The sequence below is a fragment of the Candidatus Amarolinea dominans genome, from assembly GCA_016719785.1.
GTDB lineage: Bacteria > Chloroflexota > Anaerolineae > SSC4 > Amarolineaceae > Amarolinea > Amarolinea dominans.
Genome location: JADJYJ010000017.1, coordinates 173,014 through 230,684, shown reverse-complemented (window position 1 = coordinate 230,684; position 57,671 = coordinate 173,014). Strand labels below are relative to the sequence as shown.

At 64.6% G+C, this 57,671-nt stretch carries 38 protein-coding genes (2 of these 38 only partly in view); 15 read left to right on the top strand and 23 right to left on the bottom strand.

Translation table 11 applies throughout. The features are described 5' to 3' along the window. On the bottom strand, positions 1–2,587 hold the 5' portion of the coding sequence (locus IPM84_17795) for an Eco57I restriction-modification methylase domain-containing protein (GenBank protein MBK9094581.1). 1,514 nt of this gene lie to the left of the window's left edge; 2,587 of the gene's 4,101 nt are visible here — the first part of the coding sequence; it begins with the start codon at positions 2,585–2,587; its stop codon lies off the left edge, out of view. Continuing rightward, the gene (locus IPM84_17790) at positions 2,584–2,970 is read right to left on the bottom strand and encodes a hypothetical protein (GenBank protein ID MBK9094580.1); all 387 of its coding nucleotides are present in this window, start codon (positions 2,968–2,970) and stop codon (positions 2,584–2,586) included. Before IPM84_17790 ends, IPM84_17795 begins: the two co-directional genes overlap by 4 nt. A gap of 255 nt (positions 2,971–3,225) precedes the next feature. Between IPM84_17790 and IPM84_17785 the strand changes: the two genes are divergently transcribed. Next, positions 3,226–6,759, top strand: coding sequence for a substrate-binding domain-containing protein (locus tag IPM84_17785; GenBank protein ID MBK9094579.1), 3,534 nt, complete (start codon positions 3,226–3,228; stop codon positions 6,757–6,759). A gap of 446 nt (positions 6,760–7,205) precedes the next feature. Here the strand turns inward: IPM84_17785 and IPM84_17780 are convergent, their stop codons facing one another. Continuing rightward, positions 7,206–7,409 carry a hypothetical protein gene (locus tag IPM84_17780; GenBank protein MBK9094578.1) on the bottom strand — a complete coding sequence of 68 codons (204 nt, stop codon included), beginning with the start codon at positions 7,407–7,409 and terminating at the stop codon, positions 7,206–7,208. A gap of 24 nt (positions 7,410–7,433) precedes the next feature. Here IPM84_17780 and IPM84_17775 point away from each other — a divergent pair, with 24 nt between their 5' ends. The 10 genes from IPM84_17775 (at position 7,434) to IPM84_17730 (ending at position 24,288) form a co-directional block, all read left to right on the top strand. Then, the gene (locus tag IPM84_17775) at positions 7,434–8,597 is read left to right on the top strand and encodes an extracellular solute-binding protein (protein ID MBK9094577.1); all 1,164 of its coding nucleotides are present in this window, start codon (positions 7,434–7,436) and stop codon (positions 8,595–8,597) included. A gap of 81 nt (positions 8,598–8,678) precedes the next feature. After that, positions 8,679–9,608 (top strand): sugar ABC transporter permease, encoded by a 930-nt coding sequence (locus tag IPM84_17770; protein MBK9094576.1) that lies wholly within the window; start codon positions 8,679–8,681, stop codon positions 9,606–9,608. Positions 9,609–9,613: 5 nt separating this feature from the next. Next, complete coding sequence (locus IPM84_17765; GenBank protein ID MBK9094575.1) at positions 9,614–10,465, top strand: carbohydrate ABC transporter permease; 852 nt, start codon at positions 9,614–9,616, stop codon at positions 10,463–10,465. A 14-nt stretch (positions 10,466–10,479) separates the two neighbouring features. Continuing rightward, on the top strand, positions 10,480–11,229 hold the full coding sequence (locus tag IPM84_17760; GenBank protein MBK9094574.1) for a glycoside hydrolase family 16 protein: 750 nt from the start codon (positions 10,480–10,482) through the stop codon (positions 11,227–11,229). Between the two features lie 97 nt (positions 11,230–11,326). Further along, positions 11,327–12,145: a glycoside hydrolase family 16 protein gene (locus IPM84_17755; GenBank protein MBK9094573.1), complete on the top strand. Its 819-nt coding sequence runs from the start codon at positions 11,327–11,329 to the stop codon at positions 12,143–12,145. Positions 12,146–12,242: 97 nt separating this feature from the next. Continuing rightward, positions 12,243–17,441, top strand: coding sequence for a family 16 glycosylhydrolase (locus tag IPM84_17750; GenBank protein MBK9094572.1), 5,199 nt, complete (start codon positions 12,243–12,245; stop codon positions 17,439–17,441). Between the two features lie 177 nt (positions 17,442–17,618). Next, positions 17,619–20,828, top strand: coding sequence for a cellobiose phosphorylase (locus IPM84_17745; GenBank protein MBK9094571.1), 3,210 nt, complete (start codon positions 17,619–17,621; stop codon positions 20,826–20,828). A gap of 31 nt (positions 20,829–20,859) precedes the next feature. Continuing rightward, on the top strand, positions 20,860–23,658 hold the full coding sequence (locus IPM84_17740) for a cellobiose phosphorylase (protein MBK9094570.1): 2,799 nt from the start codon (positions 20,860–20,862) through the stop codon (positions 23,656–23,658). Positions 23,659–23,713: 55 nt separating this feature from the next. Next, the gene (locus IPM84_17735; GenBank protein MBK9094569.1) at positions 23,714–23,866 is read left to right on the top strand and encodes a hypothetical protein; all 153 of its coding nucleotides are present in this window, start codon (positions 23,714–23,716) and stop codon (positions 23,864–23,866) included. 131 nt (positions 23,867–23,997) lie between these two features. Next, a complete protein-coding gene (locus IPM84_17730; GenBank protein MBK9094568.1) occupies positions 23,998–24,288 on the top strand; it encodes a hypothetical protein in 291 nt (96 codons plus the stop codon). A 169-nt stretch (positions 24,289–24,457) separates the two neighbouring features. Here IPM84_17730 and IPM84_17725 read toward each other — a convergent pair whose 3' ends face one another. Beyond that, positions 24,458–24,994, bottom strand: coding sequence for a hypothetical protein (locus tag IPM84_17725; protein ID MBK9094567.1), 537 nt, complete (start codon positions 24,992–24,994; stop codon positions 24,458–24,460). Between the two features lie 208 nt (positions 24,995–25,202). On the opposite strand from IPM84_17725, the gene IPM84_17720 reads away from it, so the two are divergent. Then, positions 25,203–25,667, top strand: a complete 465-nt coding sequence (locus IPM84_17720; GenBank protein MBK9094566.1) for a UPF0175 family protein — start codon at positions 25,203–25,205, stop codon at positions 25,665–25,667. A gap of 54 nt (positions 25,668–25,721) precedes the next feature. After that, positions 25,722–26,282 (top strand): exonuclease domain-containing protein, encoded by a 561-nt coding sequence (locus IPM84_17715; protein MBK9094565.1) that lies wholly within the window; start codon positions 25,722–25,724, stop codon positions 26,280–26,282. A 71-nt stretch (positions 26,283–26,353) separates the two neighbouring features. Here IPM84_17715 and IPM84_17710 read toward each other — a convergent pair whose 3' ends face one another. The 7 genes from IPM84_17710 to IPM84_17680 all read right to left on the bottom strand — a co-directional run bounded on the left by IPM84_17710 (position 26,354) and on the right by IPM84_17680 (position 33,595). Further along, positions 26,354–28,105 carry an Hsp70 family protein gene (locus IPM84_17710; protein ID MBK9094564.1) on the bottom strand — a complete coding sequence of 584 codons (1,752 nt, stop codon included), beginning with the start codon at positions 28,103–28,105 and terminating at the stop codon, positions 26,354–26,356. Then, positions 28,102–29,193, bottom strand: a complete 1,092-nt coding sequence (gene grpE, locus IPM84_17705; protein ID MBK9094563.1) for a nucleotide exchange factor GrpE — start codon at positions 29,191–29,193, stop codon at positions 28,102–28,104. Before grpE ends, IPM84_17710 begins: the two co-directional genes overlap by 4 nt. Further along, positions 29,168–29,533, bottom strand: a complete 366-nt coding sequence (locus IPM84_17700) for a DnaJ domain-containing protein (GenBank protein MBK9094562.1) — start codon at positions 29,531–29,533, stop codon at positions 29,168–29,170. The genes grpE and IPM84_17700 overlap by 26 nt, the downstream gene beginning before the upstream one ends. Before the next feature lie 17 nt (positions 29,534–29,550). After that, a complete protein-coding gene (locus IPM84_17695) occupies positions 29,551–31,803 on the bottom strand; it encodes a tetratricopeptide repeat protein (protein MBK9094561.1) in 2,253 nt (750 codons plus the stop codon). A 158-nt stretch (positions 31,804–31,961) separates the two neighbouring features. Continuing rightward, positions 31,962–32,771, bottom strand: coding sequence for a DUF1670 domain-containing protein (locus tag IPM84_17690; protein ID MBK9094560.1), 810 nt, complete (start codon positions 32,769–32,771; stop codon positions 31,962–31,964). Between the two features lie 123 nt (positions 32,772–32,894). Beyond that, on the bottom strand, positions 32,895–33,272 hold the full coding sequence (locus tag IPM84_17685) for a DUF1670 domain-containing protein (GenBank protein MBK9094559.1): 378 nt from the start codon (positions 33,270–33,272) through the stop codon (positions 32,895–32,897). A gap of 32 nt (positions 33,273–33,304) precedes the next feature. After that, the gene (locus IPM84_17680) at positions 33,305–33,595 is read right to left on the bottom strand and encodes a hypothetical protein (protein ID MBK9094558.1); all 291 of its coding nucleotides are present in this window, start codon (positions 33,593–33,595) and stop codon (positions 33,305–33,307) included. A 1,148-nt stretch (positions 33,596–34,743) separates the two neighbouring features. Here IPM84_17680 and IPM84_17675 point away from each other — a divergent pair. After that, complete coding sequence (locus IPM84_17675; protein MBK9094557.1) at positions 34,744–38,190, top strand: SUMF1/EgtB/PvdO family nonheme iron enzyme; 3,447 nt, start codon at positions 34,744–34,746, stop codon at positions 38,188–38,190. Between the two features lie 98 nt (positions 38,191–38,288). Here the strand turns inward: IPM84_17675 and IPM84_17670 are convergent, their stop codons facing one another. The 7 genes from IPM84_17670 to IPM84_17640 form a co-directional block, all read right to left on the bottom strand. Next, positions 38,289–39,524: a DegT/DnrJ/EryC1/StrS family aminotransferase gene (locus IPM84_17670; GenBank protein MBK9094556.1), complete on the bottom strand. Its 1,236-nt coding sequence runs from the start codon at positions 39,522–39,524 to the stop codon at positions 38,289–38,291. Positions 39,525–39,567: 43 nt separating this feature from the next. Continuing rightward, positions 39,568–40,284 carry a polyprenol monophosphomannose synthase gene (locus tag IPM84_17665; GenBank protein MBK9094555.1) on the bottom strand — a complete coding sequence of 239 codons (717 nt, stop codon included), beginning with the start codon at positions 40,282–40,284 and terminating at the stop codon, positions 39,568–39,570. 7 nt (positions 40,285–40,291) lie between these two features. Continuing rightward, the gene (locus IPM84_17660; protein ID MBK9094554.1) at positions 40,292–42,364 is read right to left on the bottom strand and encodes a hypothetical protein; all 2,073 of its coding nucleotides are present in this window, start codon (positions 42,362–42,364) and stop codon (positions 40,292–40,294) included. Next, positions 42,361–43,197: a class I SAM-dependent methyltransferase gene (locus tag IPM84_17655; GenBank protein MBK9094553.1), complete on the bottom strand. Its 837-nt coding sequence runs from the start codon at positions 43,195–43,197 to the stop codon at positions 42,361–42,363. Before IPM84_17655 ends, IPM84_17660 begins: the two co-directional genes overlap by 4 nt. After that, positions 43,194–45,236, bottom strand: a complete 2,043-nt coding sequence (locus IPM84_17650; GenBank protein MBK9094552.1) for a hypothetical protein — start codon at positions 45,234–45,236, stop codon at positions 43,194–43,196. Before IPM84_17650 ends, IPM84_17655 begins: the two co-directional genes overlap by 4 nt. A 136-nt stretch (positions 45,237–45,372) precedes the next feature. Beyond that, positions 45,373–46,698, bottom strand: a complete 1,326-nt coding sequence (locus IPM84_17645) for a carboxypeptidase regulatory-like domain-containing protein (GenBank protein ID MBK9094551.1) — start codon at positions 46,696–46,698, stop codon at positions 45,373–45,375. Between the two features lie 15 nt (positions 46,699–46,713). Continuing rightward, a complete protein-coding gene (locus tag IPM84_17640; protein ID MBK9094550.1) occupies positions 46,714–49,941 on the bottom strand; it encodes a carboxypeptidase regulatory-like domain-containing protein in 3,228 nt (1,075 codons plus the stop codon). 172 nt (positions 49,942–50,113) lie between these two features. Between IPM84_17640 and IPM84_17635 the strand changes: the two genes are divergently transcribed. Then, on the top strand, positions 50,114–51,829 hold the full coding sequence (locus IPM84_17635) for a S8 family serine peptidase (protein MBK9094549.1): 1,716 nt from the start codon (positions 50,114–50,116) through the stop codon (positions 51,827–51,829). Between the two features lie 103 nt (positions 51,830–51,932). Here IPM84_17635 and truB read toward each other — a convergent pair whose 3' ends face one another. The 5 genes from truB to IPM84_17610 all read right to left on the bottom strand — a co-directional run. After that, positions 51,933–52,820, bottom strand: coding sequence for a tRNA pseudouridine(55) synthase TruB (gene truB / locus IPM84_17630; protein MBK9094548.1), 888 nt, complete (start codon positions 52,818–52,820; stop codon positions 51,933–51,935). A gap of 67 nt (positions 52,821–52,887) precedes the next feature. Continuing rightward, positions 52,888–53,928, bottom strand: coding sequence for a bifunctional oligoribonuclease/PAP phosphatase NrnA (locus IPM84_17625; protein MBK9094547.1), 1,041 nt, complete (start codon positions 53,926–53,928; stop codon positions 52,888–52,890). A gap of 9 nt (positions 53,929–53,937) precedes the next feature. After that, on the bottom strand, positions 53,938–54,321 hold the full coding sequence (gene rbfA / locus IPM84_17620; protein ID MBK9094546.1) for a 30S ribosome-binding factor RbfA: 384 nt from the start codon (positions 54,319–54,321) through the stop codon (positions 53,938–53,940). Positions 54,322–54,350: 29 nt separating this feature from the next. Then, on the bottom strand, positions 54,351–56,963 hold the full coding sequence (gene infB, locus IPM84_17615; protein MBK9094545.1) for a translation initiation factor IF-2: 2,613 nt from the start codon (positions 56,961–56,963) through the stop codon (positions 54,351–54,353). A 456-nt stretch (positions 56,964–57,419) separates the two neighbouring features. Beyond that, positions 57,420–57,671, bottom strand: the 3' portion of a protein-coding gene (locus IPM84_17610) for a YlxR family protein (GenBank protein MBK9094544.1). The gene runs 24 nt beyond the window's last position; only the last 252 of its 276 coding nucleotides appear in the window; its start codon lies beyond the right edge, outside the window; its stop codon occupies positions 57,420–57,422.

Sequence of the window (57,671 nt, the reverse complement as noted above, 5' to 3'; positions counted from 1 at the left end):
CCTGCTCCTGCCGCACATAGGGCGGGTTGCCAAGCATGGCGTCGAAGCCGCCGTCCGCGGCCCAGTCGCGGCCGGCCAGGTCAATGAAGACTTCGGGGAACTCCAAATCCCAGTGGAAGAAGCGCTGCTGCTCCCACTGGCCGCGGGCGCGGGCGATGGCCCCCTGGTAGCGCTCGTCCACGGCGATCTCCCCGGCCAGCGCGGGCAGCACGTCGCCGCTGTGCATGGTCATGAACTCGAACGCGGCCGGCCCGGCAGGACGACGAGACTTCGAGGGTCTCTCGTCGTCGAACCACTGGCTCACCCACAGGTCGAGCGCCTGTTTGTAGGGCAGGAGCTGACGCTGGAACGCAGCGTAGGCTTCGGCGCTCTGCTGCACATCGGCCAGCGTGGAGTCGGCCCGCCCGGCCACTTCGATCATCACCGCGGTCAGATCGAGCAGGCCGGCGAACGGCCCCTGGAACAGCGTCAACTGGCCGGCGTCTGTCACCCGCATGGCGCGTTCCACCGTGCGCACGTCCGCGCCAAGCACCGAATTGCCCCAGCGCAGGTGATGATCCAGGAAACTGAGCGGCGCGCCCACCGTGAAGGTGTGCAGCCACAGGCTCAGCTTTGCCAGCTCCACCGCCAGCGGGTTGAGGTCCACGCCGTAGATGCAGCGCTTCATCACCAGGCGGGTCAGCAGCGCGGTGTCGTCCAGCCGGGCCGCATCCACCGCAATGCCCTGGCGCGCCATCTCCGCTTCGATCTCACGGCGCACCCGTTCGATCAGTCGCTGCACAGGGTTCCAGTCCCACGGCACGATGGGATGAGTGTCGTGGTAGACCTGCATGCGCCGGATGATGCCGTCGGTCAGATGATCCACGGCGTTGACCAGGAAATGGCCGCTGCCCATCGCCGGATCGCAAACCTTGATCCCCAGGAAGGCCTCGAGCGCGTCCCGTTCGGCGCTCGCCAGCTGCGCCTGCAGCCGCTGATTGGTCGTCTTGTCCAGCGCCTGGTGCAGTTTCTTGCGCAGATCGGCAATGCGGCCCAGGGCCGCGCTGAAGCGCAGGGACCGCTCGTCCAGGATCGGATCGAGGGTCTGGCTCACGATGTACTCCACGATGAAGTCAGGGGTGTAGTAGGAGCCGGAGAGCTTGCGCTCGCCCTTGTCATTGACGAGGGCGACCTCACCGCCCGGCCCCATCTCCTGCGGCGAGAGGGGGCCGGGGGGTGAGGCGAGGACCAGCCGGTTCTCCAGCAGCCCCTCGTAGATCGTGCCCAGGTTGCGCACGCTGATGAAGGTGTAATCCACCGGTTCGCCCGCGTCGCGCACCATGATGTCCACCGCACGCGCCACCGCCCGATCGCTCAACTTGTGGCGTTCCAGGAAACGATTTTCGGGCGTAGCCGCACTGAACAGCCCGCCGTCGTAGCGCGGGATGCCCAGGCTGGGATCGCCGCGGTCAATGCGGCGGAAGAGGGCGAGCAGCGCTTCGTAGCGCGGGGTGGCGAAAGTGGCATCGCTGAGCGGCAGGCGGCGGTCAATCCGTTCGGCCGCCCAGGCCGCCAGGTTGGTCAGGCTTTGCTCGCGATAGCCGGCGTTGCGCATCGGCAGCAGATCACGCGCCTCGGCATAGAGCACGAACAGGAGCTTGTAGAGCAGGCTCAGTCCCGCGGCATAGATCTGCTGCAGACTCTCGCCGGTTTCCTCACGGATGCCCAGCTGCTCCTGCCGGTAAGCCACGAACCCGGCCGCAATTTCCGGCATCACCTCATCGAAGACCAGCTCCTTCAGCTTGTCGCTGACGCGGCGGGCGTACGTGTTCGAGCCTTCATGCACACGCTGGACGAAGGAACGGCCGTGACTGTCCGGCACAAACGCGTCGCGACGGAAAAAGAGCCACCAGCGTTGGAAGTCGGCAAGTTGCTCGGGAGTGGGGCCGCCGACCTCACCCCCCGATCCCCTCTCCCGCGAGGCGAGGGGGAGCAGGCTATCGAAGATCAGTCCGAGGTCAACTTCGTAGAACTCGCTGGCCGTGCTGCTGACTTCACGGCTGTACAGGCGCCAGGTGCGACCATTGGTGAGGATGCCCCACGGGCAGCGCGTGCCCACCAGGTAGCTCACCATCTGATGACTGGGGTTGCTTTCGGCCTTCCAGGTGCTGCGGCCGCTGGCATCGGTGGCGCTCAGCGGCCGGCCCCAGTACTTGGCCTCGGCGATGGCCGTTGCGCGACCGTAGAAGGCGTCATCGGCGCGTTGGTGCGGGTAGGCTTCATCGGCCGCGGCCTGGCTGGCAAAGAGCGCGTAATCGGGACGCGTCAGACTGCCGCCCCGGCGCTGCGCCTTGGCCTGCACGATGTAGCTCCAGCCCAGGGCGTCCAGCACCGGTTTGACGAACTCCTGCTCGGTCTGCGCCTCGTTCCAGCTTGCGCCGAGCGTGCGCGCCCGCTCCCACAGGCCGGCCACGGTCTCGAAAACCGGGCGCGGATCAGCGGCCCATTCCGCGTGCTCCGGCAGGCGCGCCTGCAGGTAGTGCTGCGAGAAAAGCGACTTGGCGGCCGGCAGCCTGGGCAGGCCGCCGGGTGCAGGTGCGTTGGTCATGAGGCATCGTCGTCGTTATTTTCGATTGGATGCTCTGTCGCTGCGGGCGGCGGCAGCATCCCCGCGATTTCATCGAGCTTCTCGATGATTTCCGGGTGAACTTCGTCGGGGCGCATGGCGCGCGCGATCAGGTAATTCTCGATCTCGTAGCGGTTCCAGCGCAGCAGACGCAGGCCGCTGGGGAAATCCTGGGCTTCCGGCCCGGCGCTGCGATCGCGATCGAGGAGACACAGCCCGTGCAGGGTAGGAAAGGCTATGCCTAACGCCGAAAAATGTCGCTTGGCTTCCCCCAGTTCACCGGCCCCACCCATCGCAATGATGTAAGCAATGACCTCATCCGCCTCGAAGCGTTTGAAATGGCTGATGCGAACTTCCTGAATCATGGTTCCACCTCCACTGTGAGCGCCCTGGTCGCCGCGGAGACGTTGCATTGCAACGTCTCAACATGCCAATCACCTGCCTGCGGCCGGGTGAGTCAGGCAAATTATACCCCACAGCCTATGTTGCGGCAAAGCGGCGATTTCCGTGCCGCAGTGCATCCCCTGCACCGGGCTTGATCGAGCAGGCGAAAGCGGCTATAATGGCGCCTGTGATCGAAAGCGCAGGAGGCTTGAAACGGGGGGGGCGAAGCAGGGCGCATGTCGTACAGTAAACGAAGGGACAGGCCAACCATCGGGGTCGTGGCCGGCTGGCAATACTACTGGACGGCTACGCCGCTCAGCTATCTGAACCCGATTTACCGCGGCGTCCGTCAGGCGGCAGCGGACCTGGGCTGCAACCTCCTGTTGGGCTGCGGCATGGGCGCGTCGGCCGCGTCGTCCGATCCTCTCTGCCCCGCCTGGCCGTTCCCGTCCTCTGACAATGACTTCGTTCCCATCGGCCCCTGGAACACCGATGGACTCATCGTCATCAATCCGCTGCACACGAAGGCGCGCTCGGCCGATCTGCAGGCCGTGATCGCGGCCGGCCATCCGGTCATCTTTGTTGCGGCCGGCGAAGAAGGCCCAACCATTGCCGCGGATAACGCGGCGGGCATTCGCGAAGCCGTCCAGCACTTCATTGAACACAGGTCACACGGTGAGCACGGTCATCGGCGCATCGCCTTCATTGCCTTTATTGCCGGCAGTCCAGAGGACATGGCGGGCGATACCGGCGCGCGGCTGCGGGCCTATCGGTTGGCGCTCGATGAGTTCGGGCTGACCGGCGACGAACGTCTCGTGGCCTACGGCCGGCACATTTTCAGCGGCGGTCATGCGGCGATGCAGCAAATCCTGGCAACCGGCGCGCCGTTCACGGCCGTCCTGGCCAGCAATGATGAATCTGCGTTGGGCGCCATGCAGGCGCTGGCCGAGATCGGAATTCGAGTGCCGCAGGATGTCGCCGTCATCGGCTTCGATGATCGGCCGGAGAGCGCAGTGCAGAAACCCGCGCTGACCAGCGTGGCCGTGTCGTTGTTCGAGATGGGCTACCAGGCGGTGGCGCAGGTCCTTCGTCAGAGTCGGGGCGAGCCGCCGCCTGCTGAGCCGATCAAGGTAGCCACCCATCTCGTGCTGCGGGAATCGTGCGGTTGCAGCAGCAGAGACGCGGCGCCCCGGCGCACGATCGCCGTGGAGCCGGAGCAACTCCAACTGGCGCGGCGGCGCCTGGTGGAGGCTTTCATGGCCAGTGTCGAGCGGGATGATCCCGCGGTGCTGCGCGAGGCCGTGGACGCGATCCTGCAGCAGGTCGCACAAGGGTGGGACGATGCGGCGATCTGGCAGACCGCTCTTTCTGTTGTGAACGATGATCTGCCTGATCTGGCAGCGCGCTGGCAACGCGGAGACGTTGCGCACGCCCGGCTGGAAGAGGCCCGCGGCCTCATCGCGGCCAGCACCTGGCGGCGGCACCGGCAAATCATGGTGGAACAGCGTTGGATTGCTGACCGCGTCGGCGTCCTGACCGCGGACCTGCAGGCTGCGCTCGATGAGTCGCAGATTTATGATGCGCTGGCGCGCCACCTGCCTGGAATGGGGATCGAATTCGCCGCGGTGGCGCTGTTCGAGCCTGAGGGTGACGATCTGGTGGCCTGGTGTCAACTGCGCACCATCAAACCGCCCGGCCAGGCCGTCGTTCGTTTCCCCTGCCGGCAGTTCCCGCCCGCAGACATGCTCCCTGCCGACCGGCCGTTCAGCCTGGCGCTGGTGCCGTTGGTCAATCCGCGCGGCCGCCTGGGCTTTGTGGCCTTCGACGCCCATCAGCTCGATCTTTACGGCGCGATCGTCCAGCAACTGGCGGCTGCGCTCAACACCGCGCAGTTGTATCGCGAGGCCACCGAGGGTCGTCGCCTGGCCGAGGAAGCAAACCGGATGAAGAGCCGCTTCCTCTCGACCGTCAGCCATGAACTGCGCACGCCTCTCAACCTGATCGTTGGCCTGGGCGAAATCCTGCTGCGCGACAGCGATCAGGGCGTGTCGCCGCTGCCGTTGACGGCACGTAACGATATCGAGCGCCTGAACGCCAATGCCCAGCACCTGGGCCGCCTGATCGGGGACGTGCTGGACCTGGCCAGCAGCGACGCGGGGCAACTGCGGCTGACCAACCAGTTTGTGGACTTGGGACAGGTCCTGCACACCGTGACGGAGACCGGCCGCCGGCTGGCGGCGGACAAAGGGCTGGGCTGGCGCGCCGCGCTGCCGGCGTCGGGGCCGTGGGTCTGGGGCGACCGCACGCGCCTGGCACAGGTGGCGCTGAACCTGATCAGCAACGCCATCAAATTTACGGCGCGTGGCGAAGTCTGCCTGACGTTGGAGGCCGATGGTCGGTCCGTCACGGTCAGCGTGCGCGACACGGGGTTGGGCATTGCTCTGGAGGAGCAGGGCGCGATCTTCACTGACTTCCGCCGGTCGGAGCGCAGCATCATCCGCGGCTACGGCGGTCTGGGGCTGGGGCTAACGATCTGCCGGCGTCTGATCGAGCTGCATGGCGGCGCGATCGGCGTGCATTCGACCGGTCAGGAAGGGGCCGGCTCGACCTTCTACTTCACCTTGCCCACCGTCGAGCCGCCGACGGTGCAGGCCTCGCTCCCAACGCCGGCGATAATGGCGGGTGAGGGGGGCGTGCTGGTGCTCACGGCATCGCCAGATTCGAGCGAGCGCCTGCGCAGGCATCTGCAGCAGCGGGGGTTCGAGGTGCAGATGGCGCTGCTGGACCAACCGGCGAGCTGGCAGTCCCAAATTCTGACGGCGCTGCCGACTGCTGTAGTGCTGGATGTGACCAGCGGGTCGGATCAGGCCTGGCATGTGTTGAAGATGCTCAAGGCCGGCGCAAGCACGCGCGGGATTCCGGTGCTGTTCTACGCGCTGGCGCAGGACAGCGGCGCGGTGCTGGAACTGGACTACCTCACCAAGCCCATCGAACTGGCCGAGCTGACACGCGCACTCGATCAGCATTGGCTGCCGCCAGACAATCCATCCGCCGCCGAATCGCAGCGCGCGTTCCTGGTGGTTGATGACGACACGGACACGCTGGAGATGCATGCGCGCATCGTCCAACGGCATTCGGCTTCGCATCGGGTATACAAGGCGCATAACGGACTCGAGGCGCTGGACATCCTGCGGCGCGAACGCGTTGACCTGGTGCTGCTCGATCTGATGATGCCGGAGATGGACGGTTTCGCCGTGCTGGAGGCGATGCGTGACCGCGAAGCCACGGCCGCCATTCCCGTGATCGTGGTCACCGGTCAAACGCTGACCGAGTCGGAAATGGCCCGGCTGAACATTGGGGTGACGAGCGTGCTGAGCAAGGGGGTGTTCAACCTCAAAGAAACGCTGGCCCACCTGGACGCCGCGCTGACGCGCCGGCGTGCGTTGAGCGGCGAAGCGCAGCGGCTGGTGCGCCAGGCCATGGCCTATCTCCAGGAACACTACGCGGAGCCGATTTCGCGCCAGGACATTGCAGATCACGTCGGCCTGAGCGATGACTATCTCACCAGTTGCTTCCACAAAGAATTGGGGCTGACGCCAGTGGTATACCTCAACCGCTACCGTGTGCAGCAGGCCAGGCAGCTCCTGAAGCACACCCACAAGAGCATCACCGAGATTGCGCTGGACGTGGGCTTTTCCAACAGCAGCTATTTCAGCCGCATCTTCCGCCGCGAGACCGGCCGGTCACCTGAGGCGTATCGGCGCCTGTAGGTAACTGCTGGGTCTGCCTGGAATTCAGACAGGATTTACAGGATTGACAGGATATTCGAACTCTCGTGGCGGTAGTTTTGCACACCACAGAGCAAGAATCCTGTTCATCCTGTTCATCCTGTCAAATCAACTTGCAGGGTGAGCAGTTACGGCTGTAGAGACGTTGCAATGCAACGTCTGCGCCCCTGCGGGTGGGATCATTGACTTGATCCCACCCGCAGGGGCGGTTTGTTTTTTTCTACTTCTCGGAAAAATGCGCATTCTGCACGCTTTTGGGCAAGCCCGCGCGTGCCAAACTGAGTAGACTGATGTTCAGTCAGAGTTGGTCAGTGATGGAAGCGGCGCCGACATGCCGTGCAAAAGGGCACGCCTGGCGCTCGCCGCTCGTTTTGATCAACCCCCGGTCAGCCACATTCAGAAAGAGAAGCATTCAGAAAGAGAAGCATTCAGAAGGAGAAGATCGTAATGTCCAAGAAAATCCTAACCCTCGTTAGCATGATCCTCGTGCTAACCACGCTGTTGACGGCGTGCGGCGGTGCAGCCACACCGGCGCCTGCCACGACCCAGGCTCCCACCGAGCCGACGAAGGCTCCCACCGAGCCGACGAAGCTCCCGAAGCCGCCAATGTCACCCTCAAAGTTCTTGTCCACCAGAACCCTCCCATGGTGGATTTCATGAACGCCTTCAACGAGAAGTTCCACGCCAAGTATCCCAACATCACCATTGACATGTCGGTGGTGAATGCCAATGACCTGAGCACGGTCACCCAGACCCGCCTGGCTGCCAACGATGTGGATGTCGTGGACATGTTCGGCTTTGCCAATGCGTCCCAGGCCTACATGAAGAACGTGACACCGCCCAACTGGCAGACCCTGATTGAAGCTGGCCTGTTGATGGACCTGACCGACCAGCCGTTCGTCAAGAACTACGATGCGTCGGCGATCAAGGATGCCGGTTCTTACAACGGCAAGGTTTATGAAGTCAACCTCGGCCGCGTGTCCTACAGCGGCATCTACTACAACAAGGACATGTTCACCGCGAATAACGTCAAAGTCCCCACGACGTGGGGTGAGCTTGTGACGGCCTGCGAGACGTTCAAGAAGGCGAATGTTCCCTGCATGACCGCCGGCGGTAAAGACGGCTGGCCCATCTTCGTGGGCGCGTACGGCCTGATCGGCGCCATTTATCCCGACCAGGCGGCCCTGGTCGAAGGCCTGTGGACCGGCAAGATCAAATGGAACGACGCCAAGTCCCTCGATATGTGGACGAAGATGAAGACTTACACCCAGGACATGATGGAAACTGGCGCCAGCGGCATTGCGGGCGATGCGGCGCCTGGCCGCTTTGCCTCGGGTGCGGTCGCCATGTTCCCAGGCGGCACCTGGTATGCCTCTGCCATTGACACGGCGCAGCCGACCTTCAAGTGGGGCTATATCCCGTTCCCTGGCAGCGATAACGCCGACGATAATAAGTACCTGTTCGGAAAGTATGATCAGGGTTGGGCCATTGCCGCCAATACCGCTAACAAGGACGCCTCCTTGAAATACCTGACCGAGTTCTCTGACTCGGCGAACTACCAGGCCTTTGCCAACGCGGTTGGCTTCATCCCCACCCAGCCAAGCGCCACCCTGAATACGCAGATCGGCACGGAAGTCGCACCCTATCTCGCTAACTTCCGTGTAGGTTACGAACAGTACTGGACCGCACCGAAGGGCGCTGGTCAATATGCCAACCCGTATGCTTCGTACTTCAAGCCGTTCGGCACCTATGACAACCCCCAAGAACTCGCTGACAAGGTGCAAGCAGACCTTCAATCCGGGTTAGACGCGAACCAGTAGCCAACTGCCTGTTCTTCCATGTAGGCTTCTCGCCCCTGGGGCGAGAAGCCTACCCTGTAACATTCAGAACCGAGGCATACTATGGTCAACTATCACTTCGGTCGCGGCCGGGCCAGATGGACACCCTACCTCCTGCTTCTGCCAGGAATCCTTTTTTACCTGCTTATTAGCCTGGGGCCATCCCTTGCCACCGCCGTGTACTCGTTTACCGATGCGACCGGCATCAAAGGGGCTCCGATCCACTGGGTTGGGCTGGCAAACTTCAAAGAGTTCCTCTTCATGGGCCAGGCGTCGCGCGACAACTATGACGCCCTGGGCCGGACGCTGCTGTTTTGTTTCTTTGTGACCAGCATCCAATTTGTACTTGGCCTGGTCGTTGCGCTTCTCGTCAATCAGCGGTTGAAGGGCGTCAATTTCTTCCGCACGCTCTACTTCCTGCCTGTGATCCTGGGCGCAGTGATCCAGGGCTTGATCTGGTCGCTCTTCCTCTACCCACTGGGTGGCCCCGCTGCCAGACTGCTGGCATCGCTCGGTCTACATTCTGAATTCTTTGGTGGGCAGCCCAGCGAAGCCTTCGCCTGGGTCATCGCCGTGCAAATCTGGGCCAACCTGGGCACCACGATGATGATCTTCATCTCCGGTCTGCAGACCATCCCGGAAGAGCTGTACGAGGCGGCTCGCATTGATGGCGCCAGCTCATGGCGGGTCTTCAAAGAGGTCGTGTGGCCCTTGTTGACGCCGGTTGTCAACACCAATCTGCTCCTGAATATCATCGGCTCGCTGCAGGCGTGGCAGCTATTCCTGGTCCTCCTCGGTTACCGAAACGGGACCCAAGTCCTGGGCTATCTGATTTTCGCCCAGGGTTTCGGTCAGACATCGGGGAGCACCTCAAGCGCATTCCGGCAAGGCTATGCCGCGGCCGCTTCGATCGTTCTGTTCTTCCTGGTTTTGGTCATCGGCATGACTGTGCAGACTATTCTGCGGCGTAGAGAAGAGAGGATACTGGGATGAACATCATGACCGCCAAACCTGCGTCCAAGCAGACGTTCAAATCGAGTCGCACTGACTGGGGGCGCATCGGCGCGTATGCGGCCCTGGTGTTCTTTGCCATCATCTACCTCGGCCCCTTGCTCATGCTAATCAACACGTCCTTGAAGACTCTGCCGGAGTTCATGAAGAATGCGACCTCGCTTTCCACTTCATTTAACTTCAAGAACTTCGCCGACGCATGGACCAAGGCCAGCTTCCCTCGCTACCTGACGAATACGCTGATCTATACGCTGTCTGCCACGACTATCTACATCGCTACAGCGGTCTTCGTTGCGTTTCCAATCTCGCGCGGTTATGTCAAAGGGTCCAAGCTCCTGCTCACCCTGTTCGTGATCGCTCTGTTCTTGCCCGTGGCGTTGATCCCTCAGTTTCAGTTGATGTTGAGCGTCGGGCTGTACAACAATCCTATCGGGTACATCATGCTGTTCCTGGTCAACCCGATCGGGATCGTCATCCTGGTCAACTACATCAAGACCCTGCCTAAGGAACTGGATGAGGCGGCTGCCATAGATGGCTGCAGCTACTTCCGTTTCGTGACCACGGTGGTCTTTCCCCTGATTCAGCCCGCGGTCGCGACGGTCGCCGTGCTGCACGCCATCGGCATCTGGAACGAGCTGATCCTGCCGACGATCTATCTGACCAACAAGAACTACTATCCCATCACACGCGGCCTGATCGTGTTCCAGGGCGTCTACGGCAGCAACTGGCCCACGCTGGCGGCCGCCGTGCTGATCATGACGCTGCCAATGGTGATCATCTTCCTGGTGCTGCAGCGCTACATCGTGTCGGGCTTGACGCAGGGCGCGGTCAAGGGCTGAGCGGATCGCATCGGATGCGAGCCACTGGAGACGGAAGCTCGATCATGACTTCTCAGAAATGGACGCTCGCCTGGCATGATGAATTCGATGGCCCGGCAATAGATCGTACTCGCTGGCACGTCGAAGATCGCTACACGGGCGAGAGCAATGCCGAAATGGAGATCTACACCGATCGGCCCGAGAACATCCGCCTCCAAAACGGCATACTGGTCATCGAAGCACGGCAGGAAACCTACGCGGGTTTCCACTACACGTCCGGTCGCCTGACAACCAAGGGTCTATGCTCCTGGACCTACGGTCGTTTCGAGGCTCGCATCAAGATTCCATTGGGGCAAGGCTTGTGGCCGGCTTTTTGGCTGCTAGGCGACAACATCTCGCACAGGGGTTGGCCAGCGTGCGGCGAGATTGACATCATGGAGAACATCGGCCGGACGCCGGCTGCTGCGCGGGGCACAATCCACGGGCCGGGCTACAGTGGCGACGATGGGATATGGTCAGATTACATCCTGGCGGAAGGCCGGTTCGCAGACGATTTTCACATCTTCGCGATCGAGTGGGAACCGGGCCAAGTCCGCTGGTATGTGGATGACAACCTCTTTAGTACGCGCAGGCCGCAGGATGTCGGCGGAGAATGGGTGTTCGAGCATCCATTCTTCATCATCCTGAATCTGGCAGTGGGCGGTTACTGGCCAGGCTATCCAGATGAGACCACGGTCTTTCCACAAAGGTTGCTCGTGGACTACGTGCGGGTCTTTCAGCGATGAAATGTAACTGCTCAGCCAGGCACAGTGAGAATGGTCTCGATAACGCCCGGAGTGCCCCCTGAGCAGTTACGATGAAATCGGGTATCGGAGGGGGATGATGATGAGGACGACGCACATATTGCGCCCACTGCTGCTTGCCACTGCCCTGGCTGTGATTCTGACGGCCTGCGGCGGCTCCCCCCCCATCGCGGCGCCGCCGGGCATGGCGCTGATCTGGCACGATGAATTCGAGGGCAATGCGATTGACAAGGCGAACTGGACCTACGACCTCGGCGGCGGCGGCTGGGGCAACGGCGAGGCGGAGTTCTACAGCGCCCGGCCGGAAAACGCCCGCCTCGATGACGGGCTGCTGTTGATCGAAGCCCGGCAGGAGAAATACGAAGGCTCCTACTACACCTCAGCGCGGCTGAAAACCCAGGGGCTGCAGGAATTCCAGTATGGCCGGATCGAGGCGCGCATCAAGGTGCCCAGCGGCGCGGGGCTGTGGCCGGCGTTCTGGATGCTGGGCGCAAATTTCACCGGCTCGAACTGGCCCGATTGCGGCGAGATTGACATCATGGAGTACGTCGGCCGCGAGCCTGACCTGGTCATTGGCACCGCACATGGGCCGGGCTACTCCGGCGCCTTGGGGATGAGCCAGTGGAACCGCCAAAAATACAACATCGCCGACGACTTCCACACCTTCGCCATCGAGTGGCAGGCCGACCAGATTGATTGGTTCTACGATGGCGCTAAGTATTACACGCTCACTCGCGCCGATGTCGGCGACCGGGAATGGGTCTTCGACCAGCCCTTCTTCATCATCCTCAACCTGGCCGTGGGCGGCACCCTGGGTGGCGTCATCGGTCTCGACACCGCCTTCCCCGCGCAGTTGCAAGTGGACTACGTACGCGTATTCCAGGCTTCGACCCCATAAACCCCGTCGTTACGTTTGAAAATGGGAACCGAAAATGAAAAATCAAAGATGGCTCATTGTTGTTTTGCTCATCGCAGGCATTGTGTCGCAATTCGCAATGCATTCGTCATTCGCTGCCCCGACAGCTGCCGCAGGACAGCCAGCCTCGGTCAGCTGGTCGCCCATCACGTTCGATGACCCGGCGATCACCTACACACTCACGGACTTCGGCGGCACCAGTTCGAGCGTGGTCCTCGATCCCGCGGGCGGCGCCAACAAGGTAGCGAAGATCATCAAGACGCTGGCTGCCGAGTTGTGGGCCGGCACCACGATCTCGACCGGGCCGAACTTCTCGGTGCCTCAAATCCCGTTCTCGGCAACGGATACGATCATGACGATGCGCGTCTGGGCGCCGGCCGCGGGCATCCCGATCCGGCTGAAGGTGGAAGACGCGGCCGACCCGACCAAGAGCTGCGAAACCGAGGCGGTCACCACGGTGGCCAATGCCTGGGAGACCCTGACCTTCAACTTCGCCAACCAGGCCCCCGGCACAGCGGCCCTGAACCTGGCGTACACCTACAACAAGGTATCGGTGTTTCCCAACTTCGGCTTGACCGGCGCCCAGATCGGCGCTGACACGACCTACTACTTCGACGACCTGACCTTCGCGGCGTCAACACCCACGACGCCGACGCCGACGCCTCCACCGGCCAGCTGGTCGCCCATCACGTTCGATGACCCGGCGATCACCTACACGCTGACGGACTTCGGCGGCACCAGTTCGAGCGTGGTCCTCGATCCCGCGGGCGGCGCCAATAATGTAGCGAAGATCATCAAGACGCTGGCTGCCGAGTTGTGGGCCGGCACCACGATCTCGACCGGGCCGAACTTCTCGGTGCCTCAAATTCCGTTTTCGGCGACGGCCACGACCATGACGATGCGCGTCTGGGCGCCGGCCGCCGGCATCCCGATCCGGCTGAAGGTGGAAGACGCGGCCGACCCGACGAAGAGCTGCGAAACCGAGGCGATCACCACGGTGGCTAATGCCTGGGAGACCCTGACTTTCAACTTCGCCAACCAAGCCCCCGGTACAGCGGCCCTGAACCTGGCGTACACCTACAACAAGGTATCGGTGTTCCCCAACTTCGGTTTGACCGGCGCCCAGATCGGCGCTGACACGACCTACTACTTCGACGATCTGACCTTCGCGGCGTCAACACCCACGACGCCGACGCCCACGCCGACGCCTCCACCGGCCAGCTGGTCGCCCATCACGTTCGATGACCCGGCGATCACCTACACGCTGACGGACTTCGGCGGCACCAGTTCGAGCGTGGTCCTCGATCCCGCGGGCGGCGCCAACAAGGTAGCGAAGATCATCAAGACGCTGGCTGCCGAGCTGTGGGCCGGCACCACGATCTCGACCGGGCCGAACTTCTCGGTGCCTCAAATCCCGTTCTCGGCGACGGCCACGACCATGACGATGCGCGTCTGGGCGCCGGCCGCGGGCATCCCGATCCGGCTGAAGGTGGAAGACGCGGCCGACCCGACGAAGAGCTGCGAAACCGAGGCGGTCACCACGGTGGCCAATGCCTGGGAGACCCTGACCTTCAACTTTGCCAACCAGGCCCCCGGCACAGCGGCCCTGAACCTGGCGTACACCTACAACAAGGTATCGGTGTTCCCCAACTTCGGCTTGACCGGCGCCCAGATCGGCGCTGACACGACCTACTACTTCGACGATCTGACCTTCGCGGCGTCAACACCCACGACGCCGACGCCAACGCCCACGCCGACGCCTCCACCGGCCAGCTGGTCGCCCATCACGTTCGATGACCCGGCGATCACCTACACGCTGACAGACTTCGGCGGCACCAGTTCGAGCGTGGTCCTCGATCCCGCGGGCGGCGCCAACAAGGTAGCGAAGATCATCAAGACGCTGGCTGCCGAGCTGTGGGCCGGCACCACGATCTCGACCGGGCCGAACTTCTCGGTGCCTCAAATCCCGTTTTCGGCGACGGCCACGACCATGACGATGCGCGTCTGGGCGCCGGCCGCGGGCATCCCGATCCGGCTGAAGGTGGAAGACGCGGCCGACCCGACCAGGAGCTGCGAAACCGAGGCGGTCACGACACTGGCTAATGCCTGGGAGACCCTGACCTTCGACTTCGCCAACCCGGCCCCCGGCACAGCGGCCCTGAACCTGGCGTACACCTACAACAAGGTATCGGTGTTTCCCAACTTCGGCTTGACCGGCGCCCAGATCGGCGCTGACACGACCTACTACTTCGACGACCTGACCTTCGGCAGCAACAATGTCCCGCCCGTCAACGGCAAGTCGGTCATTATAGATGACTTCGAGGATGGGCTGCTGCCGTCCGGCACGGACCCCAACGGGATCGGTGTCGGCTTCATCACCTGGAACCACCCCGCGGCCAGCGCGGCCATTACGATTACGGACAGTCCACCCGCGCCGGTGCCAGGAGCCGTGGCCGGCAACAAGGTGCTGCGCGAGGCGCTGACCATCGGCGGCGGGCAGTGGGCCGGCTACACGCACGCGTTCACCAATGCCGCGGCCAACCAATGGCTCACCCAGGACTGGAGCACGTACGAAGGCGTGAGCCTGTGGCTCTACGGTAACAACACCGGCGGCGCGCTGTTCGTGGATGTCATGGACAACCGCAACCCCGGCTCGACGACCGACGACGCCGAGCGTTGGAGCGCTGATATTCCCGACGACTTCGCGGGCTGGCGCTTCTTCCAGTTCGCCTGGGGCGACTTCCACCGCAAGGATATTGGCAACGGCGCGCCCAACGACGGCTTTGGCCGCACCGAGATTCACGGCTACGCCATCGGCGGCTACGGCTCGGTCCCCATGGGCGCCCAGGTTTACTACGTGGATGATGTCGGCGTGATCGTACGCACCACGGCCATTGATGACTTCGAGGATGGGCTGCTGCCGTCCGGCACGGACCCCAACGGAATCGGCGTCGGCTTCATCACCTGGAACCACCCCGCGGCCAGCGCGGCCATTACGATTACGGACAGTCCGCCCGCGCCGGTGCCAGGGGCCGTGGCCGGCAACAAGGTGCTGCGCGAGGCGCTGACCATCGGCGGCGGGCAGTGGGCCGGCTACACGCACGCGTTCACCAATGCCGCGGCCAATCAGTGGCTCACCCAGGACTGGAGCACCTACGAAGGGTTGTGCCTGTGGCTCTACGGCAACAACACCGGCGGCACGCTGTTCGTGGATGTCATGGACAACCGCAACCCCGGCTCGACGACCGACGACGCCGAGCGCTGGAGCACTGATATTCCCGACGACTTCGCGGGCTGGCGCTTCTTCCAGTTCGCCTGGGGCGACTTCCACCGCAAGGACATCGGCAACGGCGCGCCCAACGACGGCTTTGGCCGCACCGAGATTCACGGCTACGCCATCGGCGGCTACGGCTCGGTCCCCATGGGCGCCCAGGTCTACTACGTGGATGATGTGACGATCTTCGGCAACACCGGCAGCGCCGCGGCGCCTCTGCAGGCGCAGTTCGGCCTGACGACCTACGAAGCAGCAGAAGGCGCGGCAGCCGTTATCAACATAACGCTCAGCGTGCCGCCGACTCAAACCGTCACTGTCACCTATCGCACGGCCGAGGCCTACGCCCGGCCCGACCGCAACTTCGTGCCGATCAGCGGCACGGTTACTTTTGCTCCCGGCGACACCGAGAAAACCTTTACCGTGCAAACCCTCGATGACGGCAAACCCTCCGGCGACCAGCAGGTCATGCTGAATCTCACCAGCGTCACCAACGCCGACTTTGGGTACCGGCGCCGGGCGCTGCTCACCATCACCGATACCGATGCCGCCAATCCAGCCATGGTGGACGACTTCGAGGGGCATCACCCCTTCCAGTCCGATGGCCGCGTCAGGTTGACGATCAGAGATATCCCCGCGGGCAGCCCGCTGGCCTTGCCTGGCCAGGGGCCGTATGAGCAAGTGCTGAAGATCAGCGTGCCCGCCCCACTTGAGGCGACCAACACGGCCAGCATCACCCGCACCTTTGCCGCCGGCCAGAACTGGAGCGGCTTCGGCAACCTCGCATTCTGGTTCTACGGCGCCGACAGCGGCGTCCCGGTCAAGGTACACCTGCTGGACAACCAGGCGCCGACCCTGCCGCCGCCCAGCCAATGGGTGATGGCCTGGAGCGATGAATTCAACGACCCCGCGGGATCGCCGCCCGATGCCAACGCCTGGGGCTACGAGATGGGCGACGGCACCATGAACGGCATTCCGGGTTGGGGCAATAGCGAGGAGGAGTTCTATTCCGACAGCCCCGACAACGTGGCCCTGGACGGCAACGGCAACCTCCGGCTCCGGCTCCTGGCGCTCGATCCCGCCACTACCGACAAGGTCTGCTGGTACGGCCCGTGCAAATACACCTCGGCGCGGCTGCTCACCAAGAATCGCACCGAATTCCGCTATGGCCGCATCGAGGCTCGCGTCCAGGTGCCGCCGGGCGAGTCCGGCCTCTGGCCCGCCTTCTGGAGCCTGGGCACCAACATTGACCAGGTTGGCTGGCCGCAAGCCGGCGAGATTGACATCATGGAGTATGTCAGCCGCGTGCCGACCCAAATCTTCGGTACGATTCATGGTCCAGGCTACTCCGGCGGCAGCGCGTATGGCAATTCCTACGACTTTGGCGCACCCGTCGCGGCCAGCTATCACACCTATGCCGTGGAGTGGGCGCCCGACGAGATTCACTGGTTCGTGGATGGCATCAACTATCACAACGCCGTCCCGGCCAACGTGGCCCCCAGCGAGTGGGTTTTCAACCATCCCTTCTATCTACTGTTCAACCTGGCGATCGGCGGCAACTTCGGCGGCGCGATCTCGCCCAACCTGACCTTCCCGCAGGACATGCTGGTGGACTACGTGCGGGTCTACCAGGCGGCGGACACAGCCGAGCGCTTCGAGGCAACGTTCGTGGACAACAGCGCGGGCTGGCGCTTGGTCAGCCTCCCGTTCTCGACCTTCACGCGCAGCGCGGTGCAGCCAGCCGGCGCACCAAACGACGGCCTGACGCTGACCAACATGACAGGCTATGGTTTCGATCTGCAGGTTGGCCAGAATGCAGCCCCAGACAGCCGCACCTTCCACCTCGACCAGGTGCATCTCACCATCACCGCGCCGACGGCGGTGACCATTGCCGAAGCCAGCGGCAGTCGGACTCAGCCGGCTCCGTGGCAACCCCTGGCGGCCGCGATGACGGTCCTGACGCTGCTTGCCGCAGCCCTCGTCGTGCGGCGACGGCGCCTCGCTTAGATCTTTCGACGCCAGGCGCCGGGCTGCATGTCACCATGCGACCCGGCGTCTGGCTGCCATCCCCTCTTGCAAACCAAATGCCATCTGAAATGCTACCATGATGCACTTGCGACACTTTTGCACGGCCCAGAACACCTCCTGCGCGACGTATGTTCTCAGGACTAAGTGAATTCACTCATGAAATCATTCCATTTCGATCCTCTCAACCGTTTCGTCATCGAAGACTACGACGCATTTCCCCCGTTTGCCAGTTTCCTGCCGGGTATTGCCGGTCCCCTGGGCATTCCCCTGTGGGCGTTCTATGTCAATCGCGGCCAGGCCATCGCCGGTTTCGGCGTCGAGAGCAAGGACACGCCGATCATGGAATTCCAATCGGCGAATAAGGCCTATCAGACCGTGGCGTACACCGGGTTCCGCACGTTTATCAAAGTGGGGGGAAAAGTGGGGGCGGCGGCGGATGGGTTCTACGAACCGTTCTCAGCCGCCGCCCGCCCCGCGTTAGCCCGGCGCATGTTCATCGGCGCCAGCGAGATCGAGCTGGAAGAAACCCATGCCGGCCACGGCCTGCAGGTCAACGTTCGCTACTTCACCCTGCCGGGGGAAAACTTCGCCGCCCTGGTGCGCCAGGCAACGGTGCGCAACACGGCCGGGCGACCCATCTCCCTGGAAATCGTGGACGGACTGTCCATCATCATCCCCTACGGACTTGACGACATGATGCTCAAGCGGATCGGCCGCACGGCCGAGGCCTGGATGGCGGTCTTCAACCTGGAGACTGGCGTCCCCTTCTACCGCGTGCAGGCCAGCGTAGGCGATGAGGCCGAGGTGGAGGCGATCGAGAGGGGCCACTTCTACCTCGCCACCGCCGAGGGAACGGACCCGCCGGGCCTGACGACCATCGTTGACCCGGCCCTCATCTTCGGCGAGAACACCGCCCTCAGCTACCCCGACCATTTTCTGTCACACACGCTGGCCGAGCTGCGGGCCATGCCGCAAACGACCGTTTGCCGGACACCGTGTGGATTTGCCGGCGTATCCACGCGGCTGGCGCCGGGCGAAAGCCTGACCATCAACGCCATCATCGGCCACGTCGCTGATGTACACATCATCAACCAGGCGCGTAGCCGGCTGGCCGATCCGGCCGTCATCGCCGCCAGGCGCGCCGAAGCGTTGGCGCTGATCGCCGCGCTGACCGATCCCATGGCGACACAATCAGGCGACCCACGCTTCGACGCCTACTGCCGCCAGTGCCTGCTGGACAACATCCTGCGCGGCGGTTGGCCGGTGCAATTGGGCGGACACATCTATCATCTGTACGGCCGCCGTCACGGCGACCTGGAGCGCGATTACAACGCGTTCCATCTACCGGCGGAGTTCTATTCGCAGGGCAACGCCAGCTACCGCGATGTCAATCAGAACCGGCGCTGCGACGTGCTGCTCAACCCCGCGGTCGGCGACGCGGAGGTGCTGGCCTTCCTGGGCTTGATCCAGGCCGATGGCTACAACCCACTGACCGTGCTGGGCAGTCGCTTCGTCGTCCCGCCGGAGCGCCAGGCGGCCGTTCTGACCCTGGTTGACCGGCCGGAAGCGCTGCGCCCGCTGCTCACCCGCCCCTTCACGCCCGGCCACCTGCTGAAAGTCGTGCTGGACCAGGGCATCGGTCTGGCTGTGGCGCCCGCGGCTTTTGTCGAAGCGGTCATGGCCCAGGCCGATTGGAGCTTCGAGGCGGAATTTGGGGAAGGGTACTGGATTGATCACTGGTTCTACAACCTCGACCTGCTGGATGCCTACCTGGCGGTCTACCCTGATCGCAAGGATGAACTGCTCTTCAGCAGGACCGTGCCCTACGCCCAAAGTGCAGCCTTCGTGCAGCCGCGCGCGCGCAAGTCTGTGCTCGTAGAGGACGGCAGGGTGCGCCAATACGGGGCAGTGGTACAGGACGACGAAGCAGCGCAATTGATGGCCTCGCGACCGACCGCGCAGCGCCTGCTGCGCAGCGCGCAGGGGCAGGGCGAGGTCTTCCGCACGACCGTGTTCGGCAAGCTGCTGGGATTGGCGCTGCTCAAGTTCGCCACGCTCGATCCGTTCGGCATGGGGATCGAAATGGAAGCGGGCAAGCCGGGCTGGTGTGATGCGCTCAACGGCCTGCCCGGCCTGTTCGGTTCGTCCATGTCCGAAACGTACGAGCTGCTGCGGCTGCTGGATTTCCTGCTGGCGGCACTGGCCGCGCAGGACGGCGCCGCGATCGAATTTCCCGTGGAGCTTTGCGACCTGCAGCGGCAGGTGACCGCGCAGCTCAGCGCGTATCACGCGACATCCGACGCCGGGCGTGATTTCCGCTACTGGGACGCTGTGGCGAGCGCGCGCGAAACCTATCGCGCCCGCGTCCGCCTGGGCTTCGATGGGCAGACCGAGACGCTCAGGCCCGCCGACCTAGCGCCGATCCTGCAGACATGGCGCAGCAAGGTGCAGCGCGGGATTGCCCAGGCTGAGGCGCTTACCGACGGCGTGCCGCCCACCTACTTCACCTGCGAAGTGTCCGACTACGAGCTGCTCACCGATGCAGAGGGGCAGCCGCAGCGCGACCCGCTCGGCCGTCCCCTGGTGCGCGTCACAGGTTTCGCTCAGCAGGGCCTGCCGCTGTTCCTGGAAGGCGCGGTTCATGCCATGCGGCAGCGGACCGACATCGCCAGCGCCCGCGCCCTGCACCGCCACGTGCGCGAGAGCGCGTTGTTCGACCGCAAGCTGGGCATGGTCAAGACCAATGCGCCGCTGGCTGCCTGCTCGCCGGAGATTGGCCGGCTGCGGGCGTTCACACCGGGCTGGCTGGAGAACGAATCTATCTTCATGCACATGGCTTACAAGTATCTGCTGGCGATGCTGCGGGCGGGCCTGCGCGAGGAGTTCTTCACAGACATGCACCGCAGCCTGGCGCCGTTCCTCGATCCGCACATCTACGGACGCAGCCCGCTGGAGAACTCGTCGTTCATCGTCAGCAGCGCGCATCCCGATGCATCGCTGCATGGTCGCGGCTTCGTCGCCCGCCTGACCGGCGCCGCGGTGGAATTCATGAGCATGTGGTCGCTGATGATGGTTGGGCCGCAGCCGTTCTTCGTGCAGGATGGGGAACTGTGCCTGGTGTTCAAGCCCTCCCTGCCGAATTGGCTCTTCCGGCCGGACGGCCGTCTGACTTTTACTTTCCTGGGACAGTGCGTGGTCACTTATCGCAAGCATCAACCCCTGGCCGACAACGCCCAGGTCACCGTCGTGATCCTGCACATGGCCGATGGCGATCAGCTCAGCCTGCCGGGCAGCCTCATCCCAGCCCCCTACGCCGCCAGGATTCGCAATGGCGAGATTCGGCGGATCGAACTGTGTTTGGACTAGGAGTGGAATGGCAAAAACCATGACCGAAGACATGAAAACCGGCTGGCGTTTTATTGACAATGACGGCGCGTTTCGCCTGGACGCGCCGCACCGGACGAGTTACCTCTACTTTCCGCTGGTCAACGAGGCCGGCATGATGTCGGTGGTCACACCAACGCTGCATGGCGACTGCAAGACGGGGCAGAACAGTTTTCTGACCCTCCCGGTTTCGGTCGAAGATCTGCACAACACCCGTTCGGCGCGCAACTTCTGGGTTCGCATCGCCGGGTATGGGCCGTGGTCCGCCACGGGAAACTCCGCCCGGCAACTGGCAGAGGCGGGGGATGCGGAAAATCAGGACGTTGCGCTGGAAGCCGGGATGCTGTGGCACAAGGTCATTCGTGAGAGCCGGGCCGCCGGGCTGCGCGCCGAGGTGACGAACTTCGTTCCGGCCAGTTCCGACCAGGTGGAGTTGATGCAGGTCGTGCTGACCAACACCGGCGACAGACCGCTCACGCTGACCCCCACCGCGGCCGTCCCCATCTACGGCCGCTCGGCCGACAACCTGCGCGATCACCGGCACGTCACTTCGCTGCTGCACCGCATCCGCACCGTCCGCCACGGCGTGACCGTGCAGCCGACCCTCACCTTCGACGAGCGCGGTCACCGGCCCAATACGGTCACCTACGCGGTGCTGGGCGCGGAAGGAGACGGCGCGCCGCCGCGCAGTTTTTTCCCCGTGGTCGAGGATTTCATCGGCGAGGGCGGCAACCTGGAATGGCCCGCGGCCGTGGTGCAGCAAGGCATGACCGGCGCGCCTGCGGGAAGCGCCGTAGACGGCTATGAGGCAATCGGCGCGCTGCGCTTCGCCGATGTCACGCTAAGCCCAGGCGAGTCGCGCGCCTACGTGTTGATCCTGGCCGTGCTGGCCGACAGTTTCAAACAATCCGGAATCGAGGCTTCAGCCGGCATAGCCGATGGTTTCAAGCAATCCGGAATCGAGGCTTCAGCCGGTATAAATGAACTGGTCCAACGCTACGGCAGCGCGGCCCGTTTCGCCGAATGGCTTGACCGCACGCGCGCGCACTGGCAGGCGAAGGTGGCGCCATTGGCCTTCCACACCGCCGATCCCCGCTTCGATGGTTGGCTGAAGTGGGTGACGGTGCAGCCGTTCCTGCGCCGGTTGTTCGGCAACTCGTTCGTGCCCTATCACGACTACGGCCGCGGGGGCCGCGGCTGGCGCGATCTCTGGCAGGACTGCCTGGCGCTGCTGATGTTGGAGCCGGAGCCGGTGCATGACCTGCTGTTCAGCAGCTTCGCGGGCGTGCGCATGGACGGCAGCAACGCGACCATCATCGGCAGCCGGCCCGGTGAATTTATGGCCGACCGCAACAACATCCCGCGCGTCTGGATGGATCACGGCGCCTGGCCCTACCTGACGACGCGGCTGTACATTGACCGTAGCGGCGACCTGGGCTTTCTGCTCCAGGAGCAGACCTATTTCAAGGACGCGCACATCAACCGCTGTCAGGCGCATGATGAAGCCTGGTCAGCGGAGCAGGGTACGCTGCTGCGCACGCGGCCGGGCGCAATCGCGCGCGGCAGTGTGCTCGAACACCTGTTGGTGCAGCACCTGACCGCGTTCTTCAACGCGGGCGCGGCCGGCAACATCCTGCTGGAAGGCGCCGACTGGAACGATGGCATGGACATGGCCCGCGAGCGGGGAGAAAGCGTGGCGTTCAGCGCGCTCTACGCGGGCAACCTGGCCGACCTGGGCCAGCTCGTGCTGGCGTTGGGCCGGCTGGGCGTGACCGAGGTGCAACTGGCCGCCGAACTGCTGCCGCTGCTCGACACCCTGGCCGAGCCGGTCAATTACGCCGACGTCACGGCCAGGCAGGATCGCCTGCACCGATATTTCGCAACGTGCAGTCACACCATTTCCGGCGACAAGATCAAGGTCAGACCGGCCGACCTGGGCCGCGACCTGGCCGCCAAAGCCGACTGGCTCACGGCCCACCTGCGCCAGCACGAGTGGATCACCGACCGCGCCGGGTATGGCTGGTTCAACGGCTACTACGACAACGACGGCCAGCGTGTCGAAGGGGATGGCCCGCACGGTGTGCGCATGACGCTGACCGGGCAGGTCTTCGCGCTGATGGGCGGCATCGCCTCCGATACGCAGGCGCAAGCAATCGTTCGTTCTGCCGATCGCTACCTGTACGAACATCGCCTGGGCGGCTACCGCTTGAACACCGACTTTGGCGGGATGCAGTTCAATCTTGGCCGCTGCTTCGGCTTTGCGTTCGGCCACAAGGAAAACGGCGCCATGTTCAGCCACATGGCGGTGATGTACGCCAACGCGCTCTACCGGCGGGGCCTGGTGCATGAGGGCTTCCGCGTCCTGGACGGCATCTACCAGCACTGCGCCGACTTCGCAACTGCCCGCATTTACCCCGGCCTGCCGGAATACATCAGCGAGCGGGGCCGCGGCCTGTACCCGTGGCTCACCGGCTCGGCAAGCTGGTATCTGCTGACGCTGCTGAATGAGGTGTTTGGCGTGCGGGGCGAGTTGGGCGACCTGGTGCTGGCGCCGAAGCTGGTCGCGGCGCAGTTCGATGAGCGGGGCCAGGCGGCTGTGGCCGCGCAGTTTGCAGGGCGCCAGATCGAAATCGTCTACCACAACCCGCGCAGGCTTGAGTTCGGCGCGTATGCGATTCGACGGATTGCCGCGGATGGCGTTGACCTGCCGGGCGCACGCGTAGATCAAGGTGTCCGCATTGCCAGGGAGGTCATCGCCGCCCTGGGCACGCCGGCAGCGCTGCGTCTCGACATAGAGCTTGATGAAGGGTGACATCTGCAAGCAAGAGCGATAGCAGATGTCATCTGACGAGTATTATACTCCTGATATGACGAAGCGAAATCGTAACTATACAGGCGTCCTGCGCACCGTGGAGGTCAACGGCGTGATGCTTGACGAGGGCGGCGCGGTGATCGGCGTGCTGCTGGATGCGCCCGACGCAGCCAGCGGCCTGGCGCCGGTCATGGCGACGCTGCGTTGAGGTCATGGACGATGATTGAGGTGGGCGTCACGCCCGGGGCTGCAGCGCGGTAATCGGCGTAGTGCTGGATGCGTCAGCAGACGTGCGGGAACGGGTCGGATGTGGTATACTGGCCGTGGAGATGTCGAGCTATGACTGAGTACCCATTCGACTCGCAGCCAAGACTGGACGCAGTGGCTATTCGCGAGGTTCTAGCCGGCTACGCGCTGGCAAACAAGGTGATCGAGACGGAACGCCAGGCAATACTGGCGCAGATGAGCCGCGCGGAAGCGCTGGCAATCTGGCGCGATCTGATGAGAGGCTTCAACGAACGCCCTGAGATGCACCGCAACCTCGACCGGCTTGATCTCTGGCAAGTAGAGGGTCTGATCTCTGTTCGGCGTGCACTCGATCTGATGGCAGAGACTAACAAGGCGCCATGAACGAGCAAGAAGCAGCCGCTTGGGAGATCCATCAGTTTTTCCGGACTCTGGGACTACCTTACGCAGTGATCGGGGGCATGGCCGTGCAGTGGTGGGGCGAACCTCGTACGACGCAAGATGTGGATCTCACCATCGTTGCTCCTTTGGATCAGCCATCTAGCGTCATCATTCAACAGGTTCTAGACCGCTTCCCGGCCCGCATCGAAAACGCACTGGAGTTCGCCCGACGCAGCAGGGTCATCTTGATCACGGCCAGCAACGGATGCCCGGTAGACATCAGCATGGGTCTGCGGCTGGGGGATCGTCGAACGTCGAACGCTTCGAACGCCCCTGGAAGCGTATCCACTCGTCGCTGCGCGACACTCCTGGCGAATGGCGGCGTTCGTAACCCGATTGTCCCTTCGGCGTTTGGATCGCTGGCGCGGGCCAGCCAGCCGGCCGGTTCAGCAGATGATACGCCCGTCGCCAGCCGATAGGGTTGAATCAGGACAGAGGCCGGGATGCCGGTCCCGGCCTCGAGACGACGAACCATCGTCAGTGTCAGGCGACGACGACGGTTCATGATTTCTGACACGCGCTGCGCAGAGCCGATGAAAGGTTTCAACGCTTTGCGCGTTAAGCCACGACTTTCCAAATAGTATTCCAGCGCCGCCACAGGTGAAGGCTGAGGAATCGGCGTGGGTTCCAACAAACCGGATGTAAACAATTCTGGTATTCCAATTTGGCGCACATCCAATCACAAGAAGCGCGGCGACACATCGAACTCCGAAACAAAGTGCGATTCCTCTGCGACCTCTGCGCGGCGAAAAATGCGGTTACGTTTGGAATTGCTGTTGTTTGCAGCCAGGAGTTGATCGTAGTACAATCTCCCTACTAATTGTACGTAAGATTTGGATGTCAGGAGACCGATGACGATGACTTCGACGATTTCCCGGACAGATCTGGCGCGGCGCACCCGCCAGGCAATCGAGCAGGCGCAGCGTGGGCAGGCCGTTTTCATTGAAAGCTATGGCGCCGAACAGGTCGCGATCGTAGATGTGTTGGATTATCGTCTCCTACGTGCGGCGGCGACCTTTCGCAGCCAAATGTCGGCGCCGGTCAACAATCCTGATTTACCGCCGGCTGGCCTGACAGAGACAGCGGTGCAGGCGCGGGTCGCGGCGGCAGCCGGCGATGTGCAGGAAGCCTGGAACATGATCATCGCTGCCTATCTCGCTGGCGACATCAGTCTGGGCCGGACAGCCACCTTGCTGAACATGTCGCGTTTCGAGTTGTTGGCGCGCTTCAATCGGTTCGGGTTACCAATGCGCATGGGGGCGTTGAGCATCCATGAGGCGCAGGCGGAATACGAAACCATCCAGGGTAAAAACCGGACTTGAGCCATGCCGATGTTCATTCTGGACACCACGATTCTGAGCAACTTTGCCCACATTATGACCCGAAAACTAGACCACATTCTCGTCGTTGATGTCGAAGCCACCTGCTGGCAGGGCGAGCCACCGCCGGGCCAGAGCAGCGAGATCATCGAGATCGGGCTGTGCTTGCTGGATGTGGCAACCCTGGCCCGCGTCGAACGTCGCGATATCCTGGTGCGTCCCATCCGTTCGACGATCAGCGCCTTCTGCACAGAGCTGACCACGCTCACGCAGGCCGATGTGGATGGCGGTATTCCTCTGGCGCAGGTCTGCCAGGTGCTCGTGCAGGAGTTTCAGGCGTCCGGTCGGCTGTGGGCCAGCTATGGCGACTACGACCGCCAGCAGTTCACGCGCAACTGCGCCGAGTTCGGCATCCCCTATCCCTTTGGGCCGGGACACCTCAACGTCAAGACGCTGCTGGCCGTGGCGTTGGGGCGCAAACGGGAGGTGGGGATGCGTGAGGGGCTGGCGGCGCTGGGGCTGCCCCTGCAAGGCGTTCACCACCGCGCCGGCGACGATGCCTGGAACATCGCCGCCGTTCTCGCTGAGGTCCTGAGACGAGCGCGCACCTCGCGCTGACAACACGGTATCGTCGAAGAACTGCCGGGCGGTTTCACCGTCCTTGACAAACGTGTGACCTTGCGGGCCGCCTATCCCTCGACCTCCATCAGCAAGTCAATCAACTCATCGCAGTACGCTTCTACCTGCGCATCGTCCTCTTCGGCAACGGCATGGCGGATGTTGGCGACGGCGCCGGCGATGTCATCGGCAAGCCCGGCGCTCAGGTCGGGCTGCTCCAGCGTCTTCCGCGCCCGATCCAACAGCGCGGCCACGCCGGGATCGAAGGTCTCGTCAGCTTCCATCTCGGTATACGCGGCGGCCAACTTCGCCTGGCTGCGCGCAATGTCGTCGGGGCTGAGCCGCTGCCGGCTGGCTTTGAGCTGCTCGCTGACGCGCTTGCCGCTCTGACGCTCCACGACAGTGACATCCAGGATACCGTTGACGTCGAGATGGAAGTTGACCGTCACCTCGCTCAAGCCGTCAGGCCGATTGGGCTTGAGACCCTCGATCATGAAATCGCCCAGGAGAACGTTCTGCGAGGCCGTTGGGTTTTCTCCCTGGTAGACGTTGATGCGAATCTGCTCCTGGCCCGGAACGATCGTCGTGAACATCTGGCTCTTCTGCACTGGCACCGTGGTGTTGCGCCGCACCAGGGGGGTGAAAAGATCGGCGTAGAGCCGGCCTCCATAGCCAACCTGGGCGGTCTCGATGCCGAGTGAGTACGGCGTTACGTCCACCAGGATCGCGTCAATTTCCTCGCCGGCGATGATGCCAGCCTGAACGGCCGCGCCCAGCGCAACGGCCGCGTCGGGATCAATCTCGATGTGCGGCTCTTGCCCCATCTGCGCCACGATCAACTCCCAGACGGCCGGGATACGCGTCGAGCCACCCACCAGCAGCACGCGCTCGATATCATTCGGTCGCAGCTTGGCATCCTCCAACGCCTTGCGCACCAACGTGATCGTGCGCCCCAACAGATCGGCGATCAACTCCTCGAATTCGGGCCGCTCCACTTCACGTTGGATGTGCAGCGGGTAGCCTTTCCGGTCTCGGGTAAGGATGTACTCCAGCTTGATCTCGGCAAAGGGCGCCGAGGAAAGCTCGATCTTGGCCTCCTCCGCCGCGCGCAGCAAGCGTGCCCAGGCCTGATGATGCTGGCGCAAGTCAATGTCGTGCTCCTCGGCAAACTCATCCGCCAGCATCGCGGCCAGACGCTCATCGAAATCATCGCCCCCCAGGAGGTTGTCTCCCGCCGTCGCCAGCACATCCACCACGCCCGAGTGCAGCTCGATGATCGAGACGTCGAACGTACCGCCGCCCAGGTCGTAGACCAGCACCTTCAGATGCTGATCGCCCGCCAGCCCATACCCATAGGCCAACGCCGAAGCGGTCGGCTCGTTGATGATGCGCTCGACTATCAGCCCGGCGATCTCCCCGGCCTCCAGCGTGGCCTGGCGCTGCGTCTCATCGAAGTACGCCGGCACCGTGATCACCGCCCGCCGCACGTCCCCGCCCAGCACAGCCTGCGCCGCCTCCCGCATATCCTTCAGGATGAAAGCCGAAATCTCCTGGGGCGTGTAGGTCTGCCCGGCCATGCCCACCGTTTTGGCCTTGCCCATCTTGCGCTTGATGGAGCGGACGGTGCGTTCGGGCGCAACCACCCATTGGTTGCGTGCCGGGGTGCCCACCACGACCTCGCCGCTCGGCGCAATGCCCACGACCGACGGTAGGAGCCGTTCGCCGTTGACCGGCAACAGCACCGGCAACCCATCCTGGATCACTGCCAGCACCGAGTTGGTGGTGCCCAGGTCAATGCCAATGATCTTGTCTGATTGGTTCATCGTTCGTTCCCCTCCAATGGGGCATCCTGCTGCAGATGATCCCCCCGCGGCGCAGGACGCGTGTCGCTGATCGTACTATCTGTGGCTGGGGCCGAATGCGCATCGGCCGCCTGGTTGACGGACACTTCGGCGTAGCGGAGCACACGCCCGCGCTGGCGATACCCCTCGCGCAGGACCGCGACCACCGCCCCGTCCGGCACGCCGGCGCGGGAGTCGGTCGTCATCGCCAGGTGCAGGTGCGGGTCGAAGAGCTGTCCCGCCGCCTGCATCGGCTGAATGTCGGCGGTTGCCAGCAGCCCCAGGAAACGCATGCGCACTATTTCCAGCCCTTGCAGCCAGGCCTCGAACGCATCGGTCAATTCATCCTGCACAGGGGGCGGCGGCGCGGCGCGGGTCACGAACAATCCAGGGGGCAGCCCGCGGCCCCACAGCGCCCACGCCAATCGCTGCCACCGGTTGGGCGCAGCGGGCGGCGGCTCGGAAGAGACGCTTTGCGCCTGCGCCAGTCGCGTCGCCTCGGCCTCCTGCCTGCGACGGCGCGCGAGCAAGGCTCGGCCGCTCTCCAGCGCCATCTCCAGGCCATCCAGCGCCGGCAGCAGATCGGCGGCAAACTCACCGCGCGCTTCCAGGCGCAGCGCGGCCGTGCGATCCTGTGCGTGCAGTGTCCGGGCTTCTTGCGCACTCTGACGCCGGGCAGCGACATCCTGCAAGGCGCCCAGCGCAGTCGTCACCTGCTGATCCTTCATCTCGGCCAGGGCGTTGGACTTGAACTGAGTGCGGTTCAGCTTCGCCACCGTCTGCCCCAGGTCGTTCAATCTGCCGGCGAGCGCCTGCCATTGTTCTTGCCCCGTCTCTTGCCCGGCAAGCAGATCGGCCAGCCGCTCCTCCAGCGCCTGGCCCCTGCCCGGATCGGTCAGGTGGCTCAGCAATGCCTCGACCTGGCCCTCGCTGGCCTCGGTCACCGCCAGAATGTCATCCACGCTGGCTTGCAAACGATCTATCTGGTTGGTCAGCCGAACCCAATAGCCCTGCGTCAACGACGGCGGGGCAGAGGAGTCGGTATCACTGTTTTGGGAGTTCAGGCTCATGGAAATCCTCTTGGATTGACAACCCGGCCAACCCCAGTTCCAGGGCCAACGTGATGATGTCAGTCGGATTGACGTCAAGGCTATACGACGGCTTGCGCCGTCGGGGCAGGAGCGGCGGAGGCTGCAAGAGAAACAGGTCGGTCTGCGAGCGGGCCTCGGCCGTGCGCACCTGGTCGTAGGCCGCGCGCAGTTCCTGGAACTTCTCCGGATCGCGCTCGGGCGGATGCTCACGCACCAATCGGAAATAGGCGCGCTTGATGGCCGCTTCATCGCTGGTGCGGTCAAGGCCGAGTATGGCGTAGGGATCTCGGGGTGGTTTGGAAACGGTCATGGAAGCCATCTGATTCCTTTTGTTGTTTACATAAAATCGGGCGGGAGCAGATCGGCCATGATGCGCTCCCAGTCAAACCGGTGTGGCATGCCCTTGAGCAGCGATTCGATCATCTCGGCCCGGCGCAGAATACCCCTGTCGTTGACCCGTCGCGCCGTCTTGATGGCCTCACGCATGAGCCGCGCCGCGCCATGCACATCGCCTTTTTCAAAGTGCAGTCGGTATGCTTCGATGTATGACAGGGCGCCGCTGGTCGGAACTTCCTCCCGAATGCGCTTTTCCAGCACAGCGCACAGACCGCTGGCGTTTTCCTGGTGGGCCACCTCGTAAGCCTCGACCAACAAACCGGCGCGGCTATCGTCCAGCCCAGGATCGGCGCTGTACTTCACAGCTTCCTGGAAGAAAATATCCGCCCACTGCTCGCCGAGCTTGCACTGCAAGGCCATTTTCGCCTGATCGAACCAGAAAACCGGCAACAAACGCGGGATTTGGCGGACAACAGGGATCATCTGCTCCACCGCGTCGCCGCCACCCACGTGCAACAACTCATGCATGACGAAGTTGACAACTGCCACGTCCTGGGGTGCGATCTGGTACGCCTGCAGCAGATACTCGCGTGCCTGTTGGGTGTGCTGCTGTCTCGCATGAGTGGCGCCAAGCGCCATCAGCAGCTTGGGATGGTTGGGCAGCTCTCCCAGGCCAATCTCCAGCGTTTCGATTTTGCTCTTGCCGGGATGCTTCATAGAAAAACGGGAGGCGGAAAACGGCGCCTGATCGTTGACCATCTTGATGTAGTCGTCAACCAACGCCTCGCGGGCTTCGAGGTGCGTCGGGTTGATCGCCAGCACCTGCTGCCAGATGGGCATCGGGTCGCGATCCCACCACCCCTCGTAGAGCCGGCCCAGGCGCACCAACGCCTCGACATGCTGTGGGTCCGCCGCCGTGATTTCCCGGAGCTGGCCCTCAGCCGCGTCGCCGCGCTCGTCGCGCAACAAAAAATCGGCCAGGCGCAGGCGCAGCGCGGTGTCGCCCGCTGCGTATTTGAGCGCATTGCGCAGACAGGGTTCGATTTCGCCCGTCAGATTGGTGTGCCCATAGCACTCAGCCGCATGGCTCCAGAGCGCGGCCACCTGGACGTCGGTGAGGTAATCGGGATGGTCTTCCTTGCGCGGCCGGCGGCGCACCATATCGCGCCAGGCCTCGGCCGCATTGACCCAGTTCTCCGACGCCTCTTCGGCCAGGGCAAGGTTCTGAGACAGGTAACGATTGGGATTCAACTCGTTGGCCTTGCGCCAGTGTTGTGCCGCGAGGGGCCACTGGCCCGCCTGGGCCGCCTCATAGCCCAGGTGAAAGTAGGCCAGGCTGGCGGTTTCGGCCACGATCCGATCGGCGCCGGGGTCAGGCAGGCGGTTGATCATGTCCTGCCAGTGATTTTCCTGGGCCAGGCCAATCACGTCTTCCCGCAGCAGTGCGGTCAGGTTCTCAGCGAGCTCGGGACTTGCCCACCCGGCGCTGTGGGCATGAGACCAAGCCGTGAGGGCCGTGTCGCGGTCGCCTGCGCGCAGCGCGGCCACGCCCTGGTAGTAAGTCAGGATCCGCCCGACCGGTTTGCGCGTGTTTTGTTCGGCCGCCACCTTGAGCTGGTCCAGCGGTGCTGCCGTCGGGTTCTGCCGCATAGCAACCAGCGCCTGCCACAGCCCCGCCCCCTTGCCGAGCAAAGGTTCCTCGATCATCACCGATCCCGTGAGGGGTTTGCGCTGCGCCAGCCTGTGTACGAGGCGCAGCGTGTTGGCTTCCGCCGCGGTCAGCCCAGCGCTATCCCACGATTGTTCGGTTGCGATGCGCGCCAGCGCCCGTAGATAGGCCAGTCCTCGCCGGCCTGGCTCGCGAGTCGCCGTGGCATCCAGCTCGATCAACGCCTCAGCGAGATGCCCGTTCTGCCACAGCGTGAGGCCACGATGAAAGTGCAGCTTCGCGGCAGCAGGCGTTTGCTGCAATGCGGCGTCCAGGTTGGCCAGGCGCTTATTCGGATCAGCACTGGCCATGGCCGCGCGAAAGTGGGCTTCGGCCAATATCTCACGCGCCACGGACGCCAGCTTGGGATCGGGTCCGAGCTTCAGGACGCGCTCGACCCGCTCCTGCACCAGCGCAAGGTCGCCTCGCCGCAGGTGACGCACTGCTTCCTGGAGTATGCCGACCGGCCCAGGCGGTGCGGGTCGCCCAGCCGGTGCAGGTCGCCCCGCTGACGGGGCAATTGGCTTGCGGTGTTTTTTCGACACGAACTGATCCTCTCCAGCATCCCTCTCTGCGTGGGATGCCCATTCGCTACTTTATCACTGAGATACGCAAACGACAAAATTTCATGACGCTGATTCGTGTCAACCCGGTGATATCGAGGTCAGGAATTCCAAATAAGGTCAAATGAGCCTCGGGGCGCTCAGGCGGCCGCTTGTGCGGCCACCGCCGGTTCAGGCGAGTAGAAGACCAAGTTGGGTTCATACTCGCGGATCAACTGGACGTGTTCCCGCACGAGTGACGCGGCGTGCTTCGCGAGCGCCGGAATCTCGTGCAGCGGGAACTTCTGCGCGAGGGTGCGGGTGACTTCGTAGTCCTTGATGTAGCGATCTACGGCGTGCTGCGAGTGGTTAAGTTCGCGGGCAATGTCGGCTGGCGATTGCCCACGCAGATAACGGCGGATCACCTCGGCCTTGTGCGACACCGAGGGGCCGATATCATGCACTGTACCACGGATCGGCACGGTCATGGCATGTTCTTGCTCATATTGGCGCAGCAACTGACCCGCGTAGGACTCGGCCAGACCGCTGAGCAACGACAAATCCAAGAGGGTCAGGACGCCCCTGCGGTCATACGCCTCCTGACACCAGCGGACAAAGCGTTGCTGGTTGAAGGTGCGGCGCGCCGGCGGCTGATCGACGCCCTGATCAGCACTGAGCAGCGCTACCTCTGCGTCGGTGACCAGGTGCAGGCGGACATGCACCAGGTCGCGAATCTCGGGCGTTTTGCCCGTGGCCCCATTGGCCACCGCCACCGCGGGCCAGTAGACATGACGGGGCGGCAGATCGGTAGCGTAGGCCTGCTCCACCAGCGTCAGAATATCGGCGATGATCGCGTGCGCCACGACGGGGCCGCGCTCGTAACCGTACTCGTTGAGGAACTTGTGGAGCAACTGCTGGTGCAAGGAGCGTTTGGCCCAGCGCGTTTCAGGCGTACTGGTTTGGGTTTTCATGGGATCAAACGCCCCTTTTAATCTCGGCCGGCGTGGCCGTGGCCGCGCCGGGCGTGCCGAGCAGGATCTGCAAGCGGTCGTTGGCCGCCGGGCATTGTTGATACAGCGTCAGGTACTCCTGAATCAGGCGTTCAGACAGCCCGGTGGCGCTCCGGATGGCGGCGCGATCCAGCGCTGCGCCTGCAAGCGGATGATGCGCACGAAGTCGTCGCAATAGCGCCGAATGGCGCCGATGCTGTGATGCCGCCGACGCTCGATCTCGCTGAAGGTGTAACCGGCGAGATAATCACCGACGATCTGCACCTTGTGACTGACGCCCTTGCCGATGTCTTTGACTTGGCCGCGTGTCGGGACCCGCAGATCTTGCTGCCGCAGTTCATGCACGTCGCGTTTGATCGTCGCCAGACTGCTGCACAGCAAACAGGCCAGGTCTTCGTGGCTGAGCAGCCCGCCTTGCGCCTCAGCCTCTTCGGTGAGCCGTAAGAGCCGCTGCTGCCGCAGCGCCGCGACGCCAGTGCCCGAAGGCGATCAAATCATCCGGGCTGTGCAACGTCAACTTCACGGCCACCCGCTGGCATGCGGTCAGCTTCTGGCCCGCCGGACTGGCCTTTACTCACGGCCAGGTAGGTCAACTGGCCGTTCTCACGCCGTTGGGGATAGTAGTCCTCGTCATAACGGCGCAACTGCTCGAGCAAGGTGCGCGCCCAGCGGCGCCAACTGAAAATCGCGCTGGATACGTTCGATGATGGCTTCCCCGCTTCTTTGGTCTGTAAGCGGGCAATGGCTTCCAGATTCCATGTGCTCCTCCTGGGATGCTGCGTCATACGCTATTCTAGGTGATGATCTTCGTTTGGACCATTTGCTCGGCTGGGATTGCCAAATCTCGCCGTGGCCGCCGGATTGCCAAATCCGGCGGGAGCTGCTGGCCGAAACGAAGATCGTCGCCCTATTCTACATCCCGAGGGTCATTTGAGCCTAACGTAAATGTGAACGGAATGGCTGCCCGTAAATGGGCCTGCGCTCCTCGTTCGGGCGGTTTTGGCCCAAAATCCCCGAGATAGGTGGGAAGCAAGAGGGATTGTGGGCGTTGGAAAGCTACATTTGGAAATGCGGCGCCCCGTGGGGGCGCCTTGACTTGAGCGAGCGATGCCCCCCCCCACACCCGTCGTCCCGTAGGGACGCCCTGACCTTAGCGCCGCCCCCCCACACCCGTCGTCCCGTAGGGACGATTGAATGAGGCCGCCCCGAGCGCAATCCGTCGCTAAGGTCAGGTGTCCCTACGGGACGGATACGGCTCGTGCGATGATGGCTAAGGTCAGGTGTCCCTACGGGACGGATACGGCTCGTGCGATGATGGCTAAGGTCAGGTGTCCCTACGGGACGGATACGGCTCGTGCGATGATGGCTAAGGTCAGGTGTCCCTACGGGACGGATACGGCTCGTGCGATGATGGCTAAGGTCAGGTGTCCCTACGGGACGGATACGGCTCGTGCGATGATGGCTAAGGTCAGGTGTCCCTACGGGACGGATACGGCTCGTGCGATGATGGCTAAGGTCAGGTGTCCCTACGGGACGGATACGGCTCGTGCGATGATGGCTAAAGGTCAGGTGTCCCTACGGGACGGATACGGCTCGTGCGATGATGGATGGCTAAGGTCAGGTGTCCCTACGGGACGGATACGGCTCGTGCGATGATGGCTAAGGTCAGGTGTCCCTACGGGACGGATACGGCTCGTGCGATGATGGCTAAGGTCAGGTGTCCCTATGGGACGCGTCGCGCCCACCAGGACGGCCTGGCGCTGGCCAGTCACATGGATGGCTACATTTGGAACTGCTGGTCGCCCAACGTGAGATTGTGAGCGCGGCCTGGCATATGGTACAATCGGCGCACCACGTTGTGATGACTACACGATCAGGGAGAGCCTGATGACCGCACTACTTCCCCGGGAACTCAGCCAGTCTGCGAGGCGCCATGACGACATCTTTCAATTCCGCCGCGCTGCGTGAGCTGCTGCTCACAGCCCTGAGCGATGACGAACTGACCGCACTGACGTACCACTACTTTCGGCCGGTCGCCAACGATTTCACCACCGGTCAAACGCGCTCCCAACGCGTGCAGCTCCTGGTGGAATACTGCGAGCGCAAGATGGCGCAGGAACCTCTGCTGGCGCAGGTGAAGAAGATCAACCCGGTGCGCTTCGCCCAATACGAGCAGCGCAGCGCGACCCTGGATGGCCTGCTGAATCGCGGGCTGGACGCTGGCCTTGAGCACCTGAGCGGCCGGCCCGACTCGCTCGACCAGGCCGTAGCCGAACTGCGCGGCCGCGAGTTGGGGATGCGCCAGGCGCGGCTGCGCAACCTGGCCGCGGACGCGGCTGAACGGGCGCGCGCGGAGTTCGGGGGCGAGACGGACGCGACCGGCGCCCTGTTGACCGATCTGCTCGACCAACCATCGTTTCTGCTGCGCGTGGCCGAGATTATGCTGCTCAACGAACGGCCTGATATGACGCAACTGCGTGCGGAGTTCGAACCACGGCTGGGCGCTGAGCGCTGGGCGCAGAGTCAGCGGCCGCTGCTGCGCTTCTTGCAGGAACTGGATCGGGGTCTGCTTGCCGATGAAGTGTGGGGCCCGACCCTGCGTGAGTTTCGGTCCGAGGCCACCCTGGCCAGCATTGACCGCACCATGCTGACCTTGCACCGCGCGCTGGACCAAATCAGCGCGCAGATGACCGCGCTGCCCGGCGGCGTCGCGCAGGCAGTCGCCCAGCGTCTGCACCCCCTTGACATGGCCGATCTGGAGAAGTCCTATCTGCGCGGGCTGTACGCGGACTGCAGCGATGTGCCCCTGGCCAGCGGCAGCGCGCCGCCCGACGCGGCGCAGAACCGGCGGCCGCGCTTGCAGAGAATCTATGTGGATCTCGATACCACAACGCCGCCCGCGTTGGATCGCGTCTACACGCGCCTGGGGATCGCCGCGGCCGATCGCGCGGGGGCAGAGGGCGTGCTGCGCAAGGCCGTGCGTGAGACGCCGGTCGCCGCCACGCCCGGCCGCAGCGGCCGCGGCGAGGAGCGCCTGACCATTGCCGCGCTGCGCGCGTGGGTCGGCGAGCGCGGCCAGGATGAAGACAAGCGCGCCAAAGACCTGGAGGAGCAGCTTAGAGTTGCGCCAGGTCTGCTGCGTCCCGCCCTGGCTGATCTCGGCGTGCTGGAGGCGATCGGCCAACACCGGCAGCTCGTCATCCTGGGCGATCCAGGCAGCGGCAAGAGCACGTTGACCCGCCGCCTGGCCGCGGGCCTGGCCGCGGCCGCGCGCGACGACCTGCCGGAGAGCGAGCGCGATTGGGCGACGGCGCTGACCGGCGCGTTCAACCACTGGCTGCTGCCGGTGCGCATCGTCCTGAGCCGCTGGGCGGCCCATCTGCCCCAAGGTGACCGCGGTTGCGCGGATGACCTGATCGCCGAGTGTCTGCGCCTGCTCAAGGCCAGCGGCAGCCTGGAGGGGCCGCGCCAGAAAGAGCATTTCCTGGCGCGCTTGATGGCCGCGCCGCCCACCGCCCTGCTGCTCCTGGATGGCCTCGATGAGGTCGCGGACGCCGATCGGCGTCGGCGCGTGCTGGACGCCGTGCAGCATTTTGTGACTCACTACCCGCAGGTTCCCCTGCTGGTGACCTGCCGCCAGCGCCCCTACCACGATGGCGAGCATTACCGCCTGCCACTGCCCGCAGTCGAGCTGGCGCCGCTCAGTCGGCCGGCGGTCGGCCAATTTTTGCAGCGCTGGCATGACGAGTTGACCTGGGCCGGTTTCTATCAACCGGCGGCCGCGGCCACCGCGCAGCGCCGGCTGCTGGGGGCGCTTGACGATCCGGAGCGAGAGGAACTGCGCGAAATGGCGGGCACGCCGCTCCTGCTGACGATGATGGCGCGCGTGAATTACGAGCGCGGCCTGCCGGAGAGTCGGGCGGCCCTGTACGAGGAGTTCGTGCGCAAGCTGCTGTGGGAATGGGAACGCACCAAGCTGGATGACCAGGGCCAGCCGACCGGGCTGGAAATCCTGCTGCACCAGGCCGGGGTTTCGACGGTCAGCCTGGAGCGCGCCCTGAACGAGCTGGCCTACACGGTGCATGGTGGGACAGACCGGCGCGGCGCGGTTGACATTCCGCGCGCCACCCTACGCGACGCCCTGGAGGGAATCCACAAGGGCGACGACGCGGCCAGGGCGGCCTGGGCGGCGAACGTTCTCAAGCTGATGGACGACCGCTCCGGGCTGATCAACGCCGTAGAGCAGAACCGTCTCTACCGCTTTTCGCACCGCACCTTCCAGGAGTACCTGGCCGCGCGCTGGCTGGCGACCGGCGACTTCGTGGACAATTTCAGGCAGAAGCTCGACCAGGAGCAGTGGCAGGAGGCGATCTTCCTGGCCCTGGGCTGCCAGGTGTCGGTGTTGGGCCGCTACGAGGATGCGCTGGAGGTGATTGACGAGCTGCTGCCGGCCGCACCCAACAGCACGACCGACTGGCGGCGCGTCCTGGTTCTGGGCGAGGCCTACACGCGCCTGCTCGGCCCGCAGCGCGCCCGGGAGGTTAAGAAGGATAAGCTACGCGAGCGGGTGATGACCGATGTACCGGCGCGGCTGACCGCGGCCATGCACGCGCGTGGTTTACCCGCCCGGCAGCGGCTGCAGGCCGGCCTGCAGCTGGACGCCCTGGGGATCGAGCCGCCGGGGCTGGACGATTTTGTCGCCGCGCCCGGCTGGGGCTTTGCCATCGGACGCTACCCCGTCACTAACAAGCAGTACCGGCGCTTCACGGCGGCCGGCGGCTATGCAACCGAGAATGAGCAGGGATGGTGGAGCAAGGAAGGGCAGGAGCACAAACGCCAATATGGCTGGACCGAACCGCGCTTCTGGGATGACTTCCGCTTCAATCACGACAGCCAGCCGGTGGTCGGCGTCAGTTGGGTCGAAGCCAACGCCTACTGCGCGTGGTTGACTGCGCACCTGCGCGGCCAGGGTTTGATCAGCGGCGGCCAGGCGCTGCGTCTGCCGACGCAGGCCGAATGGGAGCAGGCCGCCCGTTCGACCGATGGCCGCGCCTACCCCTGGGGGCCAACTTTCGACGCGGCCAGGGCCAACACAGGGGAGAGCAGCCTCCAGCAAACCACCCCGGTCTGGATGTATGCTGACGGGCGCACGCCAGAGGGCGTCTGGGACCTGGCCGGCAATGTGTGGGAGTGGACCAGCGATGTGGAGAAGAACGGTTCGCCCTGGCTCATGGGCGGCGCCTGGTATAACGACGCCAAACGCGTGGGGGCGGCTGCCCGCAACGACTACCTCCCGAGGGACAGGTACGTCGGTTGGGGTGTGCGGGTGGTAGTCGTCCCCGTCTCTCGTCTGGGGCCAGTTCTGATTTCTGGCTTCTGAATTCTGGATTCTGCCACTCGGATTTTCTTTCTTCCACTGTAACTGCTTCGGCTGCCCGCGACGACAACAACCCGAGGAACAGGAACAACAACAGGCAATCATCTCTCTCTCACCTCGCGAATGGTCTTCACCACGCGTTCGATTTCGGTTCGTGTCAGGCTGGACGCGCTGGGCAGGTAGAAACCGCGCCGGCACAGGTCTTCCGCGACGGGGAAGCGCTGGCCCCGGTATTGATCGAAATAGACTGGCTGGCAGTGCATCGGGATGAAGAAGGTGCGCGTCTCGATGCCGCGCTCGGCCAGTGCCTTGCGCAGTTGATCCCGGTTCAGACCGTACACCTTCTCGTCTACCAGGATCCCATACATCCAGTAGACATTCATTGCCCAGTCGGCCTCAGGCGGGGTGGTGATGCCGGGGATCGCGGCGAGCAGCTGCGAGTAGTAGGCCGCGTTGGCGCGGCGCATCCCCACGAACTTCTCCAACTGCTCGGTCTGGGCCAGGCCGATGGCCGCCTGCAGGTTGGTCATGCGGTAGTTGAAGCCAACCACCTTGTGCCAGAAATGGCGCTCGTGGCTGAAGGCATGATCGCGCAGGTTCCAGGCCAGGCGGGCGATCCCCTCATTGTTCGTCGTGACCATGCCCCCCTCGCCGGTGGTGATGATCTTGTTGCCGTAGAAGCTGAAACAGGCGGCGTCGCCCAGGCTGCCCACCGGCCGCCCTTTGTAGCGCGCGCCGTGCGCTTCGGCCGCATCTTCGAGCAGCAGCAGGCCGTGGCGGTCGGCAATGGCACGCAGCGCGTCCATGTCCACCGGGTGGCCGTAGGTATGCACCGGCATGATGGCGCGCGTACGCGGGGTGATGCGATCCTCCACCTGGTTGATGTCCATGTTCCAGGTGCATGGCTCCGAATCAACCAGCACCGGTTTGGCGCCGCAATAGGTCACCGCGTTGGCGGTGGCGATCATGGTGAAGGTGGGAATGATGACCTCATCGCCCGGCTCCAACCCCAGCGTCGCCAGCGCCAGGTGCAAGGCCACCGTGCCGTTGGCGCAGGCCACGCCATAGCGCGCGCCGCTCAGATCGGCAAATTTGCGCTCGAAGTCGCGGATGAAACTGCCCGCGGACGAAATCCAGTTGCTCTCGATCGCCTGCGTCACGTACTTCAGCTCGTTGCCGGTCAGCGTTGGCTCGCACACCGGAATGATGGGCCGCGTCGTGTCCGGCTCGAACTGCGAAATCGGCCGGATCGTGGCCCTCAGCTCAGGATCAGGCCCTGGAATGATCTCGGCCAGGTCGCCCATCTCCTCCAGCGATAATTCACGTAGTTGCAGCATATCTGCATTTGCTCCTTTATAAAAAAGTTAAAACCTTCCCGGATCAAGGGCGATGATGCAGAGCCAGGCGCCCAATCGTCGTCACGTAATGCCGCCCGCGGCGGATGTAGTCCATCGCGTTGACGCCGGTTTTTGATTGGCCGCTCTGGCGCTCCACGCACAGATAGGGCACCTCGACCACCCGCCAACCCTGGCGCTGGCTGCGCACCAGCAGATCAATGCAGTACTCGCCGTAGTCGCCGGTCAGTTCGATGCGCTCGAAAACGACCCGTCGCGCCGCAATGAAGCCGCTCGTGTAATCATGCACACCAAAACCGAACAGCAGCCCGGCCGCCAGGTTGATCGTGCGGCTGAAGGCCTGCGCCATCAGCGAATGGCCCACATCGGCCCCGCCCGCCACGTAGCGCGAACCGACCGCAATATCGGCGCTTTCCCGCACAATGGCATTGACCAGGGCCGGAATTCGTTCCGGCGGCATCGAAAAATCGCAGTCCATCCAGACCACGATGTCGCCATCGCTGTCGCGAATCCCGCGGGCAATGGCGCTCGTCAGCCCTTTGGCGTCGGTGCGGTGAATCAGATGCACGCGGGGATCGTGGCTGGCCATCTCGGCCACCCGCTGCCAGGTGCCGTCGGGAGAATCGTCATCTACCACCCAGACGCTGGTCGGGTGTTGCGAACTGCGCAGCACCGCCTCGATCAGGGGGGTGATATTATCCTTTTCATTGTACGTTGGCAAAATTACTGAAACCGTGGTCATCCTACCCCTACTTTGTCACGGTCACGCGGCCGCAGATCACCTCGGCCTCCGCTCCCAACAGCGTCACCGCCACGCGGTAGACGCCGGCCGGCGTGGCCGGGTTCAGGTTGATATCGTAATCGTCGCGCACCCATTCGCCCGGCTGCCAGGCCGTCATCGGGTAGAAGTGCAGCGCGCTATCGGCGCGCTCCAGGCTCTCGCCCCACACCTGACCGTCAGCGTCCAACAGGCGCACGCGGGCCAGGCGATCGCTGGCAGGCGCGGCCAACGCCTGCCAGTAGAGAGTCACATGCGCCCAGCCGCTGGGCGGATGCAGCACCTGCTGGGCGGCAGTCACCGGGCCTGGCTCCAGTGTACAGCCGGCCAGGCGCACCGCGCCGTCCACCTGCGCCGGCCCATCCACGGCCGCGGCCGTTGCCGGCAGGCCGGCCAGCCGGTAGCGCGTGGCATAGGCGCGGATGGCGATGCCGGCCGGATAAAGCTCTGTCACCAGCGGGAAACGGCCGCCGAGCCAGGCGCGCACCAGGTTGGCCGGGTCAACGCCCTCCTGGTGCGACAGGACCAGCCACAGCGTGTCGGCCCCGGTCAGCGGATCGAGCTGCGCCTCGACCGCGCTTTCGTCCGCCAACGGGTTGCCGAAAGGCGCCTGCAGCGGCGCCGCGCCCTGGTAGTAGCGGGCAAAGGCCATCTGCGTGTAGTTGACGTGGTTGAGCACCACATCGCCTGGTTTGACATAACGCGACACCACCTGCCCGGCCGTGCGCCAGTCCTCGCGCAGCCAGGCCGGGTCCGCCCGCCACACGGACGGCAGCGCGGCCAGGCAGAGCAACAGAAGGCTGACGGTTGCCACCCTTCCCGGCCACAGCCGCCACTGCGCCAGCGCGTGCAGCCCGCGTGCCCAGGCCAGGCACAGGGCCGGGACCAGGGGGATGAAGTAACGCGTTTCGGCGAACACCGTAGCATCCTTTGCCAGCAGAAAATTGCCCAACAGCAGCGGGATGACCAACCACAGCGGCACCAACAGGCCGCGGCGGCCATCCTGGCGCACGCCCGCGGCCAGGCCGATCAAGAGCAGCCCGCCCGCGGCCGCGGCGGCAATCCCGATGAGCGACGGCGACCAGGGCGCCTGGCGCAGGGTGTACGCGGTCAGCAGCCGCGTCAGCGTGGGCCACAGGTCGTCGAACGGCCGGCCCGCCGCGGCCTCGGCCCCGCTGACGGACCACGCGGCCAGGGCCAGGGGCAGAAAGAGCAGGGCCATGATGGTCAGGGCTAGGGCGCCGAATGAATTCGGGCCGAACGGGCGTTCCGCCGCAAGGTCGGCCTGCGCCGACCGGTCTTGTGTCCATGCCGGTGAACGCTCGGCGGTGCGGCTATCGGGCGCGATTTCAATCGTCCGCTTACGACGGTGCGGAGCAGCTACGACCAGCCACCACAGCCCGGCCACCGGCAGCAGGAAGGCGGCGAAGAGATAGCTGTAACACGCGGCCAGCAGTCCGCCGATGGCCAGGCCGTACCAGAAAGATGTTGCTATCTTGCGGCCAGGCGTGGTCAGTCCCCGCGTGGCAGTCGGCGATAAGGCTTGCAGCCAGGCGTAGAGGCCCCAAAGCCCAAAGGTGGTGGCCGGCATGAACATGCGCGCCTCCTGGCTGTACCAAACCAGGAAGGGGTTGAGCGCCAGCAGGAGCGCGGGCAGCGCGCCGCGGCGCCAGGCGTGATCGGGCCGGTCGGCCGGCGCGGGCTGCGTGATCAGCCCCAGGCCGTAGACCGGCCAGACGGCCAGCGCGCCCAGCAGCACGCCCAGGCTGCGCACGGCCGCGTCGGTCGCGCCGAACAGGCCGATCCAGCCGTGCAGGAGCAGGTAGTAGAGCGGCGGGTGCTTGTCCTCAGTCAGGGTCAGGCCCACGCGCACGATGTCGCCGACCGGCTTGCTGGCCCAGAAGAGGCTGAAGACCTCGTCCAGCCACAGGCTGTGAAAGGTCAACTGCCAGGCGCGCACACCCAGCGCCAGGAGCAGCAGCCAGGGCAGCCAGCGCCAGGCGGGCGGGCAGCGCAGCCACGGTCGCAGGTCGGGGCGGATCATGAACGCGCCTCGCGCGCGCCACGCGGCTCAGGTCGCTTGATCGCGAGGGCGTAGAGGGAAAGGCCCCAGGGCAGGTTGCGTCCACTGCGCAGCCAGCGCGCCTCGCCTTGCAGCACCATGCGCAGCAGGCGGTTGAGCGGTGCAGGCGGCAGCTGCAAATCCTGGGCCAACGGTTGGCTGAGGGTATCGGCCAGTAGGCGGCGGCTGGCAGCCAGCGGGAAAAGGGTGAAATTAGCAAAGGTCAGGCGGCGCACGCTCAGCCCCGCGGCCTGGATGAGCGTGCGCAGTTGGCGGGCGTTCATACGCGCGCCGGTGCCAGTCGCCTCATCGTGCGCACCGCGCAGCCAGGGATGCGCAGAGACACGCAGCAGCAGGCGGCCATCGGGACGTAACTGGCCGGCGCAGGCAAGCAGCGCCTGGCGACTGTCAACCTGCCGCTGATCGAGCATATCCAGCGCCAGTACCAGGTCGAACTGAGCCGGCGCCAACGGCAATGACATGGCCGAGGCACACAGGAGCGCCAGGTCAACGTGCCGCCGTGCATATGCCAGCGCCAGCGGGGCGATGTCCACGCCCACGCGGCGCCGCGCGGGCAGGTGAGCCAGGGCGCCGCCGCTGCCACAGCCGACATCGAGCACCGCGCCCGCGCCTGACCAGCCGTCCGCGCTGAGGATGGCCCGCGTGCAGGCGAACATGCCGCGCGTCCACCAGTGCATTTCCTCGTGGGCATAGAGTGCGGGCAGGGCCGCGCCCCACTGTGCCGCGCTGGCGACTGGCCCCATCCCCGCTTCCCGGCGCTCTTCTGACCGCTGCGGTGTTCGTGGGCCGCTCATGGCGTCTCCTCGATGCGCAGCGGCGCCAACCACAGGTGATCGTCGGCGCCTGCGGCTGTGTGCAGCGGAATGCGCGCGCCCGTGCTGAGATAGAAGCCAATCTCTACCTGATAGTCGCCCGCGGGCAGGGTGGGCGGTATGGCAATCTGCACCTCATCCACAATCCATTCGCCAGCTTGCCAGCGCGTGGTGGGATAGCTGCCCGCGCCGGGCGCGACATCGGCGCTCAGCCGATTCTGACCGGCCGCGTCGAGCAAATGCACAAAAAAGGTCCAGTCGTCTGCGATGGGCGCCAGGGCCTGCCAGAAGAGGCGCAGATAGATGATGTCCCCGCGGCGATAGGTCGGATTGAGGTTGAAGCCGTGCAGGCGGGCCTGTTCGTTCCAGGCCGCGCCGCTGAGCTGCTGTGGCCGGATCACCGGCGGGTAGACCAGCGGCGTTTCGTAGATCGTGGCGTAGCGCTGGCCGCGGCGGTCGTTGATGACCGTGTGGTGTTCGATGAGCGGGAAAAGCTCCGGCAGCAGCAGGCGGCTGCGAAAATCCTCGGTTTCGATGACCGCGTAGAAACGACGGCGCTGCGGGTCAGGCGCGGTGACGGCCACGTGACGGCCATCGAAGGTGATCGGCGGTCGGCCGTCGCGCCAGGCAAAGGCCAGCGTGGCGTGCGTGGCCGGCCGCGGGGTCAGGTAGACCTGGCCGTCGGCGGGCAGGTCCTCCACGGCCTGCGCCAACTGCCAGAGACCCTCATCGAAGGCGTAGAAGAGGTCGGGCGATGTGGCCCAACGGCCAAAGTAGTCGCGGCCGGCCAGGCCGATGGACGCGGCCAGGCAGGCGACGATGCCCAGGCGCGCCCAGAAGGCCGGCCCGCGCCACGAATGCTCGCCGGTCAGCCGCGCCGCGACCCAATCCCAGGCCGCGCCCAGCCCCAGGCCGGTGAGAAGCGAGACGATGGGCAGCGCGCCCAGCCCGCGGCGAAAATGGGGCGCGTACTCGCTCAGGATGGTGGGCGCCAGCATGATGACCAGCACGGCCAGGAGCCAGGCCGCGCTGCGCTGCCGCCAGCGCCACAGGGTCAACGCCAGGCCCAGGTAAAAGAAGGGCGCCAGGAACGCGTCGAAGACCGGGCGGCCGGGCAGGTTGTTGCGCGGGTCCACATCGCCGGCCAGGCTGAACATGCCGGCCGTGGCCAGGGTGTGCTGCACGATGGTTTGCATGGGCGAGGCGCTGCCCGCGCCCTCGGCCACCACGGCAATCTGACGCGAGCGCAGCAGGAGCAGATCGGGGTTGCTGAGCCACTGCCAGCCCAGCGGCGCGAAGACCAGGAGCGCGGTCAGCGCCAGCAGGAGCAGATGGCGGCCGGACAGGGCCGCGGCGCTGCGCTCGTCCGCTGAGCGCGGGAGGCGCGGCCAGAGCCAGGCGATGAGCAGCACGGCCGCAACGACGACCGGGTAGAGCCGGCCGGCCGGGTAGGTGTAGGGGCCGAGGCCGGTCAGCGCGCCGGCCAGGAGCCAGGCAGCCGTGCGACCGCTGCGCAGGGCTGCCAGCAGCGCGGTCAGCAGCGGACACAGCAGCAGCGGCACCAGCCCGGGTTCATAACCGATGCGGCTGGCGCTGATGGCCCAGAAAAGCCCGGCCTGCACGGCTGCGCTCCACAGGGGCAGGCTGGCAGGCAGGCGCGGCTGCCAGCGGCGCAGTTCAACGGCCAGCAGCCAGACCGCAGGCACGGTCAGGCTGCCAATCAGGGCGGCGACCCCGCGCTGCACCACCGGCCCGGCGCCCAGGAGCTTGAAGGCGATAGCCGTCAGGTAGATGAAGAGCGGTTCGACGCCGAAGTTGCCGGTGAAGAAAATGGGACGATACGTAGGGTCCTGCAGGAGGCGCCAGGCCTCCAGCCCCTCGAAGGCTTCGTCGAAGTGATAGCCGGGCGGGGTGTTCGTCAACTGCCAAAAACGCAAAAAAGCCGCCATCATGATGATGCCGGCCAGGAGAAGGGCTTCGATCCAGGCGTGATGCGCACGCCGAAGGTTCCATCGCTGCATAGCCAGGAGATTTTACCACAGCTACAAGTAATGCCCAAGCACGCCAGCATGCATACACTCACCCTGAAAATAAGCCACGCGCTGCGTATACTACGCAGCGCGTGGCTTATTTACAAGATCCGGCGCGCTGCGCCCGCTACGGTTGCCCGGTCTGGATGCGCTGGGCCAGCTCGGCCGCAATGTCCTCGCTTTCGCCCTCGATTCGTTCGACGCGACAGCCGGCCGCCGCCAACGCCTGCTCCACCGCGGCGCCTGGCGCATCCGGGCCGCTGCCGATGAGGGTGACACGCGTTGCCAGCTTGGCATGTTCGACATACGCGCCGGCGGTCAGGCCAAAGGTCTGCAGGTAAGGCGCGGCCAGGAGCCAGTCAACCTGTCCCTGGACGGTGCTCAGCGGCGCAAAAAGAACATAGTGGGGCAGGGGCTTGCTGGGGCCGGCGTCCGCTTCCGGCAATTCAAGGTCTTGCAGGTGAGCGCCGCGGCCATCCAGGTCGAACTCCTCGGACATGACCGCGGCGCCGGTGATGCCCACGCGGTAGCGGCCGGCCGGCAGCCCGGCAAAGAGATAACGCTCATCGCTGGCTACCGAGGCCCAGCTTGCCAGGGCGCCGTCCAGGGACAGTTCGATCGTGGCGCCAGCGCCGCGCAGCACCCGCCCACTGACGCTGCTCTGTTCCTGTGGCACGGACGGCAAGGTCAGGTTGACCGTCGCACTGCTGCGGCCATCCACCGTCGCCGGGCCGGCGCGCACATCCGAGCCTTGCACGGTCACCAGGTAGGCGCCGGCCGCCAGGCCGGTCAGGTGATAAATCTCATCGGCGCCAACCACGGTCCGTGCGACGATGGCGCTATCCTGCAGAAGCACCACGGTGCGCCCCGCTCCGTTGGCCACACTGCCGCTGATGACGCTCTCGCGAAGATCGGCAGCCGCCCCGGCCACGGTACGCTGGAAGACAACGGCAAAACTGTGATGAAACAGGCGGTTGCCTCCCTCATCCTGCCCCTCTCCCTTGTGGCCGGTATGCAGCCCTGTCACCTTGTCGCTGGCTAGGGTTGTGCCCGGCATGCCCAGGGCCACCACCTCGCAGACTTGATACTTCCACATGGGAAAGTTGCCGGCCGGCTGGCCGGGCGGCTTGTCCAGGGTGATGACCTGTTCGCCTCCGGGCCAGCGCACGCGCACCAGGCCGCCTTGCAGCCGATTACCGGCCTCATCCACCATGTCCAGGAAGATGTGCTGGCGAAAGTTGTTCTCCTCTGGGGTCAGGTGATGGACACGATGCACCTTCCAGTAGAGGCTGCCGTTCTCCGGCTGCGTCTCTTCGATGCCCACACCGTAGGCCGCCGCATCGTTGACCGGCTCGTCCAGACCACGGGTCAACGCCAGGCCGGGGAATGACACAGTCGAGCGCCCAAACGGGCCGCCCAGGAGATTGGAAATCCAAGAAAACAGGTTGCTCATGCTCCACCTCCTGCGTTACAGATTGACCCTCAGCCAAGCGGCCAGGGCGTACAAGTCGCCTTCCATGCGCTCAACCCGGCAGCCGGCCAGGTGCAGGTCCTGCTCGATGCCCTGGTTGACCAACGTCATGTCGCCCAGAATGGCGACGCGCTCCGCCTTGGCGGCCTGCGTCGGGTCGAAACCGACGGCCACATCGGGATGCAGCGCCAGGTAAGGCGCCAGCAGGCGGATCTGGTCCTGCACCAACGCGGACTGGGAGACGTTTCCCCGCCCCAGCAGGAAAAACTGGCGCAGGTTCAGCGGCGCCGGCGGCAGTTCCGGGTCGGGCACCGTCAGCGCCAACGTGGTTTCAGCCTGGCCATCCAGGGTCACGGTGGACGACTCCCAGTATTCCGGCAGATGCACACTGTAGATGCCGGCTCCAAGATCACGAAACTCGAATTCGCCCTCGCTGTCGCTGAGGGTCTGCGTCTCCAACAGGCCGTCGTGGTGCAGCTCCACCTCGGCCCCGGCCAGCGGACCGCCGCTGACGTATTGCACCAGGCCGTGAATGACGCTGAGGGTCGGCGGTGGGGGTGGTGGCGGCGGCGGGGGTGGCGGCGGCGGGGGTGGCGGCGGCGGTGGAGGCGGAGGCTGCAAATCGAGCGTAGGGGCCTCCGCGGACTGACCTTCGGCCAACATGATGTCCGCGCTGTGCTTGTCGCCGGCGCTGACCTGGTAACGGCCCGGAGGCAGGCCGTCGAAGCGATAGAGATTGTCAGCGCCAAGCTCGACCGCGCGGCGCCAGGAGAGGGGGCTGGTGCGGGCCAGGCCAACCAGGGCGCCGGGCGCCAATCCAAGTACGCGGCCGCTCAACGCGCCGGTCAGGGACACGCTGCGCTCGACGGTGTTGGCGCCGTCCAGGGCAAACGCGGCGCCCAGGCGGGCGACGCGTTCCACCATCAGCTCGAAATCATGCCCCGCGGGCAGATCCCGGAATTCGAACTCCCCAGTGGTGGGCAGGGCCTGACGCTGCGGCCCGCTGGTCAGCGCGCTGCCGCTCAGCACGATGACGCCGTTGGCCGGCGGGTTGGTGATGCGCCCGCGCACGATGCTCTGGCTGCGCACCACCTGCTGCAATTGAAAGTTCGCTTCCCAGTAGAAGGAATCGCCGGGCTGGCCCGGTACGACGGTTGTCGAGAGCGGCGCACTGAGGTCGCTTTCCCAATCGCCCTGGATGATCTTGACCTGGAACTGGCCGGCCGAGGCCAGAAATTCGTAAAAGCCCAGCGGTTTGAACGGATCGCGGCCGGTGAGGGTTTCCGGGAATTGCGTGTCCGGGTCAGGGTTCGGCCAGGACATCTGCACCTTGATACCGTTCAGGCCATTGCCCTGCGTATCGAAAACCCGACCGATGATGCGGCGCGGGCTGCCGGGCGTTGCCTGGGTGCTCGTCACGCGGTAGCGGAAATCGGGCGGCGCGGGCAGCGCCAGGTTGACCGTGGCGCTGCTCCAGCCGTCGAGCGTCACCGCCGCGGAGGTGGTGGCGCCGGCTTGAACCTGGTAGACGCCAGGGCCAAGTCCGCCGAAATGGAAGCGCCCCTGGCCCAGCACCGTCTGGCTGGCGATGACGTGCGCGGCGCCGTTGCTCAGCGCCAGCAGTTCGACCTCTTCGCCGGGCTGCGGTCGGTCGTTGCGCAGCGCCTGGCCGCGCAGGACTGACACCGTCGCGCCGGCCGGCAGGGTGACAGCGAGCGTCCTCTGTTCGCCGGCGGCCAGGGCGATATCGCTGGCAATGTCGGGGCCATCCACCACGCTGAGGGTGTAGGTGGCCGCGGCCAGGGCATCCACGCTGAACGCGCCGCCGGGCGCCGAGATCAGCGTAGGGGCATGGCCGGCGGCCTGGAGGCGCAGGCTCACCGCGCCCGGCGCCTGGCCGTTGTTCAGCAACAGGCTGCCCTGCAGGCGAGCCGTCTGCGGGACACCAGCCGGCCACACGCGGCTGACGGAGGGCAGCGCCTTGAGCGCATCCACAATGGGCAGGCGGCCGTTCAGGCCAAATTGCTGGTCCCACCAGTGGGTGTACCAACTCATGGTTTCCCACGCGGGGGTGAAGTCGCCCAACGGCCGCGAGGCAATCAACCAGGTGCAGAGGCTGAAGTACCAATCGGGCACTTCGTTGTTCTGCATCTGGCGCATGATCTCCTGCTGCATTTCCATCTGCTGACTGGGAACGATCTTGTTGTAGCGTTTGTCATCGCCCCAGCCAACCACCGGGCCGCCCTCGGTGCTGATGACCGGTACATAGAAGCCGAGCGCGTCGAAGATCATCTTGCCGGCGGCTTCATAGCCGCGGAAGCAATTGGGATCATCGAAAATGGAAATTCCGGTGTGCTTGCTTTCACGGCGCAGGCGGTTGATCGTCGGATCTTCAGGGTTTGCCGACTCGCGTATGCGATTATCCCATGACCAGGCGCCATAGCGATCGTAGTCGGCCTGGCTCAGCGGTACGCCTAACTGGCTGACAGCATCGTCCGGGTAATCGAGCGGGTGGTTGAGGGTGTAGTTGTGAATGGCAACCCACGCGCCGCGCTCGAACAGGTCACGGCGCCCACGGGCCACAATCATGGCAATGGGGTTGTCACGGCTGCCCGGCCCCATGGCGGGGACGGCCGGCAGGCCGCCGCGCCCCAGGATTTGATCGGCGTCACGGATGAAGTTGTCTACCACGATGTCGAGCCAGTTGGGCGGCATGAGGTTGTTTTCCCACTCCGCGGGCAGGTCTGGCTCATTGTTGGTTTCGAAGTAGCGCACGCCCACGTCTACCAGGCGGCTGACCGTCTCGAACTCGCGGCCGCCAATGCCACGCGGGTTGGGGCGCTCTTTGAACAGGCGCACGATCGGCATGATGCCGGCCTGCAGCATGCGCTGGCAGATCAGCAGCGAGGAACCACCGCCATCATCCATCAGCTTGACCCACTTGATGTGCATGGCCTGCAGCTCGTTGATCCAATAGTCCAGCTCGCTGGCGCTCGCTTCGTGGAGCGCGGCCGTCCAGTTGACGGTTGGTGGCTCGCCGGCCCCGAGCGTAGCTGCGGCTGCCGGCTCCCGGTAGATGCGCGCAGACATGGCGTAGCGGGCATCCTCCTCCGCGTTGCCCGTTCCCCGCGTCGGCTCATTGGTCGGGTGATAGACGCGTGCGGACCAGTGTAGCCCGCGGCCATTGTCATCCGGCGGGCGAGGAAAGTCGTTGATGTGCATCATGGTGAACCTCCTGAGCAGTATCTTACCATGAAGGAGCAAACTAGACACAATGGCGGCCGCCGCGGTTTGACGCGTTGGCCTGGCTGCGTATACTTATGGCGCTTGTCGAACCGTGTGGTTCTTGCCCGCTCCCCGCCAAATCTTGTTTGTCTACTTTACCTGTGGAGGCTCGATGTCTGTGGAAACAAGGTGGTTCCATCCTTTGCGCCGGCGGTGGCTGGCCACGTGTCTGCTCATGCTGCTCATTGCAACGGCGCTGCCGGTCGGCGCCGCGCCGGGGTTGCCGACCGCCAAGGTTGAGGCGACCCTGGCCCAACGCCTGCACGATGCCGGTCAGGCGCCGGTGCTCATCTTCCTGGCGGGCCAGGCCGATTTGAGTCAGGCGGCCTACCTGGTCAAGAAAGAGGCTAAAGGCGCGTTTGTCTATGCGCAGCTCAAGGATTTTGCCGAGCGCAGCCAGGCCAGCCTGCGCGCCGAGCTGACTCAGCGCGGTATCGCCTACCAGGCTTTCCTCAGCGTCAACATGATCTACCTGCCGGCGGCTGATCTGACCCTGGTCAACGAACTGGCCGCGCGTGACGATGTGCGCTGGCTGACGCTCGATGCGTCGTTCGGTATTGACCCCAGCGAGCAGGTGACACAGCCGGTCGACGCGCCGGCGGTCATCTCCAGCGGCGTCAACTACATCCGTGCGCCGCAGGTTTGGGCCATGGGCATTGATGGCGCGGGCATCGTGGTGGCCGGCGGCGATACGGGCGTGCGCTGGACGCACGAGGCGCTCAAGCCGCAGTATCGCGGCTGGAACGGCGTCAGCGCGGATCACACTTACAGTTGGCATGATGCCATTCACGACGGCGGCGCCAACCCCTGCGGCCTGAACGTCCCCGCGCCGTGCGACGACTATTTTCACGGCACGCACACCATCGGTTCGGTGGCCGGCGATGACCATAGCGCCATCCCGGCCACGCGTGACCAGATCGGCGTGGCGCCGGGCGCCAAGTGGATCGCCTGTCGTAACATGAATGCCGGCGTCGGCACCATCAGCCGCTATGTCGAATGTAACGATTTCTTCCTGGCGCCTGGCGATGACACCAGCAAACAGCCGGACGTGGTCAACAATTCCTGGGGCTGCCCGGCCTCCGAAGGCTGCGACTCTGCCACCTGGACGCAGATTCAGCCTTCGATCCAGGCGCTCAACGCGGCCGGCGTCATGTTCGTGGCCTCGGCCGGCAACGATGGCAGCCAGGGCTGCGGCAGTATCAATGACCCGCCGGCCGTCTACCCGGAGTCGCTGTCGGTGGGCAACTTTTACGATGGCACCGGCGTGATTTCTGGCTCCAGCAGTCGCGGCCTGCGCGATTTCACCGGCCTCTTTGGTCCGGATGTCTCCGCGCCCGGCACCAGTATCCGCTCGGCCACCAACAGCAGTGACACCGGCTACAGCAGCGCCAGCGGCACCAGCATGGCCGGGCCGCATGTGGCGGGCCTGGTGGCGCTGATGTGGCAGGCCAACCCGGCCCTGCGCGGGCAGATCCTGGAAACGGCCCAGTACATCCGCGAGACCGCCACCCGCGTCGATAACATCACCTGCGGCGTGCTCACTCCTTATCCCGACCCGCTGGACAATCGCCCCACGCCGAACAACGTCTACGGTTGGGGGCGCATTGATGCGCTCAACGCGGTCAACGCGGTGCGTTGCCCGACCGACATTGACTACGACGGGGGCATTGACATTCGTGACGTGCAACTGGTGGCTGAAATTTGGAACACCCAACCGGGCCAGGCGCTCTACAACGCGCGTCGCAACCTGGACTTTAGCGATCCGGCCATCACGACCACCGACGTGACTGCGGTGGTGGACCGGTGGGGCGTCAATTGCACCAATTGAGCGTTCTGCCGCGAGGCCGGTCCGCACCGCCCGGCGTTCACCTGCGTGGGCGCCTGGCGGTACGCCCTTTAGGCGCGATCTCTGATCTCTGATCTCTGATATGTTACCCTACAGCGTCGAACACTCTATCCGGCTGCCACACCTGCAATTTTGCGTCGTAGGTCACCAGGGCGATCAGGCGGCCGTCGGGGTCGTAGGCGCGGCCGCTGGATAGGGGCGGCGGTGTGGGCGCGGTGACGGGGTTGCCGTGCCGCAGGACTTGCGTGCGACCCTCGTCGAGGTAAACGGGCGTCAGGTCGAGGACGGCCTGGTCGGGCGGCAGCAGGAAACGCTGCCAGTCGCCGGCACCTGCGGCCGCGGCCAGGGTCTCCAGACCCACGCTGTCCTCCAGGCGAAAATGCCCGCTGGCCGTGCGCACCAGGCCGGAGATGTGGGCGCCGCAGCCCAGCGCCTGGCCCAGGTCGAAGGCCAGGGAGCGGATGTAGGTGCCGGGCGCACAGGTCACGCTGATCGTCAGCACGGGTGAATGCCAGCTCAGCAGCTCGATCTGTTCGATCTGCACCCGGCGCGACGGCAGTTCCACAGTCTGCCCGCGCCGCGCCTTGCGGTATGCGGCGACGCCGGCGACCTTCAGGGCCGAATAGGCCGGCGGGTGCTGCTCGATGTCGCCCACAAAGCGGGCCAGCGCGTGCTGGAGATCGCCGGGCGCCAGGTCAGGCACCGGTGCGGTTGCCAGCACCTCCCCTTCGGCGTCATAGGTGCTGGTGCTAACGCCCAGGTGAATGGCGGCCTGGTAGACTTTTGTGCCGGCCTGCAGGTAGGCGATCAGGCGCGTGGCCGGCCCCAGGGCCATGAGCAGGACGCCGGTCGCCAGTGGATCAAGCGTGCCGGCATGGCCGATCTTGTCCACGCCGGTGATGCGGCTGACCGCATTGACGACCCAGCGGGAGGAGCGTCCGGTCGGCTTGTGTATATTCAACAGACCAAAAATCATCGTCCTCGCGCCTGGCAGCAACCCGAATTTCTGCGCGAAACCGGTTTGTCTGCTTCATTTTTCTTCATGCCGGCTCGTCGAAGAAGGGCTGGGGAAAGCCCTGGCCGGCCAGGCTGTTATCGAGCGCGGCCAGCACCAGGCGCCGGGCATCGGCCAGCGAGCCTTCGATGTTGCAGCCGGCCGCCAGCGGATGCCCACCGCCGCCCAGAGCCAGCGCCGCCTCGGACACCGAAAAACCGGGGCAGGCGCGCAGACTGACCTCGATCTTGCCGTTGCGTTCCACAAAGATGGCAGAGACGTCGGCCTCCAGCGCGCTGGCGAGGAAACTGGACAGCCCTGCATCACTGCCATTTTCCTTGATGCCCACCGCCTGACGGTCCGCGGCCGTCACATCGCTCCACAAGATGCGGCCATGCAAACGGGCGCGACTCAGTACGCGGCCCCACAGGTGTATTTGCGCCACTGAACGACGTTCCAGCGTCATTTCCATGATCTGAAAGAGCGGCGCGCCAGCTTGCACGAGGCGTGATGCCATCTGTAAGACGCGGGCGGAGGTGCCGTTCGTGCGAAAGCCGCGCGTGTCGGTGACCAGGCCGGTCAGCAGACTGGTAGCCAGCGCCCGCGTCAGCGGCACCTGGAGATGGTCGGCCAACAGAACCATCATCTCCGCGGTGGCCGCGGCGGTCAGGTCAATCCAGTTGACGGCGGCGAAGCGCAGATTGGTGATGTGGTGATCTATGTTGAGCGTGGAGGCGTCTGCTTGGGCATGGCGAGCAAAGAGATCGCCCAAGCGCCGGGGATCGCTGGCATCCAGCCCCACCGCCAGGTCGAACGGGCCGCTGGCGCGGCGCACGATGGTGTTGACGCCAGGTAAGAACTGAAGCATCTCTGGCACAGGATCGGCGCAGGCCAAGACGCAGGGTTTGCCCAGGTGCTTGGCAATGGCGCCGAAAGCGAGGAGGGAGCCGATGGCGTCACCATCCGGGCTGACGTGACAGACGGCTAGAATGGAACTGGCCCGGCCGATGGCCGCCACCACTTCGTTGATGGCGGCATCGGTCGGGCCTAACGTGTCGCTGACGGCTAACGGTTGCCTTTGAGTCATAGGTCGCGGTTAGTCGTCGTCTGCTGGCGCCGGAATAGGCGCCGGGGTCTGGCTGGCAATCTCGGTCAGCAGGCGATCAATACGCTCGGCGCGTGCCTCGGTGCGATCGAGTTTGAAGCTTAGTTCGGGGGTGAAGCGCAGGTTGACGTGCTCGGCCAGGCGGCGGCGCAGGTAGCCGCTGGCATGTTCCAGCCCGCGCAGCGCCTCACGCTCGACAACCGGATCGTCGTCCAGCACAGAAACGAAGACGCGCAGGTTCCGGAAATCGGACGAGATTACCACGTCGCTGACGATCACGGGCGCCAGGCGCGGGTCGCCCAGGTCGCCACTGAGGATCAGTGTCAGTTCCTCGCGTAACAGCCCGTTCAAGCGGGCTTGCCGATAACTGGTCATGTGCCACTCACCCTAATCCATGCGGCGGCTTAGCGCACGCGTTCCATCTTGTACGCTTCGAGGATGTCGCCCGACTCGTAGGCTTCGAATTTCTCCAGGGTAACGCCACATTCGAAGCCAGCCTTGACATCGCTCACATCTTCCTGGAAGCGCTTCAGTGACTGCATGCGCGTGGTGGCAACGAGTTGGTCGCCGCGCTTGATGCGGATCAGCGAGCCACGCGTCACAAAACCACTGCGCACGATGCAACCGGCCACGGTGCCCTTCTTGCTCAGGTGGAACACCTGGCGCACTTCGATTTCACCCTGGCTGGCCTCCTTGTAAACCGGCTCCAGCATACCCTTCAGGGCCAGTTCCACCGACTCCAGCAAGTTGTAGATCACGTCGTAGGTGCGCACGTCCACGCCCTGGGTTTCGGCCACATTTTGCGCGGCGCCGTCCAGCGACGCATTGAAACCGATCACGATGGCACTGGACGCAGCGGCCAGGTTGATGTCTGACTCGGTGATCTTGCCCACGCCCTGGTGCAAGATCTTGATCTTGACTTCGTCATTGCTCAGGCGGTTCAACGAATTGACGATCGGCTCCAGCGAACCCTGGAAGTCGGCCTTCAGGATCAGGTTCAGTTCTTTGACCTGACCGGCCTGCATCTTCTGGAAGACGTCCTCCAGGCTCACCAGTTTGATCGGTGCGGCGGCTGCCACCCGGTGCGCAACCTGCCAGGCCTCGGCCTCGGTGCGCGCCGCGTTGTAGTCAGCCGTTACCTTGAAGGTGCTGCCGGCCGTGGGCGCCGTGCTGAAGCCCATGACGCGGACCGGCATACTGGGAGGCGCCGCGTCCAGCGCGTTGCCGCGGTCATCGAACATCGCGCGCACGCGACCGGCCACCCCACCGGCGACGATCGGGTCTCCCACGCGCACCGTGCCGGTCTGCACCAGCAGGGTGGCAATTGCACCACGTCGGGGGTCATTTTCGCTTTCGATCACCGTACCAATGGCGTGACCTTCGGGGCTGCTCAGCGGCGGATTGATGTCGGCCACCAGCAGGATGTTTTCCAACAGGTCGTTGATGCCGCGCTTCATCCTGGCCGAGACCGGCACGCAAACGACATCACCACCCCACTCTTCGATCAACAGGCCCGAATCGGCCAATTCCTGCTTGACGCGATCCGGGTTGGCGTTCGGTTTGTCCACCTTGTTCATCGCCACGACGATCGGCACCTTGGCCGCCTTGGCATGGCTGATGGCTTCCTTGGTCTGCGGCATGACGCCGTCATCGGCCGCCACCACCAGCACCACCATGTCGGTCACCTGGGCGCCACGCGCGCGCATGGCGGTGAAGGCTTCGTGCCCGGGCGTGTCGAGGAAGGTGATCTTGCGGCCGTTCAACTCGACCTGGTACGCGCCGATGCGCTGAGTGATGCCACCCGCCTCGCCTTCGACCACGTTGGTCTTGCGAATTGCATCGAGCAGGGTGGTCTTGCCATGATCCACATGCCCCAGCACGGCAACCACCGGCGGGCGTTCGATCAACTTATCTTCCACCTGCGATTCCAGAATGCGCTGCCGCAGGGTCTTTGGCTCTGCGTTGGCCAGTTCCGCCGCGCTCTTGCCCTCAGGCTCAGCCGTTGGAATCGGCTTGACCTCCACGCCAAACTCGGAACCAATCACCGTCGCCGTGCCGAAGTCAATCGTCTGCGTGATGGGCGCCATGATGCCGTAGTTCATCAGGACCTTGATGAGGTCTATCGGGCTTTCCTGCATCAACTGCGCCAGGTCACGCACGGTGATGGCGGGTGGAATTTCGACGAAGGTTGGTTTGAGCGATTTCACGGGTGCGGAAGCCACGACCGGTGATGCGGCCGGCCGCGCGCCCGAATGGCCCGTGTGCGGGCCTCTGCTGCCCCCGGAACGGCCTCCCTGCGAGCCGCCGGGCCGGTTCTGCCCCTGGGGCGGCCGCGATTGACCCTGGCCAGATCTGCCTGGCAAGGCGTCGCCCCGCTGCGCCGCGCCGGAGGATGACGGTACCGGGCGCGATCCCGCGCCCGGTGTCTGCGTGCGGCCAGGCGGGGCCGCGGATGGGGGTCTGGGGCTGTCCCAGCGAACGGGCTGTCCGGTCGTGCTCGGCGGTCGTGCCGGCTGATTGCTGCTCGGCGGTCGTGCCGGCTGATTGCTGCTCGGCGGTCGTGCCGGCTGATTGCTGCCCGGCGGTCGTGCCGGCTGATTGCTCCCCGGCGGTCGCGCCGGCTGATTGCTGCCCGGCGGTCGTGCCGGTTGATTGCTGCCCGGCGGTCGCGCCGGCTGATTGCTGTCCCCGCCGGCTGGCCGTGGCGCGGCTGGCCCTGGCGTTGCCGGACGCGCGGCTGGCCCGACCGGACTTGGCGTCGGGCGCGAACCATTGGCCGATGATGGCGGTTGACTCGGGGTTGCGCGGGGCGCGGCGCTGCGTGCAGGTTCGCGAGTGCCAGGCGCGGGGTTTTCTTTGGCTACTTTGACAGCGCTGGCCGCAACGCCCAGCGCCGGGGACAGCGGCTGTCGTTCATCTTTGCCCTGTCCGTTACCGTTCTGCTTGTCTTGACCGGTATGCAGGGGCGGGGGTGTTGGTTGTTGTGTTCCTGTTTTTAATTTTACTTCTGTTGCCATATTTCTACGCCTCCCCAATGATCCTGTCAAGCACGTGTTGACAAGTCAGGTGCCCCCTGAAGCGTTACCAGGGTTGGGCAAGCGCCTACAACCTGGTCAATGGGCGATCACATCGCGCCGCATTCAGGAATCTCTATGTCACTCATGTTATTATTGGCTTACGGGGGTTACCCGTTAACCCTGGTGTGATCGGTTCAGGTATGGAGGCGCCGGGAAGGCGCAGAGGGCGACTTAGCAGGACTCAGGAAGTCAGTAAAGTGAAGAAGAAAGGACGAGGAGCGAACGTTGTTGATTTACATACGCTCATTCCCCTGTGTTTCCCAGTCTGCTATGTCGCGACGCCGGGCAAATCCCATGCCTGACAGATATTGTTGCTGCCGACTCATATCCTTTTGACGTAACTGATGCCATCTATGCATGGCCTGCATTATGGTTGCGGTGACCCACCCATTTGCGTCACTCGCCTTTAGACTCGACTACTTCAGAAAAAGATACATGGTTGGCCGCATAGTCACGCAGAGCCGTGATCTCGGCGACGGTCAGCGTCGTGTGCAATGCACGCGCGAGCACTTGACCACTCAACGCCCGTTCCCAACAGGAGGGGCGCTGACAAAGATAGGCGCCACGACCGGCACGCTTCCCCGTGGGATCCGCCAGCACGCCTTCGGTCGGTGTGCGCACGATGCGAATGAGGGCACGTTTGCCCTG

What these genes read in the sequence shown, in the direction of transcription:
- IPM84_17790 (MBK9094580.1), bottom strand. Translation starts at nt 2,970, where the DNA reads ATGATTCAGGAAGTTCGCATCAGCCATTTCAAACGCTTCGAGGCGGAT.
- rbfA (MBK9094546.1), bottom strand. Translation starts at nt 54,321, where the DNA reads ATGACCAGTTATCGGCAAGCCCGCTTGAACGGGCTGTTACGCGAGGAA.
- IPM84_17750 (MBK9094572.1), top strand. Translation starts at nt 12,243, where the DNA reads ATGCATTCGTCATTCGCTGCCCCGACAGCTGCCGCAGGACAGCCAGCC.
- IPM84_17690 (MBK9094560.1), bottom strand. Translation starts at nt 32,771, where the DNA reads ATGAAAACCCAAACCAGTACGCCTGAAACGCGCTGGGCCAAACGCTCC.
- IPM84_17740 (MBK9094570.1), top strand. Translation starts at nt 20,860, where the DNA reads ATGAAAACCGGCTGGCGTTTTATTGACAATGACGGCGCGTTTCGCCTG.
- IPM84_17760 (MBK9094574.1), top strand. Translation starts at nt 10,480, where the DNA reads ATGCGAGCCACTGGAGACGGAAGCTCGATCATGACTTCTCAGAAATGG.
- IPM84_17745 (MBK9094571.1), top strand. Translation starts at nt 17,619, where the DNA reads ATGAAATCATTCCATTTCGATCCTCTCAACCGTTTCGTCATCGAAGAC.
- IPM84_17775 (MBK9094577.1), top strand. Translation starts at nt 7,434, where the DNA reads ATGAACGCCTTCAACGAGAAGTTCCACGCCAAGTATCCCAACATCACC.
- infB (MBK9094545.1), bottom strand. Translation starts at nt 56,963, where the DNA reads ATGGCAACAGAAGTAAAATTAAAAACAGGAACACAACAACCAACACCC.
- IPM84_17765 (MBK9094575.1), top strand. Translation starts at nt 9,614, where the DNA reads ATGACCGCCAAACCTGCGTCCAAGCAGACGTTCAAATCGAGTCGCACT.
- IPM84_17635 (MBK9094549.1), top strand. Translation starts at nt 50,114, where the DNA reads ATGTCTGTGGAAACAAGGTGGTTCCATCCTTTGCGCCGGCGGTGGCTG.
- grpE (MBK9094563.1), bottom strand. Translation starts at nt 29,193, where the DNA reads ATGAGCCTGAACTCCCAAAACAGTGATACCGACTCCTCTGCCCCGCCG.
- IPM84_17700 (MBK9094562.1), bottom strand. Translation starts at nt 29,533, where the DNA reads ATGGCTTCCATGACCGTTTCCAAACCACCCCGAGATCCCTACGCCATA.
- IPM84_17660 (MBK9094554.1), bottom strand. Translation starts at nt 42,364, where the DNA reads ATGATCCGCCCCGACCTGCGACCGTGGCTGCGCTGCCCGCCCGCCTGG.
- IPM84_17785 (MBK9094579.1), top strand. Translation starts at nt 3,226, where the DNA reads ATGTCGTACAGTAAACGAAGGGACAGGCCAACCATCGGGGTCGTGGCC.
- IPM84_17670 (MBK9094556.1), bottom strand. Translation starts at nt 39,524, where the DNA reads ATGCTGCAACTACGTGAATTATCGCTGGAGGAGATGGGCGACCTGGCC.
- IPM84_17755 (MBK9094573.1), top strand. Translation starts at nt 11,327, where the DNA reads ATGATGAGGACGACGCACATATTGCGCCCACTGCTGCTTGCCACTGCC.
- IPM84_17770 (MBK9094576.1), top strand. Translation starts at nt 8,679, where the DNA reads ATGGTCAACTATCACTTCGGTCGCGGCCGGGCCAGATGGACACCCTAC.
- IPM84_17675 (MBK9094557.1), top strand. Translation starts at nt 34,744, where the DNA reads ATGACGACATCTTTCAATTCCGCCGCGCTGCGTGAGCTGCTGCTCACA.
- IPM84_17720 (MBK9094566.1), top strand. Translation starts at nt 25,203, where the DNA reads ATGACTTCGACGATTTCCCGGACAGATCTGGCGCGGCGCACCCGCCAG.
- IPM84_17710 (MBK9094564.1), bottom strand. Translation starts at nt 28,105, where the DNA reads ATGAACCAATCAGACAAGATCATTGGCATTGACCTGGGCACCACCAAC.
- IPM84_17640 (MBK9094550.1), bottom strand. Translation starts at nt 49,941, where the DNA reads ATGATGCACATCAACGACTTTCCTCGCCCGCCGGATGACAATGGCCGC.
- IPM84_17730 (MBK9094568.1), top strand. Translation starts at nt 23,998, where the DNA reads ATGACTGAGTACCCATTCGACTCGCAGCCAAGACTGGACGCAGTGGCT.
- IPM84_17735 (MBK9094569.1), top strand. Translation starts at nt 23,714, where the DNA reads ATGACGAAGCGAAATCGTAACTATACAGGCGTCCTGCGCACCGTGGAG.
- IPM84_17680 (MBK9094558.1), bottom strand. Translation starts at nt 33,595, where the DNA reads ATGACGCAGCATCCCAGGAGGAGCACATGGAATCTGGAAGCCATTGCC.
- IPM84_17650 (MBK9094552.1), bottom strand. Translation starts at nt 45,236, where the DNA reads ATGCAGCGATGGAACCTTCGGCGTGCGCATCACGCCTGGATCGAAGCC.
- IPM84_17665 (MBK9094555.1), bottom strand. Translation starts at nt 40,284, where the DNA reads ATGACCACGGTTTCAGTAATTTTGCCAACGTACAATGAAAAGGATAAT.
- IPM84_17645 (MBK9094551.1), bottom strand. Translation starts at nt 46,698, where the DNA reads ATGAGCAACCTGTTTTCTTGGATTTCCAATCTCCTGGGCGGCCCGTTT.
- IPM84_17715 (MBK9094565.1), top strand. Translation starts at nt 25,722, where the DNA reads ATGACCCGAAAACTAGACCACATTCTCGTCGTTGATGTCGAAGCCACC.
- IPM84_17655 (MBK9094553.1), bottom strand. Translation starts at nt 43,197, where the DNA reads ATGAGCGGCCCACGAACACCGCAGCGGTCAGAAGAGCGCCGGGAAGCG.
- IPM84_17625 (MBK9094547.1), bottom strand. Translation starts at nt 53,928, where the DNA reads ATGACTCAAAGGCAACCGTTAGCCGTCAGCGACACGTTAGGCCCGACC.